Below are 47,831 nucleotides of genomic sequence, written 5' to 3'. Positions count from 1 at the left end.
CGGTCGCGCCGGTCGAGGAGCCCGCCGCCGAGGCCGTCGCAGCGCCCGCCGCCGTCGAGGCCCCCGCCGAGGAGCCCGCCGAGGCCGCCCCGGCCCGGACCCGCCGCCGCGCCACCCGCAAGGCCACCGCGCCCGTGACCTCCCCGGCCGCCGCCGAGGAGACCGCCGAGCCCGTCGCGGCCGCCGAGACCCCGGCCGCCGAGCCGGAGGCCGCCCCGGAGCGCCCGCGCCGCCGCGCCACCCGCCGCGCCAGCGCCCCGGTCACCTCCCCGGCCCCGGTCGAGGAGCCCGCCGCCGAGGCCCCCGCCGCGCCGGCCGCCGTCGAGGCCCCCGCCGAGGAGCCCGCCGAGGCCGCCCCGGCCCGGACCCGCCGCCGCGCCACCCGCCGCACCGCCACCCCCGAGGTCACCCCGGACGTGGCGGCCGAGCTCGCCGCGCCGACCTCCGGCGAGGCCCTGCCCGAGGACACCGTCGAGGAGATCGCCTCGCACGGTGCCGACGTCGCCGCCGCCGAGGCCGCCGCCACCCGTGGCCGTGGCCGCCGCCGCGTCAGCGCGCCGCAGTTCACCTCCGAGCCGCCCACCGCCGAGGAGGCCCCGCGCCGCCGCCGCGCCGAGCGCCCGGCCGTCGCCGTCTTCCAGGCCCCGGTCTTCGCCGAGCCGATGTTCCAGACGCCGGAGACCGCCGCCTTCGCCGCCGCCGCTGCCGCCGAGGTCGACGAGGAGCCGGAGGAGGACGAGGAGACCGTCGTCGAGACGGCCGAGGCCGTCGAGGCCGTCGAGCCCGAGCGCGCCGAGAGCGGTTCGCGCCGCCGTCGCCGCCGCCGCGGCGAGCCCGTCGCCGTCGAGCCCGTCCCGTCGACCGTCGCCGACGAGCCCGAGGTCGAGCACGTCGCCGACGAGGCCGAGGCCGACGAGTCCGAGGACGCCGAGGACACCGACGAGTACGGCGACCGTCCGTCCCGCCGCCGCCGTCGCGGAGGCCGTCGCCGCCGCCGCGGCGAGTCCGCCGAGGCGGAGGAGTCCGACGAGACCGACGAGTCCGACGAGCTCCACGCCGAGGACGAGGCGGAGGCCGAGGAGGCCGAGGACGCCGACGACGAGTCCGGCTACTCCGGCTCCAGCAGCTCCCGCCGCCGTCGCCGCCGTCGCCGCCGCAGCGGTGACGCCTCCGGCGAGGCCGAGAGCACCGAAGAGGACGGCGTCCGCACGGTCGTCAAGGTCCGCGAGCCCCGCCCGGCCCGCGAGAAGGCCGAGCCCTCCGACGAGGTGCAGTCCATCAAGGGCTCCACCCGCCTGGAGGCCAAGAAGCAGCGCCGCCGCGAGGGCCGCGAGCAGGGCCGCCGCCGCGTCCCGATCATCACCGAGGCCGAGTTCCTCGCCCGCCGCGAGGCCGTCGAGCGCGTCATGGTCGTCCGCCAGAACGGCGAGCGCACCCAGATCGGCGTCCTGGAAGACAACGTGCTCGTCGAGCACTACGTCAACAAGGAGCAGGCCACCTCGTACGTCGGCAACGTCTACCTGGGCAAGGTCCAGAACGTGCTGCCGTCGATGGAGGCCGCCTTCGTCGACATCGGCAAGGGCCGCAACGCCGTCCTGTACGCCGGCGAGGTCAACTTCGAGGCGCTCGGCATGGGCCACGGCCCGCGCCGCATCGAGTCCGCCCTCAAGTCCGGCCAGTCGGTCCTGGTGCAGGTCACCAAGGACCCGATCGGCCACAAGGGCGCCCGCCTGACCAGCCAGGTCTCCCTCCCGGGCCGCTACCTCGTGTACGTCCCCGAGGGCTCGATGACCGGCATCAGCCGCAAGCTCCCGGACACCGAGCGCGCCCGTCTGAAGACCATCCTCAAGAAGATCGTCCCCGAGGACGCGGGCGTCATCGTGCGCACCGCCGCCGAGGGCGCGAGCGAGGACGAGCTGCGCCGCGACGTCGAGCGCCTGCAGGCGCAGTGGGCCGACATCCGGAAGAAGGCCGACCAGATCTCGACGTCCGCGCCGAGCCTGCTCTACGGCGAGCCGGACATGACCGTCCGTGTCGTCCGCGACATCTTCAACGAGGACTTCTCCAAGGTCATCGTGAGCGGCGACGACGCCTGGGAGACCATCCACGGCTACGTCTCGCACGTCGCGCCGGACCTGGCCGACCGCCTCCAGCGGTGGACCAGCGAGGTCGACGTCTTCGCCACCTACCGGATCGACGAGCAGCTGATGAAGGCGCTCGACCGGAAGGTCTGGCTGCCGTCCGGCGGCTCGCTGGTGATCGACAAGACCGAGGCGATGATCGTCGTCGACGTCAACACCGGCAAGTTCACCGGCCAGGGCGGCAACCTGGAGGAGACCGTCACCAGGAACAACCTGGAGGCGGCCGAGGAGATCGTGCGCCAGCTGCGGCTGCGCGACCTCGGCGGCATCGTCGTCATCGACTTCATCGACATGGTCCTGGAGTCCAACCGCGACCTGGTGCTCCGCCGCCTCCTGGAGTGCCTGGGCCGTGACCGGACCAAGCACCAGGTGGCCGAGGTCACCTCGCTCGGCCTGGTGCAGATGACCCGCAAGCGGGTCGGCCAGGGTCTCCTGGAGTCCTTCTCCGAGACCTGCGTCCACTGCAACGGCCGCGGTGTCATCGTCCACATGGAGCAGCCGGCCACCCACGGCGGCGGCGGTGGCGGCAAGCGCTCGAAGAAGCGCGGCCGCGGCGGCGACGGGCACGACCACGCCCACGACACGCACGAGGCAGAGGTCCACGCGGAGGCCGAGACCGAGGCCGAGGTCGCGGCCGAGCTGGCCGCCCCGGTGGCCGTGCCGGTCCCGATCGCCCCGGACGAGGAGCTGTACGGCAGCGTCGCCGAGGCCGAGGCCGCCGCGACCCGTGGCCGCGGCCGCCGTCGCGTCACCCGCAAGGTGACCGCGCCGGTGACCCCGACCGCCGCCCCGGCCCCGACGCCGATCGCGGAGCCCGAGCCGGAGCCCGTCGTGGCGGAGACCGCGCCGGAGCCGGTCGCGGAGGCCGTGGAGGAGGCCGTGGCGCCCGCGCCGCGTGCCCGCCGCCGCGCCACCCGCCGGGCGACCTCCCCGGTCGTCGCGACCGGCGAGCCGGCCGCCGAGGCCGAGGTCGTCGTCGCGGTGACGGAGCCGGAGGCCGTACGGGAGCCGGTCGTCGAGACCGCGCCCGAGCCGGTCGCCGAGCCCGCCGCCGAGGAGGCCCCCGCGGCCGCCGCGCCGCGCGCCCGCCGCCGGGTGGTCCGCAAGGCCACCGCCCCGGCCGGTGCCCCCGCGGGCGCCGAGGCCGCCGAGATCGTGGTGGCCGCGGCCGCCCCGGCCGAGGAGCCGCAGGCGGACGCCGAGCCGGTCGCCGAGGAGACCGAGGCCGCCCCGGCGGCCAAGAAGGCCGCCCGGAAGACCGCGAAGAAGGCCACCGCCAAGAAGGCCGCCACGAAGAAGACGGCGGCCAAGAAGACGGCGGCGAAGAAGACCGTCGCCAAGAAGGTCACGGCCAAGAAGACCGCGGCCCCGGCCCAGGACTGAGCCGGTCCCGCCCCGGTGGCCCCTCCCGAGGGGGGCCACCGGGGCGGTCCGCACCCGCACGGGCGAATTTGACCCTCTGTGGCAGGCGCCCGTAACCTAGACCGTCGGCGTGTCTATGACGCGCCGCGCCTCTGAGCACCCCCCTCCCGTTCGCCGGGAGAGGCCGCTCGTCCGATCCGGATCGCCGTGGGCCCCCGGGCCCGCGCTTGGGCGGCTGGCGTCAGAGGTCCCCATTACCGAGTGAGAGAGAGATCCGCGTGTACGCCATCGTGCGCAGCGGTGGTCGCCAGCACAAGGTTGCTGTCGGCGACATCGTTGAGGTTGACAAGATTTCCACCGCCAAGCCCGGCGACACGGTCGAGCTCTCGACCCTGCTCGTCGTCGACGGCGACGCCGTGACCAGCGACCCGTGGGTCCTGGCGGGCATCAAGGTCCAGGCCGAGGTCGTGGACCACACCAAGGGCGCCAAGATCGACATCCTGCGCTACAAGAACAAGACCGGCTACCGCCGTCGCCAGGGTCACCGTCAGCAGTACACGGCGATCAAGGTCACGTCCATCCCGACGGCCGCGAAGTAAAGAGGGACTGAGCAATGGCACACAAGAAGGGCGCATCGTCCACCCGGAACGGTCGCGATTCCAACGCCCAGCGGCTCGGCGTGAAGCGCTTCGGCGGTCAGGTCGTCAACGCCGGTGAGATCCTGGTCCGCCAGCGCGGCACCCACTTCCACCCGGGCTCGGGTGTCGGTCGCGGTGGCGACGACACGCTGTTCGCCCTGCAGGCCGGTTCGGTGCAGTTCGGCACCTTCCGTGGCCGCAAGGTCGTGAACATCGTCCCGGTCGCCTGATCGGACGCTTTGCGGAGGCGGACCTCACTTCCCGGCAGGGAAGCAGGTCCGCCTTTCGCGTGTTACTAGATAGACAATCCCGTACATAGCTTTCTGGAGGCACAGAACCATGACCACCTTCGTGGACCGCGTCGAGCTGCACGTCGCCGCGGGTAACGGGGGCCACGGCTGCGCCTCCGTCCATCGCGAGAAGTTCAAGCCGCTCGGCGGCCCGGACGGCGGCAACGGCGGCCGTGGCGGCGACGTGATCCTGGTCGTCGACCAGTCGGTCACCACCCTGCTCGAGTACCACCACTCGCCGCACCGCAAGGCCACCAACGGCAAGCCCGGCGAGGGCGGCAACCGCGCCGGCAAGGACGGCCAGGACCTCGTCCTGTACGTGCCCGACGGCACCGTCGTCCTCGACGCGAAGGGCGAGGTCCTCGCGGACCTCGTCGGCCACGGCACGACGTACGTCGCCGCCGAGGGCGGCCGCGGCGGCCTCGGCAACGCGGCGCTCTCCTCCGCCCGCCGCAAGGCCCCCGGCTTCGCGCTGCTCGGCGTGCCCGGCGACCTCCAGGACATCGTCCTGGAGCTGAAGACCGTCGCCGACGTGGCGCTCGTCGGCTACCCCAGCGCCGGCAAGTCCTCGCTGATCTCCGTCCTCTCGGCCGCCAAGCCGAAGATCGCGGACTACCCCTTCACCACCCTGGTCCCGAACCTCGGCGTGGTGACGGCCGGCTCGACCGTCTACACGATCGCCGACGTCCCCGGCCTCATCCCCGGCGCCAGCCAGGGTCGCGGCCTCGGTCTGGAGTTCCTGCGCCACGTCGAGCGCTGCTCGGTCCTCGTCCACGTCCTCGACACGGCGACGCTGGAGTCCGACCGCGACCCGGCCAGCGACCTCGACATCATCGAGGAGGAGCTGAAGCAGTACGGCGGCCTCGAGGACCGTCCGCGCATCGTCGTCCTCAACAAGATCGACATCCCGGACGGCCAGGACCTCGCGGACATGATCCGCCCGGACCTGGAGGAGCGCGGCTACCGCGTCTTCGAGGTCTCCGCGGTCGCCCGCACGGGCCTGAAGGAGCTCTCCTTCGCCCTCGCCGAGATCGTCGCGCAGGCGCGCGCCGCGAAGCCGAAGGAGGAGGCGACCCGGATCGTCATCCGCCCGAAGGCCGTCGACGACGCCGGCTTCACCGTCACGTACGACGAGCACGAGGACGTCTACCGGGTGCGCGGCGAGAAGCCGGAGCGCTGGGTCCGCCAGACCGACTTCAACAACGACGAGGCCGTCGGATACCTGGCCGACCGCCTCAACCGCCTCGGTGTCGAGGACGCGCTGATGAAGGCCGGCGCCCGCGCCGGCGACGGCGTCGCCATCGGCGCCGAGGAGAACGCGGTCGTCTTCGACTGGGAGCCCACCCTCATGGCCGGCGCCGAGATGCTCGGCCGCCGAGGCGAGGACCACCGCTTCGACGCCCCCCGTCCCGCCGCCCAGCGCCGCCGCGACCGCGACGCGGAGCGCGACGACGCGGACCGCGAGTACGACGAGTTCGACCCGTTCTAGCGGGCGCTCCCACGGGTGCGGAAACCCCCGGCGGCCCTGGCCGCCGGGGGTTTCCCGTTGTCCGGGGCGGCGGTGCGGCCCGCCCCGGGCCGTCCCACCATCGGGTGAGATTCGGGGGCGTACGGAGGCGGGGAGGGGCGGTCGGTCCGAGGGGGTCGCCGACCGGGGCGCGGGGTGGTCGAAGGGGCCGCCGGCGGGGACGTACGCCGAGGTCAGGGGCGTACCGGTGGACAGGCCGCGGGGGTGGCCGGCGCGCCGGGAGAAGGGGCGGAGGGCCATCGGATTCCCACCCGCGGGACGCCTCGGCACCGACTTGCCTTCGCTGGGGGGCCTTGCCACTATGTGGCGCCCCGACTGTCAACCCCCAGAACGGAAGCCGGGATTGTCGTGAGTGACGCCTTGCTGCCCTACGCGGTGGGTGCCGCGAAACGAGCCCGGCGGGTGGCGGTGCGGATGCGCCGCCGGGTCGAGCGGCTGCACACCGCACCGGCGTTCGGCGGGGGGATCCCGCCCCGGCCCGCGCTCCGCCCGCTCCACCTCTCCGTCCTCGGCGGGCGCACCCTCAACGTCGCCCTGCTCGTGCCCCCCGCCACCGACGTCGCCTCGGCCCGGCTCGAACTCGTCCGCGGCGGACGCACCCACCGGCTGCCGCTCGCACTCGAACCGCACACCGGCGGCGCCCTCCTGCTCACCGCGACCACCGCCCTCCGCTTCACGGACGCGCCCGCCGACCGCGCCGCCGGAGCCGGCGACGACGCCGGCCAGGCAGGCCCCGGCCGCCTCGGCCCCGCCCTCACCGCCGGGCTGTGGCGCGTCGGCACCGTCCTCACCCGCCCCGACGGGCAGGAGGTGCGCACCGGCGTCGCCGCCGTGGCGCTCCCCGCGACCGACGGGCCCGTCGCCCCCGTCTCGCCCGACCCGGCGGGCGGCGCCCACTTCCGGCTGATGCGCTCGGTCGACGGCTTCTCGGTCCTCAAGGTCCGCGCCCCCGCCCACCAGGCCGAACTCGACACCTTCGCCCTGCGCTGGGACCGGATCACGGTCCGCGGCCGGGTCGTCGCCCCGCAGGCACCGCCCGCCGCGTACACCGCCCAGGCCGTCCGGCGCGGCGGCGGCGCCGTCGTGCAGGCCCCGCTGGAGTGGGACGGCGACGCCTTCGCCTTCGACCTGCCGCTGGCCGGCATGGTCTCCGGCCGCAAGGCCCTGCGCTGGGACATCCAGCTCCAGCAGGGACGCACCGGTCTCAGGATCGGCCGTCGGCTCACCGACCTGCGCCGGCGCGACCAGGTGATCCGCACCTCGTTCCGGATCATCGCCCTGGAAGACGGCTCGCTCCTCCGAGTGCATGCCTACATCACCTCGGCCGGGGCGCTCGCCGTCTCCTGCGTCGGGTTCGAAGGCGCCCCCGACGGCGCGGAGGGACGCGCATGAAGATCACCATCCTGCTCACCTGGGGCGACGCCATGGGCGGCACCGAGATGGCCGCCTACACCCAGGCGGCCCAGCTGATGCCGCGTCACGAGGTGGAGATCCTCAGCGTGTTCAGGACGGAGGAGGAGCCGTTCCTGCCGGAGGCGAAGGGGGTGACCGTCCGCTACCTGGTGGACCGCACCGGCCGCTCGCCGCGCCCGGTCCGCCCCTCCACGCTCACCGCGGCGGAGTGCGCGGCCCTCGCCAAGCTGCCCAGCGAGCTGATCGAGTCCGCCTGGGAGCCCACCTTCGACCGGCTCTCCGACATCGAGATGACCGCCGCCCTGTCCGGGCTCGACGCCGACGTCCTGGTCACCACGACCCCCGCCCTGATGGCCGCCGCGGTCGGTCTCGCCCCCGCCCGGGTCGCCGTCGTCCACCAGGAGCACCGGGTCTCCCAGCTGCGCGGCGCCACCGGCGAACCGCTCCTCACCCACGCCCCCCGGCTGGACGCCCTGGTCTCGCTCACCGAGCTGACCACCGACTGGTTCGCCGAGTCGCTCGGCACCGCCGCCCCGCGCCTCGCCACCATCCCCAACGCCATGCCCGAGGGGTACCGGCCGCGCTCCGACCTCGGCTCGAAGACCGTCGTGGTGGCCGGCCGCCTGGTCCCGGAGAAGCAGCTCGACCACGCGATCCAGGCATTCGCCGACGTCGCCGGCGAGCACCCCGGCTGGACGCTGCGGATCTTCGGCGACGGCCCCCAGCTGGCCGCCCTGCGCCGGCTCGTCGAGGGCCTCGGCGTGCACGACCGGGTCGAACTCGTGGGCCGCAGCCGCCGGATGGCCGAGGAGTGGGCCACGGCGGCGATCTGCCTGATGCCCTCGCGCGTCGAGTCCTTCGGCCTGGTGATGCTGGAGGCGTTCACCGCGGGCGTCCCCGTCGTCGCGTACGACACCCTCACCGGCCCCTCCCAGATCGTCCGCCACGAGGTGGACGGCCTGCTGGTGCCCGCCGACGACATCGGCTCGCTCGGCGCGGCCCTCTCCCGGCTGATGGGCGACGACGCGCTGCGCGCCGGCTACGGCGCCGCCGCCCGCGCCGGCGCCCGCGAGCGCTTCGCCCCGGAGGTCGTCACAGCCCGCTGGGACGAGCTGTTCACCGCGCTCCACGCCGAGGGCCCGGCCACCCGCGCCGCCGCCCGCGCCGACCGCGCCGCCCACCGGGTCGCCGCCGGCGGCAGCCGCAGCTTCGCCGTCTCCGCGCCGATCAGCAAGCTCTCGCCCTCCACCGACGAACAGAAGGCCCGCGAGGTCATCCTCCAGGCCAAGGACCCCAGGTCCCTGGTCCGTTCGGCCGGGCGGCTCGCCGAGGTCCGCGACGACGTGCCGTCCTGGCGCATGGGCGAGATCAACCTGGAGCTGACCGCGCAGGCCCTGGAGCGGCACGGCGTCCCCTTCGTCCTCCTCCACGACCCCACGACCGTCAGCCACCGCCTCGCCGTCAAGGAGCCCGACCGGGAGCGCGCCCTGCGCGCCCTCGGCACCGAGCTCCACGGCCGGCCGGTCTACGCCGAACTCGTCGCCCCCCGGACCGCCGCCCCCGGCGCCCGGCTCGCCGAGACCCTCACCCACGCCCCCGAGGTCGCCGGCGTCCGGATCTTCAAGCCGCTCGTCAGCGACAGCCGGACCCTGCGGTACGGGCCGGTGTACGGCTGCGGCGTCGAGTTCTGGGCCGAGGAGGAGGGCGGCACCGGCTGGTACGCCGCCCCCCGCGGCACCACCCTCGTCGGCCCCCGGCTGCCCTCCCTCGACGGGGACGCCCGGATCTCCGTCGCCGGCCGCGCGTACCCGACCCTGGACGTCTTCACCAGGAAGCTCATGTGGAACGTCGACTTCCCCGTCGACGCCGTCTACACCTGGGTCGACGACACCGACCCCGCGTGGCGGGCCAAGCGCGACGCCGCCCGCCGGGAGCAGGGGCTCGCCACCGACGACGCCCAGTCGGGCGACGTCCGCTTCCGCAACCGCGACGAGCTCCGCTACTCGCTGCGCTCCCTCGCCGCGCACGCCCCCTGGATCCGGCGGATCTTCCTCGTCACCGACGACCAGACGCCGTCCTGGCTGGACACCGACCACCCCGACATCAGGATCGTCAGCCACCGCGAGCTGTTCGCCGACCCGGAGTGGCTGCCCAGCTTCAACTCGCACGCCATCGAGTCCCAGCTGCACCGCGTCGAGGACCTCGCCGAGCACTTCCTCTACATCAACGACGACGTGTTCTTCGGCCGCCCGCTCGCGCCGAACAAATTCTTCCAGTCGAACGGCAACTCGCTCTTCTTCCGCTCGCCCACCGCCGTCCCGCCCGGCGAGGTCACCGAGGAGACCGAGGGCTACTTCGTCGCCGCCAAGAACAACCAGGCGCTCCTGGAGGAAGCCTTCGGCCGGATCGCCACCCACGGCTTCCTGCACACCCCGCACCCGCTGCGCCGCAGCGTCCTGGCGGAGATCGCCGAGCGCTGGCCCGAGGAGACCGCGCGGACCGCCGCGACCCCGTTCCGCGGCCGGACCGACCTGTCGATCACCTCCTCGCTCCACCACCACTACGGCTATCTGACGGGCAAGGCGTCGCCCGGCGGCATCTCCGCCGCGTACACCAACATCGGCGACTACAAGCACCACGTGGCGCTCAGCCGCCTCCTCGCGGCCCGCCACCGTGACGTCATCTGCGTCGGCGAGTCCGCGGAGGCGGAGGTGCCGCTGGACGAGCAGGACCGGGTGCTGCGCGCCTTCCTGGAGGCGTACTTCCCGGTGCGGTCGCCGTACGAGAAGGACTGACGGGCCCGGACACGCGTGAGGGGGGCGCCCGGGTCCGGGCGCCCCCCTCACGCGTACCGCTACCGCTTCTCGTACGGGCTCGGGACCGGGAAGTACGCCTCCAGGAACGGGGTGATGAGGTCCTTCTGCCCGCCCGCGTCCTGCTCCGTCGAGACCGTGTCGTTGACGCAGAAGACCGCCCGGTCGCGCTGGGCGAGGAGCCGGCCGAGCCGGGTCTCCGTCCACGGGTGGGTCAGGTCCAGGTACGCGTACGGCAGGTCGGTCGAGGGGACCGCGCGGCCGGTGTGGAAGGCGTAGTAGTGGTGCAGGGAGGAGGCGATCGAGATGTCGTCGACGCTGCGGAAGCGGTTCGCCTCGGTGCGCCGGTACTCGGCGGCGAACTCGGTCTCGATCTCGGCCAGCACGCTGCGCCGCAGCGGGTGCGGCATGTGCTTCATCTTCTGCACCAGGACCGAGCCGTACCGCTGCTCGATCAGCCGGCGGTTGTTCTTGCCGGCGGCGGCCACCGGAGGGTCGTCCATGCTCCGCTCGCCCAGCGGCACCAGCGCGGGGGAGGGGAAGAACTTGGTGAGCCCGCTGGCGTGGAAGAAGTCCCGCGGGGTCACCTCGCGGCTGAGCATCACGTCGTCGTTGAGGTAGAGGAAGTGCTCGGCGAGCCCGTCGATGTGGTGCAGCTGCGACTCGATCGCGTGCGAGTTGAAGGTCGGCAGCACCTCGGGGGAGCGGAAGATCTCCTTGTGCGAGACCACCCGCAGGCCGGGGACGGTGATGTCCAGCCAGGGCGGCGTCTGGTCGTCGGTGACCAGGAAGACCGTCCGCACCCAGGGCGCGTAGAGGTGCAGCGAGCGCAGCGAGTAGCGCAGCTCGTCGCGGCTGAGGAAGCGCGCCGCGTTGGCCGCCTCCGCGTGGTACGCCTCGCCGGCGTACTCCGCGCGCCGCCGCAGCCACTCCGGGTCCGAGCCGTCCACCCAGGTGTAGACGACGTCGACGGGGAAGGTGACCTGGTCGCTGCGGACGACGGCCGTCTCGGCGCGGGCCGGCACGAGCGGGGCGCCGTCGGGGGTGGTCCGGGCACCGGGCCGGACGTCCGTGAAGTCGGTGAAGCAGGACTCCGGGGCCTCCACCAGCCGGCCCTGGCGGGGGAGGCAGGCGGTGATCCGGCCGGGGCGGGGCGCGGTCAGCTCCCCGCCCTCCTCGCGCCAGAACTCCACGTCGCAGCCGTACGGCTCGCCCAGCTTGAGCTGGTGGGTGGGGTCGGCGCGGTACCAGGTCAGCCGCAGGACGGCGGCGGCGCGCAGCCGGTGCCAGGTGGCCGCGGCGAAACCGGGCTGGGAGCCGCGGCCCGCCCGGCCGTTCCCGCCGACCGGGGTCGCGTAGCCGGGCTCCCGCTCGCAGGCGGCGGCGAGGGCGGCGAGCACGGCGGCCCGGTCCTCCTCGCGCACGGCCACCGCGGAGGAGGTGTCCGACTTGCCCGGGACGCAGAAGTGCGGGACGCCGGCCGCGGCGAGCGCGCCGAGCACCGCCTCCAGATTGGCCCGGCGGGCCCGGAGCGGGGTGACCCCCTCGGCGACCAGCGCCACCTTCGGCTCCCGGCCGACGCTGATCACCGTGCGGTCCGGGCCGGCGGTGAGCGCCGCGTACCGCCGCGCCAGCCGGTTCAGACGGAGGCGCTCGGCGGCGGCCGTCCCGCCGGCGATGCGCAGCTTCACGCGGCGGCGCACATCGGCGTCCACCTGCGCGACGACGGCACGTCGTACGCGGTCCGGAACGGCTCGGCGGTAGACCCCCAGCAGCCGGGGTGACTCGGGATTTCGCACTGCTGTTTACTCCTCGAACACGTACATATGCGGAGAGTGAGCAGCACCAGTATGCAGCCTTCCGAGGCCACCCCCGGGGCGCTCGAACACCGCCCACGCGCCCCCCTGGGCCCCGGCGCGCCGGCGTCGGGACGCAGGCGTTTCGACGTCACGGCGGGCAGCAGGTACGGTGTGCTTCCGCGGTGGATTTCCCGCGGTGCCCAGCGACAAGGGATGTGGGGAGAGCATGACGTACCTGATCACCGGCGGTGCCGGATACATCGGCGCGCACGTGGTCCGGGCCATGACGGCGGCGGGCGAGCGGGTCGTCGTCCTCGACGACCTGTCGACCGGATACGCGCACCGGGTCCCGGAGGGCGTGCCGCTGGTCGTCGGATCCACCCTCGACCGCGAGCTGCTCGACCGGACGCTCGCCGAGCACGGCGTCACCGGCGTCGTCCACCTCGCCGCGAAGAAGCAGGTCGGCGAGTCCGTCGAACTGCCGCTGCACTACTACCGCGAGAACGTCGTCGGCCTCACCGTCCTCCTGGAGGCGGTCGCCGCGGCCGGCGTGCGCAACTTCCTCTTCTCCTCCTCCGCCGCCGTCTACGGCATGCCGGACGTCGACCTCGTCACCGAGGAGACCCTCTGCGCCCCGCTCAGCCCGTACGGCGAGACCAAGCTCGCGGGCGAGTGGCTGGTCCGCGCGGCCGGCCAGGCGCACGGCATCGCCACCGCCTGCCTGCGCTACTTCAACGTGGCCGGCGCGGCCACCCCCGAGCTCGCCGACACCGGCGTCTTCAACCTGGTCCCGATGGTCTTCGAGCGGCTCGACGCCGGTGAGGCGCCCCGCGTCTTCGGCGACGACTACGCCACCCCGGACGGCACCTGCATCCGCGACTACATCCACGTCGAGGACCTCGCCGACGCGCACCTGGTCGCCGCCCGCAAGCTCACCGAGTGGGCCGAGGCCGGCGAGCCGCGCGACCTCACCGTCAACATCGGCCGCGGCGAGGGCGTCTCCGTCACCGAGATGGTCGCGCTGATCAACGAGATCACCGAGCACACCACCGAGCCCGTCGTCACCCCGCGCCGCCCCGGCGACCCGGCCCGTGTCGTCGCCTCCGCCGACCGCATCGCCGCCGAGCTGGGCTGGAAGGCCCGGTACGACGTCCGCGACATGATCGGCTCCGCCTGGGCCGGCTGGACCGCCCGCCGCGGCGCGGCCGTCTGAGACCCGAAGCACGGCGAACGGCCCCCTCGTACACCGCGTACGAGGGGGCCGTTCGCCGTGCGGGCGTCGCCCCCGCGGCACGCGCCGTTCACCTCTCGGCGATCTGATGGGCCCATGCGAGACCAGCTCGGCCAGATCATCCGCTTCGGCGTGGTGGGCGGGATCAACACCGGCACCTTCTTCGGCTGCTACCTGCTGCTCCACCCCTGGATGCCGTACTTCGCCGCGTACACCCTCGCCTTCCTGCTCAGCATGGTGGGCTCCTTCTTCCTCAACACGTACTTCACCTACCGCACCCGCCCCACCTGGAAGAAGTTCGCCCTCTTCCCCCTCACCAACGTCACCAACTACGTGGTGCAGAGCGCCGGCCTGTACGCGCTCGTCAGCTGGGCCGGAATGGACGACCGGATCGCGCCACTCGTGGCCGCCGTCGTCGCCATCCCCTTCACCTACGTGATCTCCCGCCGGATCCTCGTCAGCCGGGGTCCCGCCCCGGAGGCGGCCGGGGCGCCGGAGCGCGGGGGAGCGGCGGAGCCGGCCGGGGCGCCGGAGGGCGGGGGCCAGGAGCGGGGCGGGCCGGAGGGCGGCGGTCCGGAGGCCGGCGGTCCGGAGGGCGGAATGGAGGAGCGGCGGCCGTCCCGGCTCGCGTAGATTGCCCCTCGCGACCGTGCCGGGAGCGCACGGCGTCAGAACAGCGAGTGAGGACGGCGCAGGTGGCGACGGAGATGGCGACGGTGCAGCAGGACAAGAACCGACAGGACGCGGCTCCGCAGACCTCGACCCCGCCGTCCGTGACCCGCCCGTTCGTCACCGAGGCGCGCCGCATCGTCGTCAAGGTCGGCTCCTCCTCCCTCACCACCGCCGCCGGCGGCCTCGACGCCGACCGGGTCGACGCCCTCGTCGACGTCCTCGCCAAGGTCCGCAGCGGCGGCGAGAAGGAGATCGTCCTGGTCTCCTCCGGCGCCATCGCCGCCGGCCTCGCCCCGCTCGGCCTCACCCGGCGCCCCAAGGACCTGGCCCGCCAGCAGGCCGCCGCCAGCGTCGGCCAGGGCCTCCTCGTCGCCCGCTACACCGCCTCCTTCGCCCGCTACGGCGTCCGCGTCGGCCAGGTGCTGCTCACCACCGACGACACCAGCCGGCGCGCCCACTACCGCAACGCCTACCGCACCCTCGACCAGCTCCTCGCCATGGGCGCGCTGCCGGTCGTCAACGAGAACGACACCGTCGCCACCGACGAGATCCGCTTCGGCGACAACGACCGGCTTGCCGCCCTCGTCGCCCACCTCGTCCGCGCCGACCTCCTCGTCCTCCTCTCCGACGTCGACGGCCTCTACGACGGCGACCCCGCCAAGCCCGGCACCTCCCGGATCGCCGAGGTCGGCGGCCCGCAGGACATCGCCCACGTCGAGATCGGCTCCGCGGGCAAGGCCGGCGTCGGCACCGGCGGCATGGTCACCAAGGTCGAGGCCGCCCGGATCGCCGCCGCCGCCGGCATCCCCGTCGTCCTCACCTCCGCCAGCCGCGCCGCCGACGCCCTCGCCGGCCGCGACACCGGCACGTACTTCCAGCGCACCGGCCGCCGCTCCGCCGACCGCCTCCTCTGGCTCGCCCACGCCTCCACCCCCCAGGGCTCCCTCGCCCTGGACGACGGGGCCGTCCGGGCCGTCGTCGAGGGCAAGAAGTCGCTGCTCGCCGCCGGTGTCGCCGCCGTCGAGGGCGACTTCGTCGCCGGCGACCCGGTCGAGCTCCGCGACGGCACCGGCCGCCCCGTCGCCCGCGGCCTCGTCAACTTCGACGCCAAGGAACTCCCCCGGATGCTCGGCCGCTCCACGCACGAACTCGCCAGGGAGCTCGGCCCCGAGTACGAGCGCGAGGTCGTCCACCGCGACGACCTCGTCGTCCTCGGCTGACACCGGCCGGGGCCCGACCGGGTCCCGGTCCCACTTCGGCTGGAACCGAGTGCGGAAGCCCTTGCGAAACTGCCGCCGAAACGGCTGAAACTCCTGCCATCCGGAAGGGACCTTTACCAAAACCGCCCCATGCGACGGCTCGGACTGGTCAACTTTGTCTCGGGGGTAACGAGCAACGCGGGGTACAGCACCACACGCATCACACAGGAGGCCGCCGGTGAGACGAGCGCGCCCAGGGGCACTGCCCCGCGGGACGGCCGAACGCGCCCTGACGAGTGTCGAGGCCGGAGCCGACTTCGACGCGGCACAGGACAGGGCCACGGAAGGCGAGGGCACAGCAGCCGGGACGGTCACACGGGACGGCGGCGCGGGGGAGCGCCCCCTGTCCAAGCTGTGGCACGTCACCCTCAGCGTGTCCGGCGTCGAGTCACCGCTGAAGGAGGTGCGGCGCGGGCTCGAACAACTGGCCCACGACCACCCCTTCCTGCTGACCAGCCGCTACGCCAACGACCACGCCGAGATCCGGTACTGGGAGGAGGCCCGCGACCTGCACGACGCGGCCGCCGTCGCCCTGCGCCTCTGGGGCGAGCACCGGCAGACGGCGAAGCTCCCCCCGTGGGAGATCGTCGGCCTGGAGGTCATCGACCGGGAGACCTACCACCAGCGGATCGCGGAGGGCTACGGCCCGCCGCCCGCCGCCCCGGTCGGAGTCCACCCCTACTGACCGGCCGGGGGGCCGGATCCTGACGGGCCGGACCCCCGCCGTCCGTACGGTGGCACGGGCGCGTCTCGCACTGCGGGATGCGCCCGTCGTACATACGGGATCGGCCCGTTCGTACCAGTACCCTGCGGGCATGACCTCGCTCACGCCCCTCGACAACCTGACCCCGGTCACCCGGGCCGCCTACCGGGCCCGTGGCGCCGCCGCACAGATCGCGCCACTGCCGCGCTCGGCCAAGGACGAAGCCCTCCTCGCGATCGCGGACGCCCTCGAAGTCCGCACCGCGGAGATCGTCGAGGCCAACGCCGAGGACATCGCCAAGGCCCGTGAGGCCGGCACCAGCGAGTCGATCATCGACCGGCTCACCCTGACCCCGGAGCGGGTCCGCGCCATCGCCGCCGACGTCCGCGACGTCGCCGCCCTGCCCGACCCGGTCGGCGAGGTCGTCCGCGGCTCGACCCTCCCCAACGGCCTCGACCTCCGCCAGGTCCGCGTCCCCCTCGGCGTCGTCGGCATCATCTACGAGGCCCGGCCCAACGTCACCGTGGACGCCGCCGCCCTCTGCCTCAAGGCCGGCAACGCCGTCCTGCTCCGCGGCTCCTCCTCCGCCTACGCCTCCAACACCGCCCTCGTCACGGTCCTCCGCGACGCCGTCGGCGGCGCCGGCCTGCCCGCCGACGCCATCCAGCTGGTCCCCGGCGAGTCCCGCGACTCCGTCCGCGAGCTGATGCGCGCCCGCGGCCTCGTCGACGTCCTCATCCCGCGCGGCGGCGCCTCCCTCATCCGCACGGTTGTCGAGGAGTCCACCGTCCCGGTCATCGAGACCGGCACCGGCAACTGCCACGTCTACGTCGACGCCGAGGCCGACCTCGACATGGCCGTGGACATCCTGATCAACTCCAAGGCCCAGCGGGTCAGCGTCTGCAACGCCGCCGAGACCCTCCTCGTCCACCAGGACATCGCCGCCGCCTTCCTGCCCCGCGCCCTCGACGCGCTGGCCGGGGCCGGCGTCACCGTCCACGCCGACGAGCGGGTCCTCGCCCAGGCCGAGGGCACCAAGGCCACCGTCGTCCCGGCCACCACCGAGGACTGGGAGACCGAGTACCTCTCCCACGACATCGCCGCCGCCGTGGTCGACTCCCTCGACAAGGCCGTCGAACACATCCGCATGTGGACCTCCGGCCACACCGAGGCCATCGTCACCACCTCGCAGGCCGCGGCCCGCCGCTTCACCCAGCTGGTCGACTCCACCACGGTGGCCGTGAACGCCTCCACCCGCTTCACGGACGGCGGGCAGTTCGGCTTCGGCGCGGAGATCGGCATCTCCACCCAGAAGCTCCACGCCCGCGGCCCCATGGGCCTTCCGGAGCTCACCTCCACCAAGTACATCGTCACCGGCGACGGTCACATCCGGTAACACCACCTCGCACACCTCCTTTCGGTACGGGCGGGGAGACTTCGCACTCTCCCTGCCCAAAACCACGTCTCCGGTCTACTCTGAAACCGTGCCGGACGACGTGGGGGGCAGGCCGTCCCCGAACGGCTGGGAGCCCGACGACGAGCGCGGAGGCGCCGACGAGGGCCGCTGGGACGTGGTCTTCGACGAGGAGTTCGTCAGGGCCGCCGCGGTCCACGAGCCGTCCGCCGTCGAACGCCTCCTCGAAGCCGCCCAGGCCCGCGCCGAGGCCGAGTCCGCCCGGGCCCGCGCCCTCCGCGGCGCCGGCGACGAGGACCTCTACGACGAAGGCCGCGACCCCGTCGGCCTCATCTACGAGCCCGACGACATCGGCGACGACGCCAGCCCCTACGGCCGCCACGGCGGCGCCCTGCGCCCCTACCGGGGCAGCGCCCGCTGGCACCGGCCCGTCGCCTGGCTCCTCGCCCTCCTGATGGGCATCGGCATGGTGGCCCTCGCCTTCACCGCCGTCTACCGCGGAGCCGCCGCCAACCGGCAGGACCAGGTCCCCCCGGCCTCCACCGGCGTCGACCAGCCCAAGCCGGCCCCGCCCGCCGCCTCCCCGGCCGCCGCGCCCCCGGCTCCGGTGCTCACCGGCACCCCGGCCACCGCCGCCGCCCCGCCGTCCACCGGCCACCCGGCGACCACCGGCCGGACGGCCCCGACGGCCTCCGTCCCGCCCCGCACACCCTGACACCACCCGAACGGCCGCCCGCTCCGCCGCGGCCACCACCCGGACGGCGGAAAACTTCCGAACTTGTCGTGTACCTGGGCGTTTACCGAAGCCCCCGCCGACCTACCCTGAAGGTATGGCAGGGCGTGGCGACCCGCCTGAGGGGACTCCCGAGGGGCTCCCCGGCGGTGAGGACGAGTACCGAGCCGTCGTCTTCGACGAGGCGTTCGTCCGCGCTGCCCACCTCCAGGAGTTCTCGGCCAGCGAACGGATGGGCGAGCACGCGCTCGCCGTCCGCAACCGCCCCGGCCCCGCCGGCCGCCGCGGCTCCGGCCAGGCCCTCCTGCTCGTCCTGCTGACCCTCCTCGCCTTCGGCACGGCCGTCTATCTCGGCCTGCGCAACCCCTACCAGCCGCCGCCCGACCAGCGCGCCGAGCCGCTCCGCACCACCGTCGTCCCGCTCGCCCCGCGGAGCCCCGTCCCCGGTGGAGACCCCGCCGGGCTCTTCGCCCGCAGCCCCGCCGCCGAGTACCGCACCGGCGCCGCCGGCATCAACCTCCCCGTCGCCGCCCGCACCACCCACTTCGCCGAGGGCCAGGTCGTCACGGCCCTCAGCATCGCCAAGGACTACCTCGTCGCCTCCTCCCTGGAGCCCGACGTCCTCGCCGGCCAGACCGTCCGGCCCGCGCGCCTGCTGCTCGACCCCGACCAGCTCGCCCAGTTCGACCGCAGCGTCGCCTCGTCCGCCGACGACGGTCGGCACGCCGTCGCCGCCTGGGTGGTCCGCTTCGACCCCGCGCGGATCGCCCTCGCCGAACCCGCGCCCCGTGTCCAGGGAACCCTCCGCTTCGCCGAGAGCACCCCGGACACCCTGGACGTCACCGCCGACCACACGTTCACCTACGCGCTGCGCCCCGCCGCCCAGGGCAACGGCGCCACCGAGGCATCCCTCTTCACGGTCCACCGCACCCTGCACTTCCGCTTCGACCGCGAGGACCTGCGCATGCACCGGGCCGAGCTGCTGACCAGCATCGTCGAGGCCGGACCGCAGGCGTGCGGCACCGACGCCGAAGGCGGGCTCAGGCCGCTCCTGGCCGGCGCCGAGGTCCCGGCGGAGGAGGGACCCGCCCTCACCGATCCCTACGCCTCCGGCCGCCCCGCGGCCCCCGCGCTCTGCGGGGCCCTCGCCCCGGCCGCCCAGCCCAAGCCCTGACGCACCGGGGCCGGGCGCCGGCTACTCCCCGGAATCCCTGCCGGAGTCCTTCCCGGAGTCCTTGCCGGAGTCCTTCCCGGGCTCCTTCGGGGCTCCGCCGCCGAACACCGTCCGCAGCCTTCCGCCCAGGTCGCCCGCGAGGTCACCGGCCCCGCCGGCTATGTCGCCGACGAGCTTGATCAGCGGATCCTTGCTGTCCTTCACCGTCTGCGCGTAGTGCCCGGCCGACTCCCGGAAGGAGTCCGTGACCGAGGTGTCCTTGTCCTCCGAGCGCTTCGGGTAGTGGCCGTCCATCAGCCGCTGGTGGTCGCGGCTCTCCGACCACTTCTTCAGCTCGGCCGCCCGCACCGTGGTGAACGGGTGCGAGCGCGGCAGCACGTTGAGGATCTTCAGGACCGAGTCCCGCAGGTCGCCGGCCTTCTCGTACTCGTCCGCCTGGGCGAGGAACGCGTCCACGTTCATCTCGTGCAGGTGGTTGCCGCCGGCGAGCTTCATCAGTCCCCGCATCGAGGCGTGGAGGTCCTGTCCCACCAGCAGCCCAGCCCGGTCGGCCGACAGCTCCGACTTGCGGAACCACTCGCGCAGCGCGGTCACGATCGCCATCACGGCCATGTTCCCCAGCGGGATCCAGGCCACCTTCAGCGCCACGTTCGTGAGGAAGAGCAGCACCGTCCGGTAGACCGCGTGCCCCGACAGGGCGTGACCGACCTCGTGGCCGACCACCGCCCGCATCTCCTCCTCGTCGAGCAGCTCGACGAGCCCCGTGGTCACCACGATCACGGGCTCGTCCATGCCCACGCACATCGCGTTCGGCACCGGGTTCTGCGTCACGTACATCGGCGGGACCTTGTCCAGGTCGAGGATGTAACAGGCGTCCCGCAGCATGTCGTTGAGGTGCGAGAACTGCGCGTCGCTCACCCGGACGGAGTCGGAGAGGTAGAGCAGGCGCAGACTGCGCTCGGGCAGCAGTCCGCTGAGCGCCTTGAACACCGTGTCGAACCCGCTCAGCTTCCGCAGCGCCACCAGCGCCGAACGGTCCGCAGGGTGCTCGTAGGCCCGCGAGGAGATGCCCGGGAACCGCTTGCGCCGCCTGCTCGGCACCCCGCCCTGGTGGTTCCCGCCGTGGTTGTCGGTCATGAACGCCCCCTGCCCATGTGATACGAGTCGGTACTCGTCCCCCTGACACGACCCACCCTAGGCGAGGGCGCTACCGTGTGCCGGGAGCCTGTGGACAACTCGGGCCCTGTGGACAACGAGGGAGCACGACCGCATGCCGGACACCGCCGCAGCCCACGCCGCCCTCACCGGGATCGCCGCAGCCGCGCAGCAGGGTCCGGGCGACACGCTCCGCATCGTCCTGCTGGTCTCCATGGTCGGCGGCGCCCTCCTCGCCTGGTTCCTGCTCCGCGGCTACGGCGGCGGGAGCACGGACGGAACGGCGGACGGAACGACGGACGGGACCGCGGACGGAAGGACGGACGAGCCCGCGGACGCGGACGGGACCCCCGGCCGGACCGGCGGCGAGACCCCGGACCGGCCCGTCGGCCCCTCCGCCCGAGGGGCGTCCGGAGACGCCGAGGACGCCAACGCCTGAGTCGGCGTGAGACAGCCGGGACCGCCCGCATACGATGTGCGCGAAGTCTCCGCTCCCACCCCCGATCGGATAGGTCTGCCGAAGATGAGCCTCCACAGCACCGCCGCCAACCTCGTCACGCTTGCTTCCGAGGGCGCCGAGCACGGTGGCAACCACGACAGCCTCAGCCCGTACGTCACGGGCGGCGGCGCCTTCGTCGTTCTGATGCTGCTGCTCTGGATCACCACCCGCTTCAACCGCGACCGCTGAGCCGGACGCCGACCGGGAGGCCGCTGAGCCGGCGTCCGTCGCCGTGCCAGTAGGCTCTGCACGCATGGGAGAGCAGGAAGTGCCTACTGGCGGCAGCGGCAAGCGCCGCCTCGGCGTGATGGGCGGGACGTTCGACCCGATCCACCACGGACACCTGGTGGCGGCCAGCGAGGTCGCCGCCCTGTTCCACCTGGACGAGGTGGTGTTCGTACCGACCGGTGAACCGTGGCAGAAGAGCCACAAGGCCGTGTCGCCCGCCGAGGACCGCTACCTCATGACGGTCATCGCCACCGCCTCCAACCCGCAGTTCTCGGTCAGCCGCATCGACATCGACCGCGGCGGCGCGACGTACACCATCGACACCCTGCGGGAACTGCGCTCGCTCAACAGCGACGCCGACCTGTTCTTCATCACCGGGGCCGACGCGCTCTCGCAGATCCTCACCTGGCGCGACGCGGAGGAGTTCTTCTCCCTCGCCCACTTCATCGGCGTCACCCGGCCGGGCCACGACCTCACCGACGACGGCCTGCCCAAGGGCGGAGTCTCCCTCGTCGAGGTCCCGGCCCTCGCCATCTCGTCCACCGACTGCCGCGCACGGGTCGCGAAGGGCGACCCCGTCTGGTATCTGGTCCCGGACGGCGTGGTCCGCTACATCGACAAGCGCCAGCTGTACCGCGGCGAGTGAGTCCCGGGGAGGGGCACCGGTGAACGATCAGCAGAACCCGTACGACCCGTACTATCCGCAGCCGCAGATCATCGGCTACGACGCGTACGGGCAGCCGGTGTACCAGCAGGCCCAGGCCCCGCAGCAGCCCGCGTACGACCCGTACGCCGGACAGCAGCAGGCGTACGGCCACGACCCCTACGCCCAGCCCCAGCAGCCTCACGCCCCGCAGCAGCCCCAGGGACCCCAGCAGCCCGTCTACGACCCCTACGCGGGCCGGCAGGGGCAGGGGGGCTACGCCCAGCCCGCCTACGACCCGTACGACACCTACGGCGGGGCCGGGCAGCAGTGGCAGGCCGCCGAGCCCGCCGCGCCCGTCGCCGCGGCCCCGGCCGGTGTCCCCGGCCAGCGGCCCGCCCCCGAGCCGCCCGCCGCTCCGCAGACGCCCCGGCGGCCCGCACCCGCCGCCGACGGCGGCACCGACGCGGACAAGGAGTACCGCACCGAGCAGTTCTCCTTCATCGAGGAGCCCGACGAGGACTCCGAGGACGTCATCGACTGGCTCAAGTTCACCGAGAGCCGGTCGGAGCGCCGCGAGGAGGCCCGCCGCCGCGGCCGCAACCGGGTGATCGCCCTGGTCGTCGTCCTCGTCCTCGCCGCCGTCGGCGGCGTCGGCTACCTGTGGTCGGCCGGCCTGCTCCCCGGCACCGGCGACGCCGAGCAGCAGCGGCAGACCGCGGGCACCGGCCCGCAGCAGCGCGCCACGATCGTCCTCCACCTCCACGACACCCAGGGCGGCGGCACCTCCACCGCCCTCCTCGTCGACAACTCCACCACCAAGCAGGGCACCACCGTCCTGCTGCCCAACGCGCTCGCCGTCGCCGACACCGAGGGCGCCGCCACCACCCTCGGCAAGTCCGTCGAGGAGGACGGCTCCAGCGGCACCCGCGATGCCCTCGACACCCTCCTCGGTACCAAGATCGCCGGAACCTGGCGCCTGGACACGCCCTACCTGGAGAACCTCGTCGAGTACCTCGGCGGCATCGAGGTCGACACCGACTCCGCCGTCCCCGACCCCAAGGGCAAGAAGGGCGCCGACCCGCTCGTCGTCAAGGGCGAGAAGCAGACCCTCAACGGCCGCGCCGCCGTCGCCTACGCCGTCCACCGGGCCTCCGGCGAGCCCGAGATCAAGCAGCTCCAGCGCTTCGGCCAGGTCGTCGACGGCATGCTGCGCAAGATGCCCAGCGACGCGGCGAACGCCACCACCGCCATCGAGTACCTCCAGCAGATCGCCGACCCGTCCCTCCCCGAGAAGGACCTCGCGGCCTCCCTCGCCAAGCTCGCCGACCACGCCAAGACCGGCGCCCACAAGACGGCGCTGCTCCCCGTCGGCCAGGACGGCGTGCTCACCGAGGGCGCCGGCGACAGCGTGGTCAAGGAGATCCTCGGAGGCAAGGTCACCGCCGTCGACGCCGGCGGAGTGCCGCGGGTCTCGATCAAGGACGGAACCGGCGAGGACGCCGTCGAGGCGGCCAAGATCGTCCTGATCAACGGCGGCTACGCCTTCGTCGGCGGGAACAAGGTCGACAGCCAGGCGAAGTCCGAGGTCGTCTACGGCGACGACGCCCAGAAGGCCACGGCCGTCGAGGTCGCCAAGACCCTCGGTCTGCCCGACGACGCGGTCGCCAAGGGCAAGCCCGCCGGCACCGCCGCGGTCACCGTCGTCCTCGGCCGGGACTACGAGATTCCGGGCGCTCCGTAATCGTTGACGGGGTCGTCGGCGGTCCGTGAGACCCTGGAGGGGTACTGGACCGCCGACGAAAGCCTGCTTGTGACCGCCACGGATCGCTCCATCGAGCTCGTCAACGCCGCCGCCCAGGCGGCGGCCGACCGGCTCGCTCACGACATCATCGCGTACGACGTCAGCGACGTGCTGTCGATCACCGACGCCTTCCTGCTCGCCTCCGCGCCCAACGACCGCCAGGTCAAGTCGATCGTCGACGAGATCGAGGAGCGGCTCCAGAAGGAGCTCGGCGCCAAGCCGGTGCGCCGCGAGGGCGATCGCGACGCCCGCTGGATCCTCCTCGACTACGTCGACATCGTCGTCCACGTGCAGCACAGCGAGGAGCGTGTCTTCTACGCCCTCGAGCGGCTGTGGAAGGACTGCCCCGAGCTGCCGCTCCCCGAGGACGCCGTCAAGACCCGCGGCAAGGCGGCCGAGCACGCCGCCCTGACCGGCGCCGACACGGCGGTGGACGGTGAGCTGAGCTGAGCGCCGCCAAGGGCGGCACCGGCCGCCGTATCGTCCTGTGGCGCCACGGCCAGACCTCCTGGAACCTGGAGCGCCGCTTCCAGGGCTCGACCGACATCGGGCTCACGGAAGCCGGCATCCACCAGGCCCGCCGGTCCGCCCGGCTGCTCGCCGCCCTGCGCCCCGACGCGATCGTCGCCTCCGACCTGAAGCGGACGGCGGCCACCGCCGCCGAGCTGGCCGCGCTCACGGGGCTCACCGTCGCCCACGACGCCGCGCTGCGCGAGACGTACGCGGGGGAGTGGCAGGGACTCACGCACGACGAGATCGTCGCGCGGTACGGCGAGCAGTACGCCGCCTGGAAGCGCGGCGAGCCCGTGCGCCGGGGCGGCGGCGAGCTGGAGACCGAGGTGGCCGACCGGGCCGCCCCGGTGATCCTGGAGCACGCCGACAAGCTCCCGCAGGACGGCACCCTGGTCGTGGTCAGCCACGGCGGCACCATCCGGACCGCCATCGGCCGGCTCCTCGGTCTGGAGCCGCACCACTGGGAGAGCCTGGGAGGCGTCTCCAACTGCTCCTGGTCCGTCCTCGGCCAGGGTGCGCGCGGCTGGCGCCTGCTGGAGCACAACGCCGGCTCGCTGCCCGAGCCGGTCCTCGGCGACGACACCTGACACCCCGGGCCGGGCCCCGGCGGCCCGGATTTCACTTTCCGGCAGGTCACAGGCTAAAGTTCTTCTTGTTCGCAGCGCTGAGCGTGAAGAACACGAGGGGCTATAGCTCAGTTGGTAGAGCGCTTGCATGGCATGCAAGAGGTCAGGAGTTCAATTCTCCTTAGCTCCACAGTCACCGGATCCCGTCCCCCAGCAAGGGGGGCGGGATCTGTCGTTTTGTCACTTCTGGGCGGCCGCCCCGCCATGGCAGAATCGGACGGCCGGAGGGGGATCAGGTCCGGACGGGAGGGTGGCCTTTGGGTGCGCACAGGCGGAAGTGCGACTGGTGCGGCAGCGGCACGCCCATCGTGCGGGACATGGACCCCGTCAACCCCGACTACCAGTACTGGTGCGAGGAGTGCGCGCGGGCGCTGATCATAAAAGGCGACCCGATCGAGACCTACCGCGAGCTCGAGGGGGAGCCGATCTACGGCCGGCTCCTCGACGAGCACTGCACCCTCAAGCGGTTCTACTCCTTCGCCACGGCCTGAGGCTCGCGCGCCACGACGGTCTCGCGGCGAGGCCCCGGGATGCGCGGCGTGCGCCTCGTCCGCCACACCACCAGCGCGTAGCCGGCGAAGACCGCCGTCGCCGTGAGCGGGTAGACCGCCGACAGCAGCATCTGGCCCGCGTTCTGGTCGAGTTCGGGACGGCCCGGGTCGTGCGGCACCCACCACAGCGCGAACGAGGCGAAGGCCAGCCCCACCGCGCCCGTCGCCTGCCACGCCGGGGGTACCACCCGGGCCACCGGGCCGAAGGAGGGCGTGGCGCGGTCGTGCAGCAGGATCAGCAGCGGCACGCACCAGACCCAGTGGTGGGACCAGGAGATCGGGGAGACCATCAGCGCCGCGAACGCGGTGACGACCACGGCCACCGCCCTGTCGCCGCGCACCGCGGCCCGGACCGCGAGCGCCATCGCCGCGCCGCCCAGCAGCACCGCCGCCGCCAGCCACCACAGGCCGGGCTCGTCCGTGTGCATCAGCCGGGCGAGGACGCCGCTGAGGGACTGGTTGGCGGTCTCCTCCTTGTGCCCGACCCGGCCCGTCTCGAACAGCGTCCGCGTCCAGAAGGTCTTCGAGTCCGCGGGCAGCGCCACCACCATGGCCAGCGTCGTGACCAGGAAGGCCCCGGTCGCGGTCAGCGCGGTGCGCAGCCACTGGTTCATCCCCCGGTCGCGGCGCCACAGCAGCAGGCCGGCGGCGAGGAGCAGCACCACGAAGAGGCCCGGTGTGAGTTTCACCGCGGTCGCCAGGCCGATGCCCAGGCCGGCCCACCGGTTCCCCTCGCGGCGCGTGAAGTCCCACAGCACGGCCACCGCGACCAGCAGGTTGATCTGCCCGTACCGCAGCGTCGTCCACACCGGCTCGCACCAGACCACGACCGCCGCGACCCACAGTGTCGTACGCCACAGGTCGGCCCGCCGCTCGGGCGTGGCCGGCGCCGGGCGGACCAGCCGGAGCGAGAGCCGCACCAGGGCCACCACGAGCAGCAGGTTCCCGGCCGTGGAGAGCGTCCGCATGAGCGGCACGTCCACCAGGGTCAGCGGCAGGAACAGCACGGCGGCGAACGGCGGATAGGTCATCGCCAGGTTCGCCGAGGTGGCGCGCATCGCGTACAGGTCGCCGCCGGCCCGCAGCGTCTCGGCCTCGGCCCGGTAGACCATCACGTCGAGCATGTTCACGTGGGCGACGCGCTGCGCCACCCAGAAGGCCGCGAACGAGAACAGGCAGACCGCCGCGGCGGCGACCAGGGGCCACGGCCGGGCGCGGGACGGGGAAGGTGCGGAGGGGGACACAGGGGGCGACCCTACCCGGAGCCTCCGACAGCGCCCGGGAAACGGATTTGGAGTTCTGCCCGGCGGACGGTTACTGTTCTGTCCGTCGCCGCGAGGAAGACCCGAGAGGGAACCGGGCGGGGACGATCTTGAGGGGCTATAGCTCAGTTGGTAGAGCGCCTGCATGGCATGCAGGAGGTCAGGAGTTCAATTCTCCTTAGCTCCACAGAAGGCAGACGGGCCATCCACACCGGATGGCTCTCAGCGCTTCTGCGGTAAACTGATCGCCGCACAACTTGACACGGGGCTATAGCTCAGTTGGTAGAGCGCCTGCATGGCATGCAGGAGGTCAGGAGTTCAATTCTCCTTAGCTCCACAGAAGACAAGCGGGTCATCCACACCGGATGGCCCGCTTCGTCGTTCCCGCCGCCGGTGGACATCGATGCGGCCCGTGCGGGCGCTGCGGTACCCTGGCGCCATGCGTGCCGTACGCCTCCTGCTTATCGAGCCGCGCTGACCAGTCCCGACGGGCGGAAGAGACCCCCTCGGAGTCGGCGCGGCGTCCCCTCCTGTGCGAGGGGATTTTTCATTTCGTGGCAGTTCGTGGCAGTGGGCAGAGACGATCGATGGAGCTTCTAGGACCATGACCGAGATCAACACGGCCGCCGAGTCGGCGGCCCCGCATCGCTACACGGCGGCCATGGCCGCCGACATCGAGGCACGCTGGCAGGACGTCTGGGACGCCGAGGGCACCTACGAGGCGCCGAACCCCTCCGGTGACCTGGCGGGCGATCCCGAGCTCGCCGCCCGGCCCAAGAAGTTCATCATGGACATGTTCCCGTACCCCTCGGGTGCGGGCCTCCACGTCGGCCACCCGCTCGGCTACATCGCCACGGACGTCTTCGCCCGCCACGCGCGCATGAGCGGCCACAACGTGCTCCACACCCTCGGCTTCGACGCCTTCGGCCTGCCCGCCGAGCAGTACGCGGTGCAGACCGGCACGCACCCGCGCGTGTCCACCGAGGCCAACATGGAGAACATGAAGGCCCAGCTGCGCCGGCTGGGCCTGGGCCACGACAAGCGGCGGTCGTTCGCCACGATCGACCCCGAGTACTACAAGTGGACCCAGTGGATCTTCCTGCAGATCTACAACTCCTGGTACGACACCGAGGCCGCCAAGGCCCGCCCGATCGCCGAGCTGATCGAGCAGTTCGAGAACGGCACCCGTGAGATTCCGGGCGCCACGCGCGCGTGGGGCGAGCTGTCCGCCGCCGAGCGCGCCGACGTCCTGGGCGAGTACCGCCTGGCGTACGCCTCCGACGCGCCGGTCAACTGGTGTCCCGGCCTGGGCACCGTCCTCGCCAACGAGGAGGTCACCGCCGACGGCCGCTCCGAGCGCGGCAACTTCCCGGTCTTCAAGGCCAAGCTGCGCCAGTGGAACATGCGCATCACCGCCTACGCGGACCGCCTGCTGGACGACCTCGACGGCCTGGACTGGCCCGAGGCCATCAAGCTGCAGCAGCGCAACTGGATCGGCCGCTCCGAGGGCGCCCGCGTCGACTTCCAGGTCGGCGACACCGGCGCCATCACCGTCTTCACCACCCGCCAGGACACCCTGTTCGGCGCCACCTACATGGTCCTGGCGCCGGAGCACGACCTGGTCGAGAAGATCGTCCCGGCCGAGTGGCCCGAGGGCACCCACGCCGTGTGGACCGGCGGGCACGCCACCCCCGCCGAGGCCGTCGACGCCTACCGCAAGCAGGCCGCCTCCAAGTCCGACGTCGAGCGGCAGGCCGACGCCAAGGAGAAGACCGGCGTCTTCACCGGCGCGTACGCGACCAACCCGGTCAGCGGCGAGCGGGTCCCCGTCTTCATCGCCGACTACGTCCTCATGGGCTACGGCACCGGCGCCATCATGGCCGTCCCCGCGCACGACGGGCGCGACTTCGCCTTCGCGCGCGCCTTCGAGCTGCCGATGCGCTGCGTCGTCGAGCCGAGCGACGACCGCGGCACCGACCCGTCCACCTGGGACGACGCCTTCGGCTCGTACGAGGCGAAGCTGGTCCACTCCGCCAACGACGAGATCTCCCTGGACGGCCTGGGCGTCGTCGAGGCCAAGGCGAAGATCACCGACTGGCTGGCCGATCGCGGCATCGGCGAGGGCACCGTCAACTTCCGCCTCCGCGACTGGCTGTTCAGCCGCCAGCGGTACTGGGGCGAGCCCTTCCCGATCGTCTACGACGAGGACAGCGTCGCCCACGCGCTGCCCGAGTCGATGCTCCCGCTGGAGCTGCCCGAGGTCGAGGACTACTCGCCGCGGACCTTCGACCCGGACGACGCCGACACCCAGCCCGAGACCCCGCTCTCCCGCAACGAGGAGTGGGTCAACGTCACCCTCGACCTGGGCGACGGGCCGAAGAAGTACCGCCGCGAGACCAACACCATGCCCAACTGGGCCGGTTCCTGCTGGTACGAGCTGCGCTACCTGGACCCGCACAACGACGAGAAGCTCGTCGACCCGGCCATCGAGCAGTACTGGATGGGCCCGCGCGAGTCCATGCCCACCGGCGGTGTCGACCTGTACGTCGGCGGCGCCGAGCACGCCGTGCTCCACCTGCTGTACGCCCGCTTCTGGTCCAAGGTCCTCTTCGACCTGGGCCACATCTCCTCGGCCGAGCCCTTCCACAAGCTCTACAACCAGGGCATGATCCAGGCGTTCGTCTACCGCGACGCCCGCGGCATCGCGGTGCCGGCCGCCGAGGTCGAGGAGCGCGACGGCGCGTACTGGTACGAGGGCGAGAAGGTCAGCCGCGTCCTCGGCAAGATGGGCAAGTCCCTGAAGAACGCCGTGACGCCGGACGAGATCTGCGTCGAGTACGGCGCCGACACCCTGCGCCTGTACGAGATGGCGATGGGCCCGCTGGACGTCTCCCGCCCGTGGGACACCCGCGCGGTGGTCGGCCAGTACCGCCTGCTCCAGCGGCTGTGGCGCAACATCGTCGACGAGGCGACCGGCGAGGTCACCGTCGCCGACACCGCCCCCGACGACGACACCCTGCGCGCCCTGCACAAGGCGATTGACGGCGTCTCCCAGGACATGGCCGGGATGCGCTTCAACACGGCGATCGCCAAGATCACCGAGCTGAACAACCACCTCACCAAGGGCGGCGCCGCGGTCTCCCGCCCGGTCGCCGAGCAGCTGGTCCTGCTGGTCGCCCCGCTCGCCCCGCACATCGCGGAGGAGCTGTGGCGCCGCCTGGGCCACAGCGACTCGGTCGTCCACCAGGACTTCCCGGTCGCCGACCCGGCGTACGTCGTCGACGAGACCGTGACCTGCGTCGTGCAGATCAAGGGCAAGGTCAGGGCCCGCCTGGAGGTCTCGCCGTCGATCTCCGACGCCGACCTGGAGGCGCTGGCGCTGGGCGACCCGCACGTCGTGGCGGCCCTCGGCGGCGCCGAGATCCGCAAGGTGATCGTGCGCGCGCCGAAGCTGGTGAACATCGTGGCCTGAGTGCCACGAGGGACCCAGGGGTTTCCCCTACGGGCAGGTTGGGGGTTCCGATGGAACCTCCGGCCTGCCCGTTCCGTTTACCGTGGAAGAACCACAGCCGTGGGACGCCGACGGAGACTGAGGAGCCGCCCACATGGAAGCCACGATTGTCACGATCCTGGCGCTGCTCTTCCTCGCGTTCGTGGCGCTCGGGGTCTACGCGACGGTGAAGGTCGCCAAGGCGGCCAAGCGCGGCGTCGACCGCACCCTCGACCAGGCCCGCCGGACCGTCGAGGACACGACCCTGCGGGCCAAGAGCTTCGGCCAGGCCGGCGTCGCCGCCGAGCTGGCCAAGCTGCGGCTCTCCCTGCGCACCTCGATGCGGGCCACCCAGGACGCGCTCCAGGCGGGCGCCGTCGAGGACGCCTCGCTGCGCGAGTCGCTCGACCTCTTCGCCCGGCTCAGCGCGCACGGCCGTGAGCTGGACGAGGACCTCAAGCGCCTGGAGCGGGAGCCGGACAAGGCGTACGTGGCCGGGCAGCTGCCCGCGCTCACCGAGCGGACCGAGCGGATCACGGGCTCCGCCGACGCGCTGCGCCAGGCCGCCCGCGACCGGGCCCTGCGGTTCGCCGAGGACGACCTCGACACGCTGAGCGCCCAGATCGACGTCGAGACGGGCGCGCTGCGCCACTGGACCACCACCGGCCGGGAGACGACCGGACCGGAGGCCGAGCAGACGGCCTGGTACGAGTCGGCCCCGACGCCGCACGGGCAGCCGCAGGCCGGCGAGACGCCGCAGGCGATCACCGCGCCCGACCCCCGGACGACCGCGTACCCGTGGGAGAAGACCGCCCGTCCGGAGTCCGCGGGCTGACCGCCCGGGGCCGGTCGGCGGGCCGGCCGTTCCGGCCTCTTGGCGGGGCCGGGCGGAGTCTGTCGGCCGACCGACTGTTTCCGGGTCCGCCGGCTCGTCGTCCGCTGCCCTCGGCTTGTCGTTCGGGGCCCGCGGCTCGCCGTGTCGCGTCCGCCGGCCGGCCGGTCGTGGGCGCCGAAAGGGTTCCTGTGGGATCGTCGGACCGGCTGTGACCGGGGCCGGGCTGCCGAGCGGCGGTCGCGGCGGGTAACCTCCCGCTCATGTCCCGGCATGTCGCGATCGTCACCGATTCAACGGCCTACCTGCCACCCCAGACGATGGAGCGGCACGCCATCACCGCGGTCCCGCTGACCGTCGTCATCGGCGACCGCGCCCTCCTGGAGGGCACCGAGATCTCCGCCAGATCGCTCGCCGAAGCACTGCAGAAGCGGCGGTCCGTCACCACCTCCCGGCCCAGTCCCGAGGTCTTCGCCGCCACCTACCGCGAGGCCGCGGAGGCGGGCGCGTGCGGGATCGTCTCCCTCCACCTCTCCGCCGAGGTCTCCGGCACCTACGACGCCGCCGTCCTCGCGGCGAAGGACGCCCCCGTCCCCGTACGGGTCGTGGACACGCGCATGATCGGCATGGCCCTCGGCTTCTGCGCCCTCGCGGCGGCGGAGGTCATCGAGGCAGGCGGCTCGCTCGACGAGGCGGTCGCGGCGGCCGAGAAGCGCGCCGGGAACACCTCCGCCTACTTCTACGTCGACACGCTCGACTACCTGCGCCGGGGTGGCCGCATCGGAACCGCGCAGGCGCTGCTCGGCTCCGCGCTCGCGGTGAAGCCGCTCCTCGAACTCGAAGGCGGCCGCATCGAGCTGCGGGAGAAGGTGCGGACCGCCTCCAAGGCGATCGCGCGGCTGGAGGAGCTCGCGGTGGAGCAGGCCGGCTCAGGCCCCGTGGACATCGCCGTCCACCACCTCTCCGCGCCCGAGCGGGCCGACGCGCTGGCCGAACGGCTCAGGGAGCGGGTGCCGGGCATCGCCGACCTGCACGTCAGCGAGGTCGGCGCGGTCATCGGCGCGCACACGGGGCCCGGGCTGCTCGCGGTGGTCGTCTCGCCACGCTGAGCGCGGCCTTCTCACCCTTGTGGGTGAGGGAGTTGTCCACAGGAGCGTCGCCCTCCACGGAAGTCGGAGGGCGACGGCACGGGGCCGCGACGGACCCTACCGTCGCAGACATGGATCTTCGTGTGGTTTCCTCGCGCCCTTCGTCCTCTGTGCGTTCTTCGACTTCCTCGACTTCTTCGACTTCTTCGAGTTCATCGCGCTCTTCGAGTTCATCGTCTTCTTCGGCGTCTGCGCGTTCCTCGTCGCCCTCGTCGGCCTCGTCGCCCTCGGTGTCCGCGTCGTCGTCACGGGCCGGGACCGGGGCCAGGAGCGGGTCGCCCGGTTCCCCGGGGCCTCGTCGGGGTGCGCCGTCGGGGCGGGCCCGGCGGCGGGCGCGGGTGAGGCGGGTGCTCGCGCCGCCGGGCCGGGCCGGGGGAGAGGTGGGGGTCGTACGGGAGCGGGGGGACGCGCTGTTCCCTCCTGTCGTGCCGGTGTCGGCGGTGGTCGGGGAGCCGGCGGTCGCCGAGGAACCGGAGGTCCGTGGGCCCGTCGGGCGGGCGGGGGCCGCCGGCGCGGGGGAGCGGGCGTGGCGGGCGGCGGTGCGGGAGCGGTTGCCGCTGTGGGTGCAGACGCGGTGCGGGCTGGAGCCGCGGTCGCTGGCGGCGCTCGCCGTCGTCCTGGTGGTGGCCGCGTGCGCCGCCGGGGGCTTCTTCTGGGCGGGGCGGCCCGAGCCGGTGCGCGCGCCGGAGGTGGTGCGTGCCGCTCCGGGGGCGGCTTCTCCTGCGGCGTCCTCGGTGTCCTCCGTGTCCTCGGTGTCCTCCGCGGGGCCGGGGGAGGCGTCCGCCCCGGCGGAGGTGGTCGTCGACGTGGGAGGGAAGGTCCGCAGGCCGGGGGTGCTGACCCTGCCGGCCGGGTCGAGGGTCGCGGACGCGCTCAAGGCCGCCGGAGGAGTGCGGGCGGGCGCGGATCTGACGGGGCTCAACCGGGCCAGGGTCCTGTTCGACGGCGAGCAGGTGCTCGTCGGGGTGCCGGGGGCGGTGGTCGGTGGCGGGTCCGGCGGTGGCGGGCCGGGGCCGGGTGGGGCGGGCGGGAGCGGTGTGCCGCTGAGCCTCAACACGGCGACGGCCGAGCAGTTCGACGGGCTGCCGGGGGTGGGGCCGGTGCTCGCCCGGCGGATCGTCGACCACCGTGCGGAGCACGGCGGGTTCCGCGCGGTCGAGGAGCTGCGCGAGGTCGACGGGATCGGCGAGCGGCGTTACGCGGACCTCCAGCCGCTGGTGCGGCCGTGACCCGGGGCGATCCGGTGGCGGACGGGCTCCGTGAGGAGGAGGCGCACCGGGAGGAGCCGGCCGATCTGCGGCTCGTCCCGCCCGCGCTGGCCGCCTGGGCGGCCGCCGCCGCGGCGCTGGGCGTGGCCGGCTGGTGGACGGTCGCGGCTGTCGGGCTCTGCCTCGCCGGAGCGGCGGCGCTGCTGGCGCCGGAGGTGGCGCGGCGGCTGACCGGGGGACGGGATCCCGTGCCCGAGGCAGGCGCGGAGCGCGACCCCGGACCCGCCGGTGGGCCGGGGAGGAGCGGCGCGAGGGCGCCCGGGTGGCGGCTGCGGGCCACCGCGTGGGCGGGGGTGCTGCTGTGCGCCGCGGCGGGCGCGGCCTCGGCGGGGCTGCACGCGGCGGATCTGCGGCGGGGCCCGGTGCCCGTGCTGGCCCAGGAGTACGGCAGGGCCTGGGCGGAGGTGAGGGTGACCTCGGACCCGAGGCTCACCCGGCCCCGTGTGAGCGGGCGGGCGATGGTGCCGGTGTCGGTGGTGATGGACGCCGAGGTGGTGCGGGTGGAGCGGGCGGGCGGCACGGCCGTGCGGACCCGGGCGCCGGTGCTGCTGATCGTGCCGCCGGGGGAGGGGCGTGACGCGTGGCTGCGACTGCTGCCGTCCACCCGGCTCCGGGTCGGTGCCCGCTTCGCACCGCCGAGGGAGCCGGGGGATCCGTACGCGGCCGTGCTCAAGCCCGGGTCGGGGGCTCCGTGGATCGTGGGGGCGCCGAGCGCGCTCCAGCGGAACGCCGGGGAACTGCGGGCCGGACTGCGCGCGGCGACCGACGGGCTCGCCCCGGACGCGCGGGCGCTGCTGCCCGGCCTGGTCGTCGGGGACACCTCCCGGATCGGCACCGAGCTGCGGGACGCCTTCGCGGCCACCGACCTCACGCACCTGCTGGCCGTGAGCGGGAGCAACCTCTCGATCGTGCTGCTCCTGCTCGTCGGACGTCCGGGGCGGGCGCGGCAGGCGGAGCGCGGCGGGCTCGCGCCGCGGGTCGGGCTCTCGCTGCGGGGGACCGCGCTGGCGGGGGCGGGGCTCACGCTGGCGTTCGTGGTCGTGTGCCGGCCCGAGCCGAGCGTGCTGCGGGCGGCGGCCTGCGGGCTGGTCGCGCTGCTGGCGATCGCCACCGGCCGCAGGAGGTCGCTGATCCCGGCACTGGCCGCGGTGGTGCTGCTCCTGGTGCTGTACGACCCGTGGCTGGCGCGGAGTTACGGGTTCCTGCTGTCCGTGCTGGCCACCGGGGCGCTGCTGGTGGTGGCGCCGGGGTGGAGCGACGCGCTGCGGCGGCGCGGGGTGCCGGGGCGGCTCGCGGAGGCGCTGGCCGCGGCGCTCGCCGCGCAGGCGGTGACGGCGCCGGTCGTGGTGGTCTTCGCGGGCCGGACGAGTCTGGTCGCGATCCCGGCGAACCTCTTCGCGGAGCTGGCGGTGGCGCCGGCGACGGTGTTCGGCTTCCTGGCACTCGCGGTGGCGCCGGTGTGGGCGGCGGGCGCGGGAGCGGCGGCGTGGGTGGCGGGGTGGCCCGCCGGGTGGATCGCGGGCGTGGCCCGGGCCGGCGCGGAGCTGCCGGGGGCGGAGCTGGCGTGGCCCGGCGGCTGGTGGGGCGGGGCGACGCTGGCGCTCGTCACGGGCGCGGTGGTGGCCGGGGTGCGGCGGCTGCGGCACCGGACCTGGCCGATCGTCGCGGTGGTCGTGCTGCTGGTGCTCGTGGTGGCGCGGCCGGTGCCGCTGGTGCGCTGGGTGACCGGATGGCCGCCGCCGGGCTGGGTGTTCGCGATGTGCCAGGTGGGGCAGGGCGATGCCACGGTGCTCGCGGCGGGCGAGGGCGCGGGGGTGGTCGTGGACGCCGGGCCGGATCCGGCGGCGGTGGACCGCTGTCTGCGTGAACTGGAGGTGAGACAGGTGCCGTTGCTGGTGCTGACCCACTTCCACGCCGACCATGTGGCCGGGCTGCCGGGGGTGCTGAAAGGCCGGACCGTCGGGGCCGTCCAGGTCACGGGGCTCGACGAGCCGCCCGGGCAGGCGGAGTTCGTCCGGCGGGTGGCGGGTGCGGCGGGGGTGCCGGTGGTGCGGGCGGAGCCGGGGGAGCGGCGGCGGGCCGGGGCGCTGGAGTGGCGGGTGCTGTGGCCGCAGGCCGGGCCGGGGCCGTCGGACGGAGGGGCGAACGACTCCAGCGTCACGCTGCTGGTCCGGGGCCCGGGCGGGGTGAGCGTGCTGCTCCTCGGCGATCTGGAGCCGCCGGCGCAGCGGGCCCTGTGGCGGGCGCACCCGGAGCTGGGCGCGGTGGACGTGCTGAAGGTGGCGCATCACGGGTCCGCGCACCAGGATCCGGGGCTGACCGCGGCGGTGCGGCCACGGCTGGCCCTGGTGTCGGCGGGGCGGGACAACCCGTACGGCCATCCGTCGCCGCGGACGCTCGCCGCGCTGCGGGCCGGCGGGGCGCGGGTGCTGCGGACCGACCGGGACGGAGCGATCGCCGTGGCGGGCGCGGGGAGCGGCCTGGTGGCCGTGGCACGGGGGTGGTGAGGAGCGAAACGCTTCTAAAGAAGTGCTTGTAAAGAAGTCTTTCTATAGATAGCTTTACATCATGCCGGAGAACAGCGCACCGCAGCCCGAGGGCGAGAAGGCCCACAGTGTCGAGCTGACCGACCCCCGGGCCCTGCGGGCCTACGCCCACCCCCTGCGGATGACCCTCGTCGGACTGCTGCGCCGGCACGGGCCCTTCACTGCCACCCGGGCCGCCGAACTGACCGGCGAATCGGTGGCCAGCTGCTCGTACCACCTCCGGATACTCGCCAAGTACGGGCTCGTGGAGGAGGCGCCCGGCGGGCGCGGCAGGGAGAAGCCCTGGCAGGCCACCGCCAAGTACACCGAGTGGCCCAACCACAGCGAGGACCCCGCGATCGCCCAGGCGACCGACGCGCTGAGCGTGGCCGCCGCCGAGCTCTACTTCTCCCGGTTCGCGCGGGCCTTCTCCCTCCGGACGGACGTGCCGAAGGAGTGGCGGGAGGCCGAGGTGTTCGGGGACACCCTGGTGTACCTCACCCCCGAGGAGCTCGCCTCCCTCAAGGAGCGGATCGACGAGCTGTTCCTCCCCTACGAGGCCCGTCAGGACGACCCCGCGCTCCGGCCCCCCGGCGCGCAGCCCGTCAGCTTCCTGAAGATCGCCTACCTGGACGCCGACGGCGACACGGTCGACAGCGGCACCGCCGGCGCCGGCGACGCAGGCACCGACAGCAGCACCGACAGCGAGAAGGAGTGACAGGGATGGCCCTCACCGCACGGGTTCCGGCGCTGCTGCGCGAGCGGACCTTCCGCCGTTACTGGATGGGGCAGACCGTCTCGCTCGTCGGCGACCAGATATCCCTGATGGCCCTGCCGCTCGCCGCCGTGCTGATCCTCGGGGCCGACGCCGCCCAGATGGGCTGGCTCAAGACCCTCGAACTCCTGCCGGCCCTGCTGCTCAACCTGCCCTTCGGCGCCTGGGTCGACCGCCGGGCCGACCGCCGCCGGATCATGATCGCCACGGATCTGGGGCGGGCCGCGCTGCTCCTCACCCTGCCCGTCGCCTACGCCCTCGACATGCTGACGCTCGTTCAGCTCTACGTCGTCGCCCTCGGGGTGGGCGCCCTGTCGGTGCTCTTCGAGGTCTGCAACTCCACGATCTTCGCTTCCCTCGTCCCCACCACGAGCTTCGTGCAGGCCAACTCGCTGGTGAACGGCAGCCGTTCGATGGCCTGGCTCGCCGGGCCCAGCATCGGCGGCGTTCTGGTGCAGGTGTTCACCGCCCCCCTGGCGCTGCTGGTGGATGCCCTGACCTACCTGGTGTCGGCCGGCTACCTGGCCAAGATCCGGCCGGTCGAGCCCGCTCCGGCGCCCGTGGCCAAGGGGCACTTCAGCGAGGGGATGCGCTGGGTGCTGAGGGAGCCGTCGATGCGGGCGCTCTTCGCCGCCTCCGGCACGGTCCAGTTCTTCAACTACATGTTCCACACCCTCTTCGTCCTCTACGTGACCAAGGACCTCGGCCTCGGCGCGGGGCTGCTCGGCCTGGTGCTCGGCACCGGTGCCGTCGGCGGCCTGCTCGGAGCGGCGTGCAGCGGGATGGTCGTCCGCCGGATCGGCATCGGCGGCTCGCTCGTCGCCGGCTTCCTCGGCTTCACCCTGCCGCTGGTGCTCATCCCCGCCGCGGACGGGCCGCTGCCGCTCGTGGTGGGTGTGCTCTTCGCCGCCGAGTTCCTGTCCTGCGCCGGCGTGATGATCGTCGACGTGGCCGCCGGTTCCTTCCAGATGGCCCTCATCCCCGACACCATGCGGGCCCGGGTCATGGGTGCCTTCCGTACCCTCAACCACGGCTTCCGTCCGATCGGCGCCCTCGTCGGCGGCGTGCTGGGCGCCTCCATAGGCGTCCGCCCCACCCTGTGGATCGCCACCGTGGGCGCGGTCTTCGCGGTCCTGTGGCTGCTGCCCTCGCCGCTCCCGCGGATGCGTGAACTGCCCACCCAGGAACGGGAACCGGCCACCACCACCCCCTGACGCCGGGCGAGCGGGCAGACTGCCCCCATGACCGATCATGAAAAGGCCGCGGGGCTGCCGGACGCCGCCGTGGACCAGTACCTGGAGCGCATCGGCGCCGCACGGCCGGACCGGGCGGACGCCGGGGCGCTGCGGGAGCTGCATCTGCGGCACCTGCTGACCGTGCCCTTCGAGAACCTGTCCATCCACCTCGGGGAGGACATCGTCCTCGACGAGAAGGCGCTGGTCGACAAGGTGGCCGTGGCCCGGCGGGGCGGGTTCTGCTACGAGCTGAACAGCGCCTTCGCCGCGCTGCTCCGGGCGCTCGGCTACCGGGTCGAGCTGCTCCAGGCGCGGGTGCACGGCCCGGACGGACGGGTGGGGATCCCGTACGACCACATGGCCCTGCTGGTGGAGACCGAGGACGGAGGCCGCCTGCTGGCGGACGTGGGCTTCGGGGACCACAGCCACCATCCGCTCGCCTTCGACGAGCGGGGGGAGCAGGCCGACCCCTCGGGAGTCTTCGTGATCGTCGAGGTCCCGGGGGCGGACGGGGACCTCGACGTGGTGCGGGACGGCAAGCCGCAGTACCGGCTGGAGCCGCGGCCGCGGGTGCTGGCGGACTTCACGGCCGGCGCCTGGTACCACCGGACCTCGCCGGAGTCGCACTTCACCCGCGGTGTGATCTGCTCCCTGCTCACCGAGGACGGCCGGGTCAGCATCGGCGGCCGGAAGCTGTACCGGACCGCGGCCGGCGAGCGCGCGGAGCGGGAGCTGGGCACGGACGAGGAGCTGCGCGAGGCGTACCGGGAGCATTTCGGCATCGTGCTCGACGAGCTGCCGGTCGTACCGGGGGCGGAGAAGCGGAATCCATAATTCGGACTCGCCGGTAATAAGGGCGCGTTTGCCTCGAACATCCCATGGATGATCGAATGTGGACTCGTTGCATAGTGAACGAGTCGCACGGGGGTGCGTGGAGGATGTTCGGTGGTCTCTTCGGGAAGCGCGGGAGCGGCGTCGCCGCCGGCCGGGGCGGTGCCCTCGCCGGGGTGACCGTGCCGGCCTCGGCCGGGGTGTTGAGCTGCCGGGTCCTCGACCCCGTGCACGAGCCGCTGCGGCAGGCGGAGTTCGCGCTCACCGACGCGGCCGGACGCAAGGTGCTGGGAGGGGAGACCGATCCGTACGGCACCCTCCTCGCCACGGTCCCGGCCGGCGAGTACCGGATCGCCGTCACCTCCGACGGGTACACCCCGCACCACGCCACCGCCGTGGTGGACCAGGGCGCCCACGCCGACCTCGGGGACGTCCAGCTCCAGGTCGCGCCGCAGCCGCCGCTGCCCGAGCCGGGCGACTGGGAGATCGACCCCGCCCACTCCCAGATCGGCTTCACCGCCCGGCACATCGGACTGGCCCGGATCCACGGACGGTTCAACAGCTTCGCCGGCGCGGTACGGATCGCCGACCGCGTGGAGCAGTCCGCGATGCACGTCGTCATCGACGCCGCCTCCATCGACACCGGCGTCCAGATGCGCGACGACCACCTGCGGTCCGGCGACTTCCTCGACATCGGCGTCCACCCGACCATCGAGTTCTTCAGCGAGCGCTTCGCCCACCGCGGCGGCACCCGCTGGAACGTCACCGGCGCGCTCAGCCTCCACGGGGTGAGCCGCACGGTCACGCTGGACACCCAGTACCTCGGCCTCGGCAGCGGTCTGGAGGGCGAGACCCGCTGCGCCTGCCGCGCCACCACCGAACTCCACCGCGAGGACTTCACGCTCACCTGGCAGACCCTGCTCGCGCGGGGCATCGCGGCCGTCGGCTCCAGCATCTCCATCGACCTGGACATCCAGATCGTGCCGAAGGCCGCCGGCTAGGCCGCCTCTCGGATCCTGCCGGGCCCGCGGCGGCCCGGAGGCGCGAGCCAGGTCAGGGGGCGGTCAGGGGGCCTCCAGCCAGCCCTCGTACTCGGCGGCGAAGGAGTCCAGCGCCGACGGGTCGAGCCGGCCCTCCGGGTCCTCGACCACCACCAGCCACTGGGCGTCCTCGGCGTCGTCCTCGCCGGCCAGCGCGTCGCGGACCAGCTGCGGCTCCTCGGCCACCCCGAAGCGGCCGGACAGCTCCTCGGCCACCTCCTCGGCGGCGTCGCGGTCGGGGAGCACCAGTACGTGTCGTTCACTCACCCGGCCATTCTCGCCCGGCCGCCGGAGCCTCGCCGGGGTCCCCTGTCGGTGGGCCGTGGGATGCTGGATCGCGATGGCCACCAGAAAGACTTCCAGCGACGACCTCCTCGGCCCCGTCACGCTCGCCGTGGGCCAGGAGGACCTGCTCCTCGACCGTGCCGTCCGGGAGGTGGTGGCGGCCGCCCGCGCCGCCGACGCCGACACGGACGTGCGGGACCTCGCCCCCGAACAGATCCAGCCCGGGTCCCTCGCCGAGCTCACCAGTCCCTCGCTCTTCGCCGAGCGCAAGGTGCTGATCGTGCGCAACGCGCAGGACCTCTCGGCGGAGAGCGTCAAGGACGTCAAGGGATACCTCGACGCGCCCGTCGAGGACATCACGCTCGTCCTCCTCCACGCCGGCGGCGCCAAGGGCAAGGGACTGCTCGACGCGGCGCGCAAGGCGGGAGCGCGGGAGGTGGCCTGCCCCAGGACCACGAAGCCCGCGGAGCGGCTGACCTTCGTCCGGCAGGAGTTCCGGACGCTCGGGCGGTCCGCCACGCCCGAGGCGTGCCAGGCGCTCGTCGACTCCATCGGCAGCGACCTGCGGGAGCTGGCCTCCGCCGTCACCCAGCTGACGGCGGACGTCGACGGGACCATCGACGAGGCGGTCGTCGGCCGGTACTACACGGGCCGGGCCGAGGCGTCGTCCTTCAACGTGGCCGACCGTGCCGTGGAGGGACGGGCGGCGGAGGCGCTGGAGGCGCTGCGCTGGTCGCTGTCCACCGGCGTCGCGCCCGTCCTCATCACCAGCGCCCTCGCCCAGGGTGTCCGGGCCATCGGCAAGCTCTCGTCCGCCCGCGGCGGGCGGCCCGCCGACCTCGCGCGCGAGCTGGGCATGCCGCCGTGGAAGATCGACCGGGTCCGGCAGCAGATGCGGGGCTGGACCCCGGACGGCGTCGCCATGGCCCTGAGGGCCGTCGCGGAGGCCGACGCGGGGGTGAAGGGCGGAGGGGACGATCCCGAGTACGCCCTGGAGAAGGCGGTCGTCGCGGTGGCGCGGGCGGCCAGGATGCGGCGCACCTGACGACGCGCCCCGCCGGTGCGGCGGGGCGTTCGCTTCGGCCCGGGCGGTCCGTCCTCGTCAGCGCCGGCGGCGCAGGTGCCGCGGGAAGCGGAGCCCGGAGCCGCGACGGCGGGTGCGCGGCGCGGCCGTGCGGCCGGTGCGGGGGCCGGCCGGGTACGGGGAGTGCCAGGGGCCGTCGGGGGAGAGGAGCGGCGCCTTGCGGGTCGCCTGGGCCTGGATCTCCACGTAGGACTCGTGGGCGGTGACGCGGAACGCCTCGTCGTGGGCGGCCATCGCCGCCGCCACGGCCGCGCCGGCGCCGCCGCGGCGACGCGCCACCACCGCCAGACGGGTCAGCAGCGCCAGGACCCCGGCGATCGAGGCACCGATCACGAGCAGCGGCAGGAATGCGGCCATGCCGGTGAGCCTAGGCCCGGCGCCGGGCGTGGACCGAGGCCCCGGACGCCCGCATCGGTGGAAAGCCCCCGGACGCCCGGCGGCGGGCACGGCTCAGGCCCCGCACACCCGGCGTCGGGCAGGGCGCAGGTCCCGTCTGTCCGGACGCGGGCATGGCGAAGGCCCCGGGCGGTCCTGGGGAAGGAACGGCCGGGGCCTTCGTCGTTCTGCTCTGTGGTCCCGTACACGCGTGGCGAACGCGTCTCGCGTACGGACCGGGTGGCCGGGCGGGAGCGGTAGAGAGGGTCCGCTGGGTCCCGTGCGGCCGGGGTACAGCCTGAGATCAGAAGATCCGGACTCAGCCCTGGAGGGAGGAAACCTTGATCGCCAGCGCCGACTTCTTGTTGGCGGCGGCGTTCTTGTGGATGACACCCTTCGAGACAGCCTTGTCGAGCTGACGCGCGGCGGCACGGGAGGCCACGGTGGCCTTCTCGAGGTCGCCGGCGGCGACAGCCTCGCGGGCCTTGCGGATCGCGGTCTTGAGCGACGACTTGACGGCCTTGTTGCGCAGGCGCGCCTTCTCGTTGGTCTTGTTCCGCTTGATCTGGGACTTGATGTTCGCCACTGAAAGAGCCTTTACAGGTTCGATGTTTCTTCAGGTATGTGCCACGCAGCTGAGAGGGCATACGAGACACAGCTGTCCACGGTATCAGGCGCCCTCCCGGCCACCCAAACGAGGCCCGGGAACGCCCGAACCGGACGCCCGGCCGTGGGCATGGGACGATGGGGGCTACGTATCCGTTCCGAACACCGCCCCGAGACGAGAACCCTGCGTGCCCGCGACTCCTACCAACGTGCCCGAGCCGAGCCGTACCGACCCGGCTCTGATCCGCAACTTCTGCATCATCGCGCACATCGACCACGGCAAGTCCACGCTCGCCGACCGGATGCTCCAGCTGACCGGTGTGGTCGACCAGCGGCAGATGCGCGCCCAGTACCTCGACCGGATGGACATCGAGCGTGAGCGCGGCATCACGATCAAGTCCCAGGCGGTCCGGCTGCCCTGGGCCCCCACCGAGGGGCCGGAGCAGGGACGTACGCACATCCTCAACATGATCGACACCCCCGGGCACGTCGACTTCACGTACGAGGTCTCGCGGTCGCTGGCCGCCTGCGAGGGCACGATCCTGCTGGTCGACGCGGCCCAGGGCATCGAGGCGCAGACCCTCGCCAACCTCTACCTGGCGATGGAGAACGACCTCACCATCGTCCCGGTCCTCAACAAGATCGACCTGCCGGCCGCCCAGCCGGAGAAGTTCTCCGAGGAGCTGGCAAACCTCATCGGCTGCCAGCCGGAGGACGTCCTCAAGGTCTCCGCGAAGACCGGCATGGGCGTCGAGGCGCTGCTGGACCGCGTGGTCCGGGACGTCCCGGCCCCGGTGGGCGTCGCCGACGCCCCCGCCCGCGCGATGATCTTCGACTCCGTGTACGACTCGTACCGGGGCGTCGTGACGTACGTCCGTGTCGTCGACGGGCAGCTCAACAAGCGCGAGCGCATCAAGATGATGTCGACCGGCGCCACCCACGAGCTCCTGGAGATCGGTGTCTCCTCCCCGGAGATGACGCCGTCCGACGGTCTCGGCGTCGGCGAGGTGGGCTACCTCATCACCGGTGTGAAGGACGTCCGCCAGTCCAAGGTCGGTGACACGATCACCTCCCTGAACAAGGGCGCCACCGAGGCCCTCGGCGGGTACAAGGACCCGAAGCCGATGGTCTTCTCGGGCCTCTACCCGCTGGACGGCTCGGAGTACCCGGACCTCCGCGAGGCCCTCGACAAGCTCCAGCTCAACGACGCCGCGCTGGTCTACGAGCCGGAGACCTCCGCCGCCCTCGGCTTCGGCTTCCGCGTCGGCTTCCTGGGTCTGCTCCACCTCGACGTGATCCGCGAGCGGCTGGAGCGCGAGTTCGGCCTCGACCTGATCGCCACCGCCCCCAACGTGGTCTACCGCGTGGTCATGGAGGACGGCAGCGAGCACACGGTCACCAACCCGAGCGAGTTCCCCGAGGGCAAGATCGACGACGTGTACGAGCCCGTCGTGCGCGCCACGATCCTCGCCCCGAGCGAGTTCATCGGCGCGATCATGGAGCTCTGCCAGACCCGTCGCGGCACGCTGATCGGCATGGACTACCTCTCCGAGGACCGGGTCGAGATCCGCTACACCCTGCCCCTCGCCGAGATCGTCTTCGACTTCTTCGACCAGCTGAAGTCCAAGACGCGCGGCTACGCCTCCCTCGACTACGAGCCCACCGGCGAGCAGGCGTCCAGCCTGGTCAAGGTCGACATCCTGCTGCACGGCGACAAGGTCGACGCGTTCTCCGCCGTCACCCACAAGGACGCCGCCTACGCGTACGGCGTGCGGCTCGTCGCCAAGCTGCGCGAGCTCATCCCGCGGCAGGCGTTCGAGGTGCCGATCCAGGCGGCCATCGGCTCCCGGGTCATCGCCCGCGAGACCATCCGCGCCATCCGGAAGGACGTCCTCGCCAAGTGCTACGGCGGTGACATCTCCCGTAAGCGGAAGCTGCTGGAGAAGCAGAAGGAAGGCAAGAAGCGGATGAAGATGGTCGGCTCCGTGGAGGTCCCGCAGGAGGCGTTCATCGCCGTCCTGTCGAGCGACGAATCCGGCGGCAAGGCCAAGAAGTAGTCAGCTCGGCCGACATGTACGGGTCCGTGTGCCACCGGCGCACGGACCCGTTCGTTATCCACAGGCCCTTACGTACCGGGCGACGGCGCTCTAATCTGAAGCCCCCCGAAGGTTACTCGCGAGTTAGTTACGTGTGCGCAGCCGTGCGCGCCGCCCCCACTCGCACCGAGTCGTAGTTGCACCGACCACCGCACCGCCAAGAGGCACTGCCGCCGCCCGGAGGACGACGTGAGCGACAACCAGACCCAGATCGACAACCGGCCGCCCTCCGTCGCGGCGCTCTTCCTCGAACGGGTCGAGCGCACCCCCGACGCGGAGGCGTACCGCCATCCGGTGCCCGCCGCCTCCGGCGCGGGACCGGACGACTGGAAGTCGCTCAGCTGGGGCGAGGCCGCACAGCGCGTCTTCGCCATCGCCGCCGGTCTGATCGACCTCGGCGTCCAGCCCGAGGAGCGGGTCGCCCTCGCCTCCGCCACCCGGGTCGAGTGGATCCTCGCCGACCTCGGCGTGATGTGCGCCGGCGCCGCCACCACCACGGTCTACCCGCAGACCAACGCCGACGAGTCCGCCTTCATCCTCGCGGACTCCGAGTCGAAGGTGCTCATCGCCGAGGACGCCGCCCAGCTCGCCAAGGCGGTCGAGCGCCGCGCCGACCTGCCCGGCCTCCACCACGTGATCGTCGTCGACGCCGAGGGGGCGGACACCTCCGAGGAGTGGGTCCTCACCCTCGCCGAGCTGGAGGCGCGCGGCGCCGCCTACCTGGAGAAGCACCCCGAGGCGGTCAAGGAGCGGGTCTCCGCGATCACCGCCGAGCAGCTCGCCACCCTCATCTACACCTCGGGCACCACCGGCCGCCCCAAGGGCGTCCGCCTGCCGCACGACAACTGGTCGTACATGGCCAAGGCGATCGCCGCCACCGGCCTCGTCACCCGGGACGACGTCCAGTACCTGTGGCTGCCGCTCGCCCACGTCTTCGGCAAGGTCCTCACCTCCGGTCAGATCGAGGTCGGCCACGTCACCGCCGTCGACGGCCGCGTCGACAAGATCATCGAGAACCTGCCGGTGGTCCAGCCGACCTACATGGCCGCCGTCCCCCGCATCTTCGAGAAGGTCTACAACGGGGTCGCCGCCAAGGCCCGCGCCGGCGGCGGCGCCAAGTACAAGATCTTCCAGTGGGCCGCCGGCGTCGCCCGCGAGTACGCCAAGGCCACCCAGGACAACTTCCGCCGCACCGGCACCGCCTCCGCGCCCTTCGGCCTCACCGCCAAGCACAAGGTCGCCGACGCCCTCGTCTACGCCAAGATCCGCGAGGCGTTCGGCGGCCGGCTGCGCGCCTGCGTCTCCGGCTCCGCCGCCCTCGCCCCCGAGATCGGCTACTTCTTCGCCGGCGCCGGCATCCACGTCCTGGAGGGGTACGGCCTCACCGAGTCCTCCGCCGCCTCCTTCGTGAACCCCGGCGAGGCGTACCGCACCGGCACCGTCGGCAAGCCGCTCCCCGGCACCGAGGTCCGCATCGCCGACGACGGCGAGATCCTGCTCCGCGGCCCCGGCATCATGGAGGGCTACCACGGCCTCCCCGAGAAGACCGCCGAGGTCCTGGAGGCCGACGGCTGGTTCCACACCGGCGACATCGGCGAGCTCTCCGCCGACGGCTACCTGAAGATCACGGACCGCAAGAAGGACCTGATCAAGACGTCCGGCGGCAAGTACATCGCCCCGGCCGAGGTCGAGGGCCACTTCAAGGCCGTCTGCCCGTTCGTCTCCAACATCCTCGTCCACGGCGCCGACCGGAACTACTGCACCGCGCTCATCGCCCTCGACGAGCCCGCCCTCCTCGGCTGGGCCGCCGAGCACGGCCTCGCCGGCAAGACCTACGCCGAGGTCGTCGCCGCCCCGCAGACCGAGACGATGGTCCAGGGCTACGTGGACCGCCTCAATGAGGGCCTCCAGCGCTGGCAGACGATCAAGAAGTTCCGGCTGCTCCCGCGCGACCTCGACATCGAACACGGCGAGCTCACGCCCTCGCTCAAGCTGAAGCGCCCGGTCGTCGAGCGCACCTACAAGGAGCTCATCGACGACATGTACGCCGGGTCGCGCGAGGTCTGATCCGCCGGCGCCCCCGGCGGCGGACGCCCACCGCGGGCGGTGCGGGACAATGGACCCCATGCCTTCCGTACTGCCCGATGGTGAGCCCATGCCCGAGGACGGGGCGCTGCCCGCGCGCGCCCTGGAAGGGGCCGGGGAGCGGCCGCTCGGTTTCTATCTGCACGTGCCGTACTGCGCCACGCGGTGCGGCTACTGCGACTTCAACACGTACACCGCGAGCGAGCTGCGCGGTGCCGGCGGCGTGCTCGCCTCGCGGGACAACTACGCGGGGCAGGTCGTCGAGGAGGTCCGGCTGGCCCGGAAGGTGCTCGGCGACGACCCGCGGCCGGTGCGGACCGTCTTCGTCGGCGGCGGTACGCCGACGCTGCTGGCCGCCGGCGACCTCGTCCGGATGCTGGGGGCGATCCGGGACGAGTTCGGGCTCGCCGAGGACGCCGAGGTCACGACCGAGGCGAACCCGGAGTCCGTGGACCCGGCGTATCTGGAGGAGCTGCGGGCCGGCGGCTTCAACCGGATCTCCTTCGGCATGCAGAGCGCCCGGCCGCACGTGCTGAAGATCCTCGACCGGACCCATACGCCCGGCCGGCCGGAGGCGTGCGTCGCGGAGGCGCGGGCCGCCGGGTTCGACCACGTGAACCTGGACCTGATCTACGGCACCCCCGGCGAGTCCGACGACGACTGGCGGGCCTCCCTGGACGCGGCCATCGGGGCCGGACCCGACCACGTCAGCGCCTACGCGCTGATCGTCGAGGAGGGGACGCAGCTCGCGCGGCGGATCCGGCGCGGGGAGGTGCCGATGACCGACGACGACGTGCACGCGGACCGGTACCTGATCGCCGACGAGGCGTTCGAGAAGGCCGGGTTCTCCTGGTACGAGGTGTCCAACTGGGCCACCTCCGACGCCGGGCGCTGCCTCCACAACGAGCTGTACTGGCGCGGCGCCGACTGGTGGGGCGCCGGACCCGGCGCCCACTCGCACGTGGGCGGGGTGCGCTGGTGGAACGTCAAGCACCCCGGCGCGTACGCCGCCGCGCTCGGGGCCGGGAGGTCGCCGGGCGCCGGCCGTGAGCTGCTGTCCGGCGAGGACCGCCGGGTCGAGCGGATCCTGCTGGAGCTGCGGCTGCGCGAGGGAGTCGAGCTGGGGCTGCTGAAGCCCGCGGGGCTCGACGCCTCGCGCAGGGCGCTGGCCGACGGGCTGCTCGACGCGGAGCCGTACGCCGCCGGGCGGGCCGTGCTGACGCTGCGGGGGCGGTTGCTCGCCGACGCGGTGGTGCGGGACCTGGTGGACTGACGGAGGCGGGTCCGGGCGGCGGCGCGGCCCGTGCGCCCTCCCGTCGCGCCCGCCCGTGCCCCGCGGCAGAGGCGCGGCAGGAGTGCGGCCGGGGCGACTACGCCACCGTCACGTGGTCGATCAGGCGCTCCACCGCGCCCAGCAGGGCCGGCTCCAGGTCCTTGTAGGACGTGACCCGCTTCAGGATCGCCTGCCAGACCGCGCCCGTGTTGTCGGAGGGCCAGCCCAGGGCCCGGCAGGTGCCCGTCTTCCAGTCCTGGCCGCGGGGGACCTCCGGCCAGGCCCGGATGCCGAGGACGGACGGCTTCACCGCCTGCCAGACGTCGATGTACGGGTGGCCGACCACCAGGACGTCGGGCGAGGTGATCCCGGCGGCGATGCGGGACTCCTTGGAGCCGGGGACCAGGTGGTCGACGAGGACGCCGAGGCGGG

39 protein-coding genes, 3 tRNA genes and 1 pseudogene (1 of these 43 cut by a window edge) are annotated in these 47,831 nt (G+C 73.2%); 36 read left to right on the top strand and 7 right to left on the bottom strand.

Features of this window, described 5'->3' with window-relative positions:
* The 6 genes from ACFVU3_RS17250 to ACFVU3_RS17225 form a co-directional block, all read left to right on the top strand.
* The coding region (locus tag ACFVU3_RS17250) for an Rne/Rng family ribonuclease (RefSeq protein WP_390066912.1) at positions 1-3,524 on the top strand (3,524 nt) is incomplete at its 5' end.
* A gap of 257 nt (positions 3,525-3,781) precedes the next feature.
* Positions 3,782-4,102 carry a 50S ribosomal protein L21 gene (rplU, locus tag ACFVU3_RS17245; RefSeq protein ID WP_030494089.1) on the top strand — a complete coding sequence of 107 codons (321 nt, stop codon included), beginning with the start codon at positions 3,782-3,784 and terminating at the stop codon, positions 4,100-4,102.
* A 14-nt stretch (positions 4,103-4,116) separates the two neighbouring features.
* On the top strand, positions 4,117-4,371 hold the full coding sequence (gene rpmA / locus ACFVU3_RS17240) for a 50S ribosomal protein L27 (RefSeq protein WP_030494090.1): 255 nt from the start codon (positions 4,117-4,119) through the stop codon (positions 4,369-4,371).
* Between the two features lie 109 nt (positions 4,372-4,480).
* Positions 4,481-5,920 carry a GTPase ObgE gene (gene obgE, locus ACFVU3_RS17235; RefSeq protein WP_390066909.1) on the top strand — a complete coding sequence of 480 codons (1,440 nt, stop codon included), beginning with the start codon at positions 4,481-4,483 and terminating at the stop codon, positions 5,918-5,920.
* Positions 5,921-6,307: 387 nt separating this feature from the next.
* A complete protein-coding gene (locus ACFVU3_RS17230) occupies positions 6,308-7,351 on the top strand; it encodes a hypothetical protein (protein ID WP_390066907.1) in 1,044 nt (347 codons plus the stop codon).
* Entirely contained in the window at positions 7,348-10,167 is a 2,820-nt protein-coding gene (locus ACFVU3_RS17225) for a stealth conserved region 3 domain-containing protein (protein WP_390066906.1), read from the top strand. Before ACFVU3_RS17230 ends, ACFVU3_RS17225 begins: the two co-directional genes overlap by 4 nt.
* Positions 10,168-10,226: 59 nt before the next feature.
* Here ACFVU3_RS17225 and ACFVU3_RS17220 read toward each other — a convergent pair whose 3' ends face one another.
* Positions 10,227-11,984: a stealth family protein gene (locus ACFVU3_RS17220; RefSeq protein WP_390066904.1), complete on the bottom strand. Its 1,758-nt coding sequence runs from the start codon at positions 11,982-11,984 to the stop codon at positions 10,227-10,229.
* A gap of 226 nt (positions 11,985-12,210) precedes the next feature.
* On the opposite strand from ACFVU3_RS17220, the gene galE reads away from it, so the two are divergent.
* The 7 genes and pseudogenes from galE (at position 12,211) to ACFVU3_RS17185 (ending at position 19,170) form a co-directional block, all read left to right on the top strand.
* The gene (gene galE / locus ACFVU3_RS17215) at positions 12,211-13,197 is read left to right on the top strand and encodes a UDP-glucose 4-epimerase GalE (protein WP_390066902.1); all 987 of its coding nucleotides are present in this window, start codon (positions 12,211-12,213) and stop codon (positions 13,195-13,197) included.
* A gap of 114 nt (positions 13,198-13,311) precedes the next feature.
* Positions 13,312-13,713: pseudogene (locus ACFVU3_RS17210) on the top strand (GtrA family protein); the annotation flags it as partial.
* Between the two features lie 209 nt (positions 13,714-13,922).
* Complete coding sequence (gene proB / locus ACFVU3_RS17205; RefSeq protein WP_390066936.1) at positions 13,923-15,107, top strand: glutamate 5-kinase; 1,185 nt, start codon at positions 13,923-13,925, stop codon at positions 15,105-15,107.
* 217 nt (positions 15,108-15,324) lie between these two features.
* A complete protein-coding gene (locus tag ACFVU3_RS17200; protein WP_390066900.1) occupies positions 15,325-15,831 on the top strand; it encodes a hypothetical protein in 507 nt (168 codons plus the stop codon).
* A gap of 130 nt (positions 15,832-15,961) precedes the next feature.
* Positions 15,962-17,245: a glutamate-5-semialdehyde dehydrogenase gene (locus ACFVU3_RS17195; RefSeq protein WP_390066898.1), complete on the top strand. Its 1,284-nt coding sequence runs from the start codon at positions 15,962-15,964 to the stop codon at positions 17,243-17,245.
* A gap of 88 nt (positions 17,246-17,333) precedes the next feature.
* Positions 17,334-17,978 (top strand): hypothetical protein, encoded by a 645-nt coding sequence (locus ACFVU3_RS17190; protein WP_390066896.1) that lies wholly within the window; start codon positions 17,334-17,336, stop codon positions 17,976-17,978.
* 115 nt (positions 17,979-18,093) lie between these two features.
* Positions 18,094-19,170 (top strand): hypothetical protein, encoded by a 1,077-nt coding sequence (locus tag ACFVU3_RS17185; protein WP_390066894.1) that lies wholly within the window; start codon positions 18,094-18,096, stop codon positions 19,168-19,170.
* Between the two features lie 21 nt (positions 19,171-19,191).
* Here ACFVU3_RS17185 and ACFVU3_RS17180 read toward each other — a convergent pair whose 3' ends face one another.
* On the bottom strand, positions 19,192-20,307 hold the full coding sequence (locus ACFVU3_RS17180; RefSeq protein WP_390066893.1) for a M48 family metallopeptidase: 1,116 nt from the start codon (positions 20,305-20,307) through the stop codon (positions 19,192-19,194).
* A gap of 133 nt (positions 20,308-20,440) precedes the next feature.
* Here ACFVU3_RS17180 and ACFVU3_RS17175 point away from each other — a divergent pair, with 133 nt between their 5' ends.
* From ACFVU3_RS17175 to ACFVU3_RS17140, 8 genes are all read left to right on the top strand, one after another.
* Positions 20,441-20,764: a hypothetical protein gene (locus tag ACFVU3_RS17175; RefSeq protein ID WP_390066937.1), complete on the top strand. Its 324-nt coding sequence runs from the start codon at positions 20,441-20,443 to the stop codon at positions 20,762-20,764.
* Between the two features lie 84 nt (positions 20,765-20,848).
* Positions 20,849-21,013, top strand: coding sequence for a hypothetical protein (locus tag ACFVU3_RS17170; RefSeq protein WP_390066892.1), 165 nt, complete (start codon positions 20,849-20,851; stop codon positions 21,011-21,013).
* Between the two features lie 64 nt (positions 21,014-21,077).
* Entirely contained in the window at positions 21,078-21,698 is a 621-nt protein-coding gene (nadD, locus tag ACFVU3_RS17165) for a nicotinate-nucleotide adenylyltransferase (protein WP_390066890.1), read from the top strand.
* Between the two features lie 19 nt (positions 21,699-21,717).
* Positions 21,718-23,439: an LCP family protein gene (locus tag ACFVU3_RS17160; protein WP_390066888.1), complete on the top strand. Its 1,722-nt coding sequence runs from the start codon at positions 21,718-21,720 to the stop codon at positions 23,437-23,439.
* 69 nt (positions 23,440-23,508) lie between these two features.
* Complete coding sequence (gene rsfS, locus ACFVU3_RS17155; protein ID WP_390066886.1) at positions 23,509-23,949, top strand: ribosome silencing factor; 441 nt, start codon at positions 23,509-23,511, stop codon at positions 23,947-23,949.
* On the top strand, positions 23,946-24,599 hold the full coding sequence (locus ACFVU3_RS17150; protein ID WP_390066934.1) for a histidine phosphatase family protein: 654 nt from the start codon (positions 23,946-23,948) through the stop codon (positions 24,597-24,599). Before rsfS ends, ACFVU3_RS17150 begins: the two co-directional genes overlap by 4 nt.
* 96 nt (positions 24,600-24,695) lie before the next feature.
* Positions 24,696-24,768, top strand: a tRNA-Ala gene (locus tag ACFVU3_RS17145).
* Positions 24,769-24,895: 127 nt separating this feature from the next.
* A complete protein-coding gene (locus ACFVU3_RS17140) occupies positions 24,896-25,129 on the top strand; it encodes a hypothetical protein (protein ID WP_030494108.1) in 234 nt (77 codons plus the stop codon).
* On the opposite strand, the gene ACFVU3_RS17135 is transcribed toward ACFVU3_RS17140, so the two are convergent.
* Entirely contained in the window at positions 25,108-26,433 is a 1,326-nt protein-coding gene (locus ACFVU3_RS17135) for a glycosyltransferase 87 family protein (RefSeq protein WP_390066880.1), read from the bottom strand. The two genes, ACFVU3_RS17140 and ACFVU3_RS17135, sit on opposite strands and share 22 nt — an antisense overlap.
* A 132-nt stretch (positions 26,434-26,565) precedes the next feature.
* On the opposite strand from ACFVU3_RS17135, the gene ACFVU3_RS17130 reads away from it, so the two are divergent.
* The 11 genes from ACFVU3_RS17130 to ACFVU3_RS17080 all read left to right on the top strand — a co-directional run bounded on the left by ACFVU3_RS17130 (position 26,566) and on the right by ACFVU3_RS17080 (position 39,556).
* Positions 26,566-26,638, top strand: a tRNA-Ala gene (locus ACFVU3_RS17130).
* A gap of 77 nt (positions 26,639-26,715) precedes the next feature.
* A tRNA-Ala gene (locus tag ACFVU3_RS17125) sits at positions 26,716-26,788 on the top strand.
* 267 nt (positions 26,789-27,055) lie between these two features.
* A complete protein-coding gene (gene leuS / locus ACFVU3_RS17120) occupies positions 27,056-29,923 on the top strand; it encodes a leucine--tRNA ligase (RefSeq protein WP_390066879.1) in 2,868 nt (955 codons plus the stop codon).
* 133 nt (positions 29,924-30,056) lie between these two features.
* On the top strand, positions 30,057-30,776 hold the full coding sequence (locus ACFVU3_RS17115) for a hypothetical protein (RefSeq protein WP_390066877.1): 720 nt from the start codon (positions 30,057-30,059) through the stop codon (positions 30,774-30,776).
* A gap of 260 nt (positions 30,777-31,036) precedes the next feature.
* Complete coding sequence (locus ACFVU3_RS17110; RefSeq protein WP_390066875.1) at positions 31,037-31,882, top strand: DegV family protein; 846 nt, start codon at positions 31,037-31,039, stop codon at positions 31,880-31,882.
* Between the two features lie 464 nt (positions 31,883-32,346).
* A complete protein-coding gene (locus ACFVU3_RS17105; RefSeq protein WP_390066873.1) occupies positions 32,347-33,150 on the top strand; it encodes a helix-hairpin-helix domain-containing protein in 804 nt (267 codons plus the stop codon).
* Entirely contained in the window at positions 33,147-35,696 is a 2,550-nt protein-coding gene (locus ACFVU3_RS17100; protein ID WP_390066871.1) for a ComEC/Rec2 family competence protein, read from the top strand. Before ACFVU3_RS17105 ends, ACFVU3_RS17100 begins: the two co-directional genes overlap by 4 nt.
* Positions 35,697-35,757: 61 nt before the next feature.
* Positions 35,758-36,432, top strand: coding sequence for a winged helix-turn-helix domain-containing protein (locus ACFVU3_RS17095; protein WP_390066868.1), 675 nt, complete (start codon positions 35,758-35,760; stop codon positions 36,430-36,432).
* A 5-nt stretch (positions 36,433-36,437) separates the two neighbouring features.
* Positions 36,438-37,703 (top strand): MFS transporter, encoded by a 1,266-nt coding sequence (locus tag ACFVU3_RS17090; RefSeq protein ID WP_390066866.1) that lies wholly within the window; start codon positions 36,438-36,440, stop codon positions 37,701-37,703.
* A gap of 27 nt (positions 37,704-37,730) precedes the next feature.
* Positions 37,731-38,558, top strand: coding sequence for an arylamine N-acetyltransferase (locus ACFVU3_RS17085; RefSeq protein WP_390066864.1), 828 nt, complete (start codon positions 37,731-37,733; stop codon positions 38,556-38,558).
* A gap of 104 nt (positions 38,559-38,662) precedes the next feature.
* The gene (locus ACFVU3_RS17080; RefSeq protein ID WP_390066862.1) at positions 38,663-39,556 is read left to right on the top strand and encodes a YceI family protein; all 894 of its coding nucleotides are present in this window, start codon (positions 38,663-38,665) and stop codon (positions 39,554-39,556) included.
* Between the two features lie 63 nt (positions 39,557-39,619).
* Here the strand turns inward: ACFVU3_RS17080 and ACFVU3_RS17075 are convergent, their stop codons facing one another.
* Positions 39,620-39,862 carry a hypothetical protein gene (locus ACFVU3_RS17075; RefSeq protein ID WP_390066860.1) on the bottom strand — a complete coding sequence of 81 codons (243 nt, stop codon included), beginning with the start codon at positions 39,860-39,862 and terminating at the stop codon, positions 39,620-39,622.
* A gap of 73 nt (positions 39,863-39,935) precedes the next feature.
* On the opposite strand from ACFVU3_RS17075, the gene holA reads away from it, so the two are divergent.
* Positions 39,936-40,925: a DNA polymerase III subunit delta gene (holA, locus tag ACFVU3_RS17070; protein ID WP_390066858.1), complete on the top strand. Its 990-nt coding sequence runs from the start codon at positions 39,936-39,938 to the stop codon at positions 40,923-40,925.
* 57 nt (positions 40,926-40,982) lie between these two features.
* On the opposite strand, the gene ACFVU3_RS17065 is transcribed toward holA, so the two are convergent.
* Positions 40,983-41,321 carry a hypothetical protein gene (locus tag ACFVU3_RS17065; RefSeq protein WP_390066856.1) on the bottom strand — a complete coding sequence of 113 codons (339 nt, stop codon included), beginning with the start codon at positions 41,319-41,321 and terminating at the stop codon, positions 40,983-40,985.
* Between the two features lie 337 nt (positions 41,322-41,658).
* A complete protein-coding gene (gene rpsT / locus ACFVU3_RS17060) occupies positions 41,659-41,925 on the bottom strand; it encodes a 30S ribosomal protein S20 (protein ID WP_390066854.1) in 267 nt (88 codons plus the stop codon).
* Between the two features lie 208 nt (positions 41,926-42,133).
* Here rpsT and lepA point away from each other — a divergent pair, with 208 nt between their 5' ends.
* The 3 genes from lepA (at position 42,134) to hemW (ending at position 47,399) form a co-directional block, all read left to right on the top strand.
* Positions 42,134-44,002: a translation elongation factor 4 gene (gene lepA, locus ACFVU3_RS17055; RefSeq protein ID WP_390066852.1), complete on the top strand. Its 1,869-nt coding sequence runs from the start codon at positions 42,134-42,136 to the stop codon at positions 44,000-44,002.
* Between the two features lie 228 nt (positions 44,003-44,230).
* Entirely contained in the window at positions 44,231-46,108 is a 1,878-nt protein-coding gene (locus ACFVU3_RS17050; protein ID WP_390066850.1) for an AMP-dependent synthetase/ligase, read from the top strand.
* A 49-nt stretch (positions 46,109-46,157) separates the two neighbouring features.
* The gene (gene hemW, locus ACFVU3_RS17045; protein WP_390066848.1) at positions 46,158-47,399 is read left to right on the top strand and encodes a radical SAM family heme chaperone HemW; all 1,242 of its coding nucleotides are present in this window, start codon (positions 46,158-46,160) and stop codon (positions 47,397-47,399) included.
* A 97-nt stretch (positions 47,400-47,496) separates the two neighbouring features.
* Here the strand turns inward: hemW and ACFVU3_RS17040 are convergent, their stop codons facing one another.
* Positions 47,497-47,831, bottom strand: the final stretch of a protein-coding gene (locus ACFVU3_RS17040; protein ID WP_390066846.1) for a DUF3097 domain-containing protein. 472 nt of this gene lie beyond the right edge of the window; 335 of the gene's 807 nt are visible here — the last part of the coding sequence; its start codon lies beyond the right edge, outside the window; it ends in the stop codon at positions 47,497-47,499.

This window comes from Streptomyces sp. NPDC058052, assembly GCF_042885515.1.
Lineage (GTDB): Bacteria > Actinomycetota > Actinomycetes > Streptomycetales > Streptomycetaceae > Streptomyces.
This window is presented reverse-complemented; position numbering and strand designations above follow the sequence as displayed.

Excerpts from the sequence above, each read along its gene's own strand:
- rpmA (WP_030494090.1), top strand. The coding sequence starts at position 4,117 with ATGGCACACAAGAAGGGCGCATCGTCCACCCGGAACGGTCGCGATTCC.
- ACFVU3_RS17185 (WP_390066894.1), top strand. The coding sequence starts at position 18,094 with ATGGCAGGGCGTGGCGACCCGCCTGAGGGGACTCCCGAGGGGCTCCCC.
- hemW (WP_390066848.1), top strand. The coding sequence starts at position 46,158 with ATGGACCCCATGCCTTCCGTACTGCCCGATGGTGAGCCCATGCCCGAG.
- ACFVU3_RS17175 (WP_390066937.1), top strand. The coding sequence starts at position 20,441 with ATGCCGGACACCGCCGCAGCCCACGCCGCCCTCACCGGGATCGCCGCA.
- ACFVU3_RS17180 (WP_390066893.1), bottom strand. The coding sequence starts at position 20,307 with ATGACCGACAACCACGGCGGGAACCACCAGGGCGGGGTGCCGAGCAGG.
- ACFVU3_RS17085 (WP_390066864.1), top strand. The coding sequence starts at position 37,731 with ATGACCGATCATGAAAAGGCCGCGGGGCTGCCGGACGCCGCCGTGGAC.
- ACFVU3_RS17225 (WP_390066906.1), top strand. The coding sequence starts at position 7,348 with ATGAAGATCACCATCCTGCTCACCTGGGGCGACGCCATGGGCGGCACC.
- proB (WP_390066936.1), top strand. The coding sequence starts at position 13,923 with ATGGCGACGGTGCAGCAGGACAAGAACCGACAGGACGCGGCTCCGCAG.
- ACFVU3_RS17110 (WP_390066875.1), top strand. The coding sequence starts at position 31,037 with ATGTCCCGGCATGTCGCGATCGTCACCGATTCAACGGCCTACCTGCCA.
- ACFVU3_RS17115 (WP_390066877.1), top strand. The coding sequence starts at position 30,057 with ATGGAAGCCACGATTGTCACGATCCTGGCGCTGCTCTTCCTCGCGTTC.
- ACFVU3_RS17170 (WP_390066892.1), top strand. The coding sequence starts at position 20,849 with ATGAGCCTCCACAGCACCGCCGCCAACCTCGTCACGCTTGCTTCCGAG.
- obgE (WP_390066909.1), top strand. The coding sequence starts at position 4,481 with ATGACCACCTTCGTGGACCGCGTCGAGCTGCACGTCGCCGCGGGTAAC.
- ACFVU3_RS17090 (WP_390066866.1), top strand. The coding sequence starts at position 36,438 with ATGGCCCTCACCGCACGGGTTCCGGCGCTGCTGCGCGAGCGGACCTTC.
- galE (WP_390066902.1), top strand. The coding sequence starts at position 12,211 with ATGACGTACCTGATCACCGGCGGTGCCGGATACATCGGCGCGCACGTG.
- nadD (WP_390066890.1), top strand. The coding sequence starts at position 21,078 with ATGGGAGAGCAGGAAGTGCCTACTGGCGGCAGCGGCAAGCGCCGCCTC.
- ACFVU3_RS17195 (WP_390066898.1), top strand. The coding sequence starts at position 15,962 with ATGACCTCGCTCACGCCCCTCGACAACCTGACCCCGGTCACCCGGGCC.
- ACFVU3_RS17095 (WP_390066868.1), top strand. The coding sequence starts at position 35,758 with ATGCCGGAGAACAGCGCACCGCAGCCCGAGGGCGAGAAGGCCCACAGT.
- holA (WP_390066858.1), top strand. The coding sequence starts at position 39,936 with ATGGCCACCAGAAAGACTTCCAGCGACGACCTCCTCGGCCCCGTCACG.
- leuS (WP_390066879.1), top strand. The coding sequence starts at position 27,056 with ATGACCGAGATCAACACGGCCGCCGAGTCGGCGGCCCCGCATCGCTAC.
- ACFVU3_RS17065 (WP_390066856.1), bottom strand. The coding sequence starts at position 41,321 with ATGGCCGCATTCCTGCCGCTGCTCGTGATCGGTGCCTCGATCGCCGGG.
- ACFVU3_RS17080 (WP_390066862.1), top strand. The coding sequence starts at position 38,663 with ATGTTCGGTGGTCTCTTCGGGAAGCGCGGGAGCGGCGTCGCCGCCGGC.